At 65.3% G+C, this 57,671-nt stretch carries 51 protein-coding genes (2 of these 51 cut by a window edge); 21 read left to right on the top strand and 30 right to left on the bottom strand.

Going from position 1 to position 57,671, the window contains the following annotated elements:
• The 4 genes in view from glgB to glgX are tightly spaced (at most 41 nt apart) and all read left to right on the top strand, a layout consistent with a single transcriptional unit that may run on beyond the window.
• Positions 1–2,143, top strand: the 3' portion of a protein-coding gene (gene glgB / locus ASE70_RS02450) for a 1,4-alpha-glucan branching protein GlgB (RefSeq protein ID WP_056501081.1). The gene continues 8 nt to the left of window position 1, outside the view; 2,143 of the gene's 2,151 nt are visible here — the last part of the coding sequence; its start codon lies beyond the left edge, outside the window; the stop codon is at positions 2,141–2,143.
• 14 nt (positions 2,144–2,157) lie between these two features.
• Positions 2,158–3,417 (top strand): glucose-1-phosphate adenylyltransferase, encoded by a 1,260-nt coding sequence (gene glgC, locus ASE70_RS02445; protein WP_082450553.1) that lies wholly within the window; start codon positions 2,158–2,160, stop codon positions 3,415–3,417.
• 41 nt (positions 3,418–3,458) lie between these two features.
• The gene (gene glgA, locus ASE70_RS02440; protein WP_056501073.1) at positions 3,459–4,874 is read left to right on the top strand and encodes a glycogen synthase GlgA; all 1,416 of its coding nucleotides are present in this window, start codon (positions 3,459–3,461) and stop codon (positions 4,872–4,874) included.
• A complete protein-coding gene (gene glgX, locus ASE70_RS02435; protein WP_056501071.1) occupies positions 4,871–6,640 on the top strand; it encodes a glycogen debranching protein GlgX in 1,770 nt (589 codons plus the stop codon). The genes glgA and glgX overlap by 4 nt, the downstream gene beginning before the upstream one ends.
• Here glgX and ASE70_RS02430 read toward each other — a convergent pair.
• The 6 genes from ASE70_RS02430 to ASE70_RS02405 are packed head-to-tail and all read right to left on the bottom strand — an operon-like array spanning position 6,627 to position 17,946.
• Positions 6,627–8,132, bottom strand: a complete 1,506-nt coding sequence (locus ASE70_RS02430; RefSeq protein ID WP_056501068.1) for an MFS transporter — start codon at positions 8,130–8,132, stop codon at positions 6,627–6,629. The two genes, glgX and ASE70_RS02430, sit on opposite strands and share 14 nt — an antisense overlap.
• A gap of 27 nt (positions 8,133–8,159) precedes the next feature.
• Entirely contained in the window at positions 8,160–10,202 is a 2,043-nt protein-coding gene (locus tag ASE70_RS02425; RefSeq protein WP_156355919.1) for a glycoside hydrolase family 97 protein, read from the bottom strand.
• Positions 10,203–10,219: 17 nt separating this feature from the next.
• Positions 10,220–11,824 (bottom strand): alpha-glucosidase family protein, encoded by a 1,605-nt coding sequence (locus tag ASE70_RS02420; protein WP_056501065.1) that lies wholly within the window; start codon positions 11,822–11,824, stop codon positions 10,220–10,222.
• Positions 11,824–13,608, bottom strand: a complete 1,785-nt coding sequence (locus ASE70_RS02415; RefSeq protein WP_056400455.1) for an alpha-amylase family glycosyl hydrolase — start codon at positions 13,606–13,608, stop codon at positions 11,824–11,826. Before ASE70_RS02415 ends, ASE70_RS02420 begins: the two co-directional genes overlap by 1 nt.
• Positions 13,605–15,119, bottom strand: coding sequence for a tryptophan halogenase family protein (locus tag ASE70_RS02410; protein ID WP_056400458.1), 1,515 nt, complete (start codon positions 15,117–15,119; stop codon positions 13,605–13,607). Before ASE70_RS02410 ends, ASE70_RS02415 begins: the two co-directional genes overlap by 4 nt.
• A 58-nt stretch (positions 15,120–15,177) precedes the next feature.
• The gene (locus tag ASE70_RS02405; protein WP_082450551.1) at positions 15,178–17,946 is read right to left on the bottom strand and encodes a TonB-dependent receptor; all 2,769 of its coding nucleotides are present in this window, start codon (positions 17,944–17,946) and stop codon (positions 15,178–15,180) included.
• Positions 17,947–18,147: 201 nt separating this feature from the next.
• Between ASE70_RS02405 and ASE70_RS02400 the strand changes: the two genes are divergently transcribed.
• Both ASE70_RS02400 and ASE70_RS02395 read left to right on the top strand, forming a co-directional pair.
• The gene (locus ASE70_RS02400) at positions 18,148–19,170 is read left to right on the top strand and encodes a LacI family DNA-binding transcriptional regulator (RefSeq protein WP_056501061.1); all 1,023 of its coding nucleotides are present in this window, start codon (positions 18,148–18,150) and stop codon (positions 19,168–19,170) included.
• A 41-nt stretch (positions 19,171–19,211) separates the two neighbouring features.
• Positions 19,212–19,583, top strand: coding sequence for a MerC domain-containing protein (locus ASE70_RS02395; RefSeq protein WP_056501057.1), 372 nt, complete (start codon positions 19,212–19,214; stop codon positions 19,581–19,583).
• Between the two features lie 5 nt (positions 19,584–19,588).
• Here ASE70_RS02395 and ASE70_RS02390 read toward each other — a convergent pair whose 3' ends face one another.
• From ASE70_RS02390 to ASE70_RS02365, 6 genes are all read right to left on the bottom strand, one after another.
• Complete coding sequence (locus ASE70_RS02390) at positions 19,589–20,479, bottom strand: SMP-30/gluconolactonase/LRE family protein (protein WP_056400831.1); 891 nt, start codon at positions 20,477–20,479, stop codon at positions 19,589–19,591.
• 1 nt (position 20,480) lies between these two features.
• Entirely contained in the window at positions 20,481–21,275 is a 795-nt protein-coding gene (locus tag ASE70_RS02385; protein WP_056400466.1) for an SDR family NAD(P)-dependent oxidoreductase, read from the bottom strand.
• Between the two features lie 22 nt (positions 21,276–21,297).
• Positions 21,298–22,437: a fumarylacetoacetate hydrolase family protein gene (locus tag ASE70_RS02380; RefSeq protein ID WP_056501054.1), complete on the bottom strand. Its 1,140-nt coding sequence runs from the start codon at positions 22,435–22,437 to the stop codon at positions 21,298–21,300.
• A gap of 10 nt (positions 22,438–22,447) precedes the next feature.
• A complete protein-coding gene (locus tag ASE70_RS02375) occupies positions 22,448–24,226 on the bottom strand; it encodes an IlvD/Edd family dehydratase (RefSeq protein ID WP_056501158.1) in 1,779 nt (592 codons plus the stop codon).
• Positions 24,227–24,294: 68 nt separating this feature from the next.
• Complete coding sequence (locus ASE70_RS02370; protein WP_056501052.1) at positions 24,295–25,704, bottom strand: sugar porter family MFS transporter; 1,410 nt, start codon at positions 25,702–25,704, stop codon at positions 24,295–24,297.
• A 125-nt stretch (positions 25,705–25,829) separates the two neighbouring features.
• Positions 25,830–26,909, bottom strand: coding sequence for a LacI family DNA-binding transcriptional regulator (locus ASE70_RS02365; RefSeq protein ID WP_056501049.1), 1,080 nt, complete (start codon positions 26,907–26,909; stop codon positions 25,830–25,832).
• A gap of 272 nt (positions 26,910–27,181) precedes the next feature.
• On the opposite strand from ASE70_RS02365, the gene ASE70_RS02360 reads away from it, so the two are divergent.
• Positions 27,182–29,476: a glycoside hydrolase family 3 N-terminal domain-containing protein gene (locus ASE70_RS02360; protein ID WP_082438996.1), complete on the top strand. Its 2,295-nt coding sequence runs from the start codon at positions 27,182–27,184 to the stop codon at positions 29,474–29,476.
• Positions 29,477–29,910: 434 nt separating this feature from the next.
• Here ASE70_RS02360 and ASE70_RS02355 read toward each other — a convergent pair whose 3' ends face one another.
• The 5 genes from ASE70_RS02355 to ASE70_RS02335 all read right to left on the bottom strand — a co-directional run bounded on the left by ASE70_RS02355 (position 29,911) and on the right by ASE70_RS02335 (position 32,980).
• Entirely contained in the window at positions 29,911–30,282 is a 372-nt protein-coding gene (locus ASE70_RS02355) for a hypothetical protein (protein ID WP_056501044.1), read from the bottom strand.
• A gap of 125 nt (positions 30,283–30,407) precedes the next feature.
• The gene (locus tag ASE70_RS02350) at positions 30,408–30,836 is read right to left on the bottom strand and encodes an ExbD/TolR family protein (RefSeq protein WP_056501041.1); all 429 of its coding nucleotides are present in this window, start codon (positions 30,834–30,836) and stop codon (positions 30,408–30,410) included.
• Between the two features lie 12 nt (positions 30,837–30,848).
• Positions 30,849–31,334, bottom strand: coding sequence for an ExbD/TolR family protein (locus tag ASE70_RS02345; RefSeq protein ID WP_056501038.1), 486 nt, complete (start codon positions 31,332–31,334; stop codon positions 30,849–30,851).
• 73 nt (positions 31,335–31,407) lie between these two features.
• Entirely contained in the window at positions 31,408–32,202 is a 795-nt protein-coding gene (locus ASE70_RS02340; RefSeq protein WP_056501034.1) for a MotA/TolQ/ExbB proton channel family protein, read from the bottom strand.
• Positions 32,203–32,287: 85 nt separating this feature from the next.
• Positions 32,288–32,980 (bottom strand): energy transducer TonB, encoded by a 693-nt coding sequence (locus ASE70_RS02335; protein ID WP_056501031.1) that lies wholly within the window; start codon positions 32,978–32,980, stop codon positions 32,288–32,290.
• Between the two features lie 222 nt (positions 32,981–33,202).
• On the opposite strand from ASE70_RS02335, the gene ASE70_RS02330 reads away from it, so the two are divergent.
• The gene (locus ASE70_RS02330; RefSeq protein WP_235519525.1) at positions 33,203–34,060 is read left to right on the top strand and encodes a hypothetical protein; all 858 of its coding nucleotides are present in this window, start codon (positions 33,203–33,205) and stop codon (positions 34,058–34,060) included.
• A 4-nt stretch (positions 34,061–34,064) separates the two neighbouring features.
• Here the strand turns inward: ASE70_RS02330 and ASE70_RS02325 are convergent, their stop codons facing one another.
• A complete protein-coding gene (locus tag ASE70_RS02325; RefSeq protein WP_056501028.1) occupies positions 34,065–34,808 on the bottom strand; it encodes an SDR family oxidoreductase in 744 nt (247 codons plus the stop codon).
• On the bottom strand, positions 34,805–35,176 hold the full coding sequence (locus tag ASE70_RS02320; RefSeq protein WP_056501025.1) for a dihydroneopterin aldolase: 372 nt from the start codon (positions 35,174–35,176) through the stop codon (positions 34,805–34,807). Before ASE70_RS02320 ends, ASE70_RS02325 begins: the two co-directional genes overlap by 4 nt.
• Positions 35,177–35,315: 139 nt before the next feature.
• On the opposite strand from ASE70_RS02320, the gene ASE70_RS02315 reads away from it, so the two are divergent.
• The 4 genes from ASE70_RS02315 to ASE70_RS02300 are packed head-to-tail and all read left to right on the top strand — an operon-like array spanning position 35,316 to position 38,201.
• A complete protein-coding gene (locus ASE70_RS02315) occupies positions 35,316–35,813 on the top strand; it encodes a GNAT family N-acetyltransferase (protein WP_056501023.1) in 498 nt (165 codons plus the stop codon).
• 41 nt (positions 35,814–35,854) lie between these two features.
• Positions 35,855–36,418 (top strand): DUF1285 domain-containing protein, encoded by a 564-nt coding sequence (locus ASE70_RS02310; RefSeq protein ID WP_056400511.1) that lies wholly within the window; start codon positions 35,855–35,857, stop codon positions 36,416–36,418.
• Complete coding sequence (locus ASE70_RS02305) at positions 36,415–37,005, top strand: CoA pyrophosphatase (protein ID WP_056400513.1); 591 nt, start codon at positions 36,415–36,417, stop codon at positions 37,003–37,005. Before ASE70_RS02310 ends, ASE70_RS02305 begins: the two co-directional genes overlap by 4 nt.
• Positions 36,996–38,201, top strand: a complete 1,206-nt coding sequence (locus ASE70_RS02300) for a CCA tRNA nucleotidyltransferase (protein WP_200925587.1) — start codon at positions 36,996–36,998, stop codon at positions 38,199–38,201. Before ASE70_RS02305 ends, ASE70_RS02300 begins: the two co-directional genes overlap by 10 nt.
• Here ASE70_RS02300 and ASE70_RS02295 read toward each other — a convergent pair.
• The 3 genes from ASE70_RS02295 to ASE70_RS02285 all read right to left on the bottom strand — a co-directional run bounded on the left by ASE70_RS02295 (position 38,171) and on the right by ASE70_RS02285 (position 42,869).
• Positions 38,171–39,904 (bottom strand): putative bifunctional diguanylate cyclase/phosphodiesterase, encoded by a 1,734-nt coding sequence (locus tag ASE70_RS02295; protein WP_082450548.1) that lies wholly within the window; start codon positions 39,902–39,904, stop codon positions 38,171–38,173. The genes ASE70_RS02300 and ASE70_RS02295 overlap by 31 nt on opposite strands.
• Before the next feature lie 76 nt (positions 39,905–39,980).
• Entirely contained in the window at positions 39,981–42,233 is a 2,253-nt protein-coding gene (parC, locus tag ASE70_RS02290) for a DNA topoisomerase IV subunit A (protein WP_056501019.1), read from the bottom strand.
• Positions 42,234–42,293: 60 nt separating this feature from the next.
• The gene (locus ASE70_RS02285; RefSeq protein ID WP_082450545.1) at positions 42,294–42,869 is read right to left on the bottom strand and encodes a TetR/AcrR family transcriptional regulator; all 576 of its coding nucleotides are present in this window, start codon (positions 42,867–42,869) and stop codon (positions 42,294–42,296) included.
• Between the two features lie 171 nt (positions 42,870–43,040).
• Here ASE70_RS02285 and ASE70_RS02280 point away from each other — a divergent pair, with 171 nt between their 5' ends.
• The 3 genes from ASE70_RS02280 (at position 43,041) to purC (ending at position 45,647) form a co-directional block, all read left to right on the top strand.
• Complete coding sequence (locus ASE70_RS02280) at positions 43,041–43,877, top strand: alpha/beta hydrolase (protein WP_056501143.1); 837 nt, start codon at positions 43,041–43,043, stop codon at positions 43,875–43,877.
• Between the two features lie 62 nt (positions 43,878–43,939).
• Entirely contained in the window at positions 43,940–44,776 is an 837-nt protein-coding gene (locus ASE70_RS02275; RefSeq protein ID WP_056501014.1) for a hypothetical protein, read from the top strand.
• Between the two features lie 91 nt (positions 44,777–44,867).
• Entirely contained in the window at positions 44,868–45,647 is a 780-nt protein-coding gene (gene purC / locus ASE70_RS02270) for a phosphoribosylaminoimidazolesuccinocarboxamide synthase (RefSeq protein ID WP_056004061.1), read from the top strand.
• 138 nt (positions 45,648–45,785) lie between these two features.
• Here the strand turns inward: purC and ASE70_RS02265 are convergent, their stop codons facing one another.
• From ASE70_RS02265 to ASE70_RS02250, 4 genes are read right to left on the bottom strand one after another with little or no spacing between them, the layout of a single operon-like run.
• Complete coding sequence (locus ASE70_RS02265; RefSeq protein ID WP_056501012.1) at positions 45,786–47,588, bottom strand: acyl-CoA dehydrogenase C-terminal domain-containing protein; 1,803 nt, start codon at positions 47,586–47,588, stop codon at positions 45,786–45,788.
• A 4-nt stretch (positions 47,589–47,592) separates the two neighbouring features.
• Positions 47,593–48,021, bottom strand: a complete 429-nt coding sequence (locus tag ASE70_RS02260; protein WP_235519524.1) for a MerR family transcriptional regulator — start codon at positions 48,019–48,021, stop codon at positions 47,593–47,595.
• 49 nt (positions 48,022–48,070) lie between these two features.
• Complete coding sequence (locus ASE70_RS02255) at positions 48,071–48,532, bottom strand: EF-hand domain-containing protein (protein ID WP_056501006.1); 462 nt, start codon at positions 48,530–48,532, stop codon at positions 48,071–48,073.
• A 40-nt stretch (positions 48,533–48,572) separates the two neighbouring features.
• A complete protein-coding gene (locus ASE70_RS02250) occupies positions 48,573–49,214 on the bottom strand; it encodes a squalene/phytoene synthase family protein (protein WP_056501003.1) in 642 nt (213 codons plus the stop codon).
• Positions 49,215–49,307: 93 nt separating this feature from the next.
• Here ASE70_RS02250 and ASE70_RS02245 point away from each other — a divergent pair, with 93 nt between their 5' ends.
• Genes ASE70_RS02245 through ASE70_RS02235 form a run of 3 tightly spaced genes read left to right on the top strand, consistent with a single transcriptional unit; the run spans position 49,308 to position 52,542 of the window.
• On the top strand, positions 49,308–51,293 hold the full coding sequence (locus ASE70_RS02245; RefSeq protein WP_056501001.1) for a pilus assembly protein: 1,986 nt from the start codon (positions 49,308–49,310) through the stop codon (positions 51,291–51,293).
• Positions 51,290–51,871: a TadE/TadG family type IV pilus assembly protein gene (locus ASE70_RS02240; protein ID WP_056500996.1), complete on the top strand. Its 582-nt coding sequence runs from the start codon at positions 51,290–51,292 to the stop codon at positions 51,869–51,871. Before ASE70_RS02245 ends, ASE70_RS02240 begins: the two co-directional genes overlap by 4 nt.
• Positions 51,865–52,542: a TadE/TadG family type IV pilus assembly protein gene (locus tag ASE70_RS02235; protein ID WP_056500993.1), complete on the top strand. Its 678-nt coding sequence runs from the start codon at positions 51,865–51,867 to the stop codon at positions 52,540–52,542. The genes ASE70_RS02240 and ASE70_RS02235 overlap by 7 nt, the downstream gene beginning before the upstream one ends.
• Positions 52,543–52,692: 150 nt before the next feature.
• Here ASE70_RS02235 and ASE70_RS02230 read toward each other — a convergent pair whose 3' ends face one another.
• From ASE70_RS02230 to ASE70_RS02220, 3 genes are all read right to left on the bottom strand, one after another.
• Positions 52,693–54,132, bottom strand: coding sequence for a pyruvate dehydrogenase complex E1 component subunit beta (locus ASE70_RS02230; RefSeq protein WP_056500991.1), 1,440 nt, complete (start codon positions 54,130–54,132; stop codon positions 52,693–52,695).
• A gap of 1 nt (position 54,133) precedes the next feature.
• The gene (gene pdhA, locus ASE70_RS02225) at positions 54,134–55,183 is read right to left on the bottom strand and encodes a pyruvate dehydrogenase (acetyl-transferring) E1 component subunit alpha (RefSeq protein ID WP_056500988.1); all 1,050 of its coding nucleotides are present in this window, start codon (positions 55,181–55,183) and stop codon (positions 54,134–54,136) included.
• 98 nt (positions 55,184–55,281) lie between these two features.
• Positions 55,282–55,638, bottom strand: a complete 357-nt coding sequence (locus ASE70_RS02220) for an FtsB family cell division protein (protein ID WP_082449919.1) — start codon at positions 55,636–55,638, stop codon at positions 55,282–55,284.
• Positions 55,639–55,700: 62 nt separating this feature from the next.
• Here ASE70_RS02220 and ASE70_RS02215 point away from each other — a divergent pair, with 62 nt between their 5' ends.
• From ASE70_RS02215 to ASE70_RS02205, 3 genes are all read left to right on the top strand, one after another.
• Positions 55,701–56,069 carry a tRNA-binding protein gene (locus ASE70_RS02215; protein WP_056500985.1) on the top strand — a complete coding sequence of 123 codons (369 nt, stop codon included), beginning with the start codon at positions 55,701–55,703 and terminating at the stop codon, positions 56,067–56,069.
• A gap of 100 nt (positions 56,070–56,169) precedes the next feature.
• Positions 56,170–56,535, top strand: coding sequence for a hypothetical protein (locus ASE70_RS02210; protein WP_056500983.1), 366 nt, complete (start codon positions 56,170–56,172; stop codon positions 56,533–56,535).
• A gap of 48 nt (positions 56,536–56,583) precedes the next feature.
• Entirely contained in the window at positions 56,584–56,922 is a 339-nt protein-coding gene (locus ASE70_RS02205; RefSeq protein ID WP_056400560.1) for a hypothetical protein, read from the top strand.
• Between the two features lie 109 nt (positions 56,923–57,031).
• Here the strand turns inward: ASE70_RS02205 and ASE70_RS02200 are convergent, their stop codons facing one another.
• Positions 57,032–57,671, bottom strand: partial view of a hypothetical protein gene (locus ASE70_RS02200; protein WP_156355917.1) — the 3' portion only. It continues 242 nt past the right edge of the window; 640 of the gene's 882 nt are visible here — the last part of the coding sequence; its start codon lies off the right edge, out of view — the gene reads right to left on this strand; the stop codon is at positions 57,032–57,034.

Here is a 57,671-nt window from a genome sequence, read left to right as displayed (position 1 = left end):
GCCGGCCGACGCCGTCGCAGCGCTGCTCGCGGGGCGTCATGCCGATCCTTTCGCGCTGCTGGGGCCGCACGCCGGGCCGGAGGGCACGTTCGTACGCGCATGGTTGCCGAATGCGCAGAAGGTGCTGGCGCACGACCTGTCGGGCAAGTTGCTCGGCGAATTGCGGCCGGTCGGCGACGGCATCGTCGAGGGGACGATCGACGGCCCGCCCCAGCCGATGCTCTATTATGCGCGCGGCGGTGCCGGTGAATGGTGGGTCAAGGACCCTTATTCGTTCGGGCCGGTGCTGGGGCCGACCGACGATTTCCTGATCGCCGAAGGTACGCACCTGCGGCTGCACGACAAGCTCGGCGCGCATCCGATCCGCCATGAAGGCGCCGACGGCATGCACTTCGCGGTCTGGGCCCCGAACGCGCAGGTCGTCAGCGTGGTCGGCGACTGGAATCATTGGGATGCCAAGCGCCATCCGATGCGGCGGCGAAGCGATGTCGGCGTCTGGGAAATCTTCCTCCCCGATGTGGGGCCGGGGCAGGCCTATAAATTCGCGATCATCGGCGCGGACGGTCAGCGGTTGCCGCACAAGGCCGATCCCTTCGCCTTTGCCAGCGAACTGCGCCCGGCGACGGCATCGCTGACGGCAGCACCGCTCGATCACGACTGGCGCGACGGCGCGCACCGTGCACATTGGGCATCGGTCGATCCGCGCCGCGTGCCGATCTCGATCTACGAAGTCCATGCCGGCAGCTGGCAGCGCGACGACGATGGCTGGTTCCTGCCATGGGATCAGCTGGCCGATCGACTGATCCCCTATGTGGTCGAGATGGGCTTTACCCATATCGAATTCCTGCCGATCAGCGAACATCCCTACGACCCGTCGTGGGGCTATCAGACGACCGGTCTCTATGCCCCGTCGGCGCGGTTCGGCGATGCAGCGGGGTTCGCGCGCTTCGTCGATGGCGCACACAAGGCCGGTATCGGCGTGCTGCTCGACTGGGTACCGGCGCATTTCCCGACCGATGCGCATGGATTGGCGCGGTTCGACGGTACCGCGCTGTACGAGCATGACGATCCTCGGCTGGGATTTCATCCCGACTGGAACACGGCCATCTATAATTTCGGTCGCCGCGAAGTCTCGCAATTCCTGGTGAACAATGCGCTGTTCTGGGCCGAGCGCTATCATGTCGACGGGCTGCGCGTGGATGCGGTCGCGTCGATGCTGTACCGCGACTATTCGCGGAAAGACGGCGAATGGATCCCCAACGACGCCGGCGGCCGCGAGAATTGGGAGGCGGTCGAGTTTCTGCGCGCCACCAACCGTGCGGTCTATCGCGACCATCCCGGCTTCTTCACCGTTGCCGAGGAATCGACGTCATGGCCCGGCGTGTCGAAGCCGGCGCATGAAGGCGGTCTGGGCTTCGGGTTCAAATGGAATATGGGCTTCATGCACGATACGCTCGCCTATATGGCGCGCGAGCCGGTGCATCGTTCGCACCACCATAATGAGATCACCTTCGGGCTGACCTACGCGTTCAGCGAGAATTTCGTTCTGCCGCTCAGCCATGACGAAGTGGTCCATGGCAAGGGATCGCTGCTGACCAAGATGGCGGGCGACGACTGGCAGAAATTTGCCAATCTGCGCGCCTATTATGCGCTGATGTGGGGATATCCCGGCAAGAAGCTGCTCTTCATGGGGCAGGAATTCGCGCAGCGCCGCGAATGGTCCGAGGAACGCGCGCTCGATTGGGAATTGATGGACGCGCCCGCCCATCGTGGCGTGGCATCGCTGATCCGCGACCTGAACCGGCTGTATCGCGAAACGCCGGCCCTGCACGCCCGCGATTGCGAAGGCGACGGGTTCGCCTGGGCAGTGGTCGACGATGCCGCCAATTCGGTATTCGCCTGGGAGCGGCGGGCACCGGCCGAAGCGACGGTACTGGTCGTCAGCAACCTCACCCCGATCCCGCGCGAAGGCTATCGCGTGCCGGTGTCGCAGGGCGGGCGCTGGCGGGAGATGCTGAACAGCGACGCCGCTGAATATGGCGGCGGCGGCATGGGCAATATGGGCGTTGTCGAAGCGGCGGACGGGACGGTGACACTGACCCTGCCCCCGCTGGCGACACTTTGGTTCGAAAACGAAAAATAATCTGGGAGAGGTACATGGAACGTCGGGGACAACCATTGGCGCGCGACGCGATGGCCTATGTTCTGGCGGGCGGACGCGGCAGCCGGTTGTTCGAGATGACCGACACCCGCGCCAAGCCCGCCGTCTATTTCGGCGGGAAAAGCCGGATCATCGATTTTGCGCTGTCGAACGCGATCAATTCGGGCATTCGCCGCATCGGCGTGGCGACGCAGTACAAGGCGCACAGCCTGATCCGGCATTTGCAGCGCGGCTGGAACTTCCTGCGGCCCGAACGCAACGAAAGCTTCGACATCCTGCCGGCCAGCCAGCGGATCAGCGAGTTTCAATGGTATGAGGGCACCGCCGATGCGGTGTTCCAGAATATCGACATCATCCAGAGCTATAATCCGGAGTATATGGTCATCCTTGCGGGTGATCATATCTACAAGATGGATTATGAACTCATGCTGCAACAGCATGTCGACACCGGTGCCGACGTGACGGTGGCGTGTATGGAAGTGCCGCGGATGGAGGCAGTCGGCTTCGGCGTGATGCATGTCGATGCGCAGGACCGGATCATCGATTTCGTCGAAAAGCCCAAGGACCCGCCGGCGATCCCCGGACAGCCCGACCTCGCGCTCGCCAGCCTCGGCATCTATGTCTTCCGCACCGCCTTGCTGTTCGAGGAATTGCGGCGCGACGCCGATGCCGAGGATTCGAGCCGGGATTTCGGCAAGGACCTGATCCCGTGGTTGGTCAAGCACGGCCATGCGCAGGCGCATCGTTTCTCCGCATCGTGCGTGCGCAGTCCCGAAGAACCGCGCGCCTATTGGCGCGACGTGGGTACCGTCGACGCCTACTGGGAGGCGAATATCGACCTGACCGACGTCGTACCCGAACTCGACCTGTACGATCGCAGCTGGCCGCTATGGACCTATTCGGAAATCACCCCGCCGGCGAAATTCGTCCATGATGTCGATGGCCGGCGCGGTTGCGCCGTGTCGAGCCTGGTATCGGGCGACTGCATCGTGTCGGGGTCAAGCATCCATCGCAGCCTGCTCAGCACCGGCGTACGCGCGCACAGTTTCAGCAACATCGATGAATCGGTGATCCTTCCGATGACACGGATCGGGCGCGGGGCACGATTGACGCGGTGCGTGGTCGATGCCGGCGTGACGATCCCCGACGGGCTGGTGATCGGTGAGGACCCGGTGATCGACGGGCACCGCTTCCGCCGGACGGAACGGGGAATTTGCCTGATTACCCAGCCGATGATCGACCGACTGGAGGCGTGATGACCCGTTCGACGACTTCGCGCATCCCGGGCAGTTCGTAGGTGCGCGTCCTATCGGTCGCTTCGGAAGCGTATCCGCTGGTCAAGACCGGCGGCCTCGCCGACGTCGTCGGTGCCCTGCCGGCCGCGCTTGCGCCGCATGGGGTCGAGACGACGACGTTGCTGCCCGGCTATCCATCGGTGCTGAAGTATCTGGGCAGGACGAAGCCGGTCCATCGCTGGGACGATCTGCTCGGTCCGCCGGCACGGTTGCTGGACGGGAAGATCGACGGCCATCCGCTGCTGGTCCTCGACGCACCGGAGTTGTTCGCCCGCGACGGTGGCCCCTATGCCGATACGACGGGCCGCGATTGGAGCGACAATTGGCGGCGTTTCGCGGCGCTCGGCCGGGCAGCGGCGGATATCGCGCCGCGGTTCGACCTGTTGCACGCGCATGACTGGCAGGGGGCGATGGCGCCGGCTTACCTGCGCTATGACGGTGCGACCGTGCCCAGCGTGCTGACGATCCACAATATCGCCTTTCAGGGTCGCTACGACGCCGCCGTGTTCGCCGGGCTGGCCCTGCCCGACGCCGCCTTCGCACTCGACGGCATCGAATATTATGGCGGCGTCGGCCTGCTCAAGGCCGGACTGGCGTCGGCCGATGCGATCACCACCGTGTCGCCGAGCTATGCCGAGGAAATCCGGCGCAGCGAATTCGGCATGGGTCTCGAAGGATTGATCGAGGCGCGCCGCGACCGGGTGAGCGGCATCGTCAACGGGATCGACCCGGCGGTGTGGTCGCCCGAGCACGACACCGCCCTCCCCGCGCGCTATTCCGCGCGCAACCTGTCGCGCCGCCGAACGAACAAGCGCGCGGTCGAGGTGGCGTTCGACCTCGATCGCGGCGAAGGTCCGATCTTCATCGTCGTCAGCCGGCTGACCTGGCAAAAGGGGATGGACGTGCTCGCCGACAGCCTCGACGCGCTGGTCGCGATGGGCGGCCGTCTGGCCTTGCTCGGATCGGGCGATGCGGCACTGGAAGGCGCGTTCATGGCGGCACGCAACCGGCACGCCGGACGTGTCGGTGTGCGGATCGGCTATGACGAAGCGCTCTCACATCTGTTGCAGGGGGGCGGCGATGCGATCCTGATCCCGTCGCGCTTCGAACCATGCGGGCTGACCCAATTATATGGGCTGGCCTATGGCTGCGTGCCGGTGGTGGCGCGGACCGGCGGATTGGCCGATACGGTCATCGACGCGAACGAAGCGGCGGTGGCCGCCGGCGTTGCGACCGGGGTCCAGTTCGCGGCGGTGACGCCGGACGGGCTGCTCCATGCGCTGCGCCGGACGATGGCGCTGTATGCCCGTGGCGATCTGTGGACGGCGATGCAGAAGCAGGGGATGCGCGCCGACTTTTCCTGGAAGCGCAGCGGTGCCCGCTATGCCGAACTCTATCACGGACTGACGACCCGGTGATCGCCGGTGCCAGTGCCATCGACGGCGGAACCCGCTTTGCCGTCCGCGCGCGGGATGCCGCGGCGGTGTGGCTATGCCTGTTCGACGGCGACGTAGAACGCCGGGTGGCGATGACGCGCGACGGCGACTGGTTCGTCGTCGATGTCGCGAGTGTCGGTCCGGGGCAGCATTATGGCTATCGCGCCGATGGCGACTGGGCACCCGGGGCGGGGCGCTGGTTCGATCCGGCCAAGTTGTTGGTCGACCCCTATGCCGTCGAACTGGACCGGCGGTTCGTTCATGATCCGGCCCTGTCGCGGTTCGGGGCGGATACGGCGTCGATCGTGCCGCGCGCGATCGTCCCGGCACCGTTCGAACCGGTCCGGTCGGATCCACCGCGCATCGATCCGGCGCGGCCGATCTACGAACTGAACGTGCGTGGCTTCACCATGCTGCACCCCGACGTGCCGGACACACAGCGCGGGACGATCGCAGCATTGGCGCATCCGTCGGTCATCGCCCATCTGCGCAAGATCGGCGTCGGCGCGGTCGAACTGATGCCGATCGTGGCGTGGATCGACGAACGGCATCTGCCGCCACTGAGGCTTAGCAATGCGTGGGGGTACAACCCGGTCGCGTTCATGGCGGTCGACCCTGGCCCCGCCCCCGGCGGCATCGCCGAACTGCGCGACACGATCGCGGCGCTGCATGCGGCCGATATCGGCGTGATCCTCGACATGGTGTTCAACCATAGCGGCGAGAGCGACGTGCACGGGCCGATCCTGTCGCTGCGCGGGCTCGACGATCGCAGTTATGCCCATGCACCGGACGGGCGCCTGATCAACGATACCGGCACCGGCAATACGCTGGACGCCGGGGACGCAGGGGTTCGCGATCTGATCCTCGCGTCGCTGCGGCATTTCGCGGCGTTGGGCGTCGACGGATTCCGCTTCGACCTCGCCCCGGTCATCGCGCGGTCGCCGGGGTTCGACCGCGACGCCCCGATCTTCGCCGCCATTGCCGCCGACCCGCTGCTCGCCGACCGGGTGATGATCGCCGAGCCATGGGATATCGGTCCGGGCGGGTATCAGCTCGGGCAGTTTCCACCCGACTGGATCGAATGGAACGACCGCTATCGTGACGATGTCCGCCGGTTCTGGCGCGACGACGGCAGCGTCGGCACCTTGGCGACGCGGTTGATGGGGTCGGCCGATATTTTCGGATCGCCCACCCGCAGCGTCAACTTCCTTGCCGCGCATGACGGTTTCACCCTTGCCGACCTGGTATCGCATGTGGATCGCCACAATCATGCGAATGGCGAGAATAATCGCGACGGGCATGGCGACAATCTATCTTGGAATCACGGGGTCGAAGGGCCGTCCGACGATGCGAGCGTGATCGCCGCCCGTACCGCCGATCTGCGCGCGTTGCTGGCAACCCTGTTCGCGACGCGCGGCCATATCCAGTTGACCGCAGGCGACGAATTCGGCCGCAGCCAGCGGGGCAACAACAACGCCTATGCGCAGGACAATGCGATTACCTGGGTCGATTGGGCGGCGCGCGACGTGGCGCTGGAGGATCATGTTGCGGCACTGGCGCGCTGGCGGCGGTCACGACCGGCGGTGTTCGACCGGCACGTGCCCGATCAGGCGACATGGCTGACCCTCGACGGGCAGCCGATGACCCCGGCAAACTGGGAAGCACCCGACTGCCCCGGATTCGAACTTCAGCTGCCCGGCGCGTCGATCCGGGTCGACCGCGCCGGACGATCCGTCACCCTGCGATAGGGTCGCGCACCCGAAGCATCGCCACCGCCGCCAACGCCATTACCGTCGCCGCGACCAGCATGGTGTAGGCCGGATTGGTCGGGAACCACGTCTTGATGACCCCGCCCATCACGGTCGCGACGATCAACTGCGGCAGGACGATGAAGAAATTAAAGATGCCCATATATACCCCCAGCTTGCGCTGCGGCAGGGCGTTGGCGAGCAGCACATAGGGCATGGTCAGGACCGAGGCCCATGCGATGCCGATCCCGATCATCGGCAGGATCATGCCCGTCCGGTCATGCGTCAGGAAGATGCCGATATAAGCCACCGAACCGATGGCGAGGCAGAGCAGATGCGTCCGCGCCGCGCCGATCCGGCGTGCCAGCACCGGCAAGGCGAACGCCGCCACCGCCGCGACGCCCGAATAGATCGCAAAGAGGACGCCGACCCAGCTGCCCGCCTGATTATACCCGTCCGAGGTCGGGTCGATCGTACCCCATACCTGCTGCGCGATCACCGGGGTCGTATAGACCCACATGATGATGAGCGCGCCCCAGGTAAAGAACTGGACCAGCGCCAGCCGCCGCATCGTGTCGGGCATGGTCGCCAGATCGCCGATGATGTGGCTCAACACATTGTCGCCACGCCCGGCGCGGACCAACGCGCCGGATATCAGCTGCGCTACGCCATACAGCGCGACGCCGGCGGCGACGAAATAGGCTTCGCGACCGCTTGCCAACGCGCCGCTACGTTCGGCCCATGCGATCAGCAGCGCGACGACGATGCCGCCGACGATCCACGACGGTCCGCGCTGGGGGATGACGGGCGGGGTATGGTCGACGGGTTCCTGCGCTTCTTCCCCGAACGCCGCCAGTTCCGCCGGGCTGTATTCGCGAACGGTCAGGACGGTCCACAGCACCGCGATCAGCAGCATCACGCCACCGAAATAGAAGCCATAGCGGACGGCATCGGGCACTTCGCCCGCCGGGGCGGTGTTGCTGACGCCGAAGACGTTTTCAAAGACATAGGGCGCGATGCTGGCGACGACCGCGCCGGCACCGATGAACCATGTCTGGAATGCATAGCCCGCCGGGCGCTGGCGAGGGGACAGCATGTCCCCGACGAACGCACGGAACGGCTCCATCGACACGTTCAGCGACGCGTCGAGGATCCACAGCGTCATCGCCGCCGCAAGAATGCTCGGCGCGTTCGGCATGAAGAACAGCGCACAGGTACACAGGATCGCACCGATCAGGAAATAGGGTCGCCTGCGCCCCAGTCGTCCCCACGTCCGGTCGGAATAATGGCCGATCAACGGCTGGACCAGCAGCCCGGTCAGCGGGGCCGCGATCCACATCAGGCCCAACTGGTCGATGGGGGTACCGAGCGACTGGAAAATGCGACTGGCATTCGCGTTTTGCAGCGCGAAGCCGATCTGGATGCCGAAGAAACCGAACGAGATGTTCCAGAGCTGGGCGAAGCCGAGCGTCGGACGGTTGGTAGTCGTCATAAATCCTCCCCGTTCCGGGGAGGAACTTTACTTGCGCTTCGCTGCCACGAACCGGATCGCTTCGCCACCGCCGGGTGCCAGCGCGATCGTCATCGTATCGCCCTTCTTCACCGGCCGTTGTTCGATGATGATCGAATGGCGGGCGTCGGTCCGGTAATCGGCGCCCGGTCCGTCGCGATAGATTTCCGCCGTATAGGTCTTGCCCGCATCGAGGAAATCGAGCGTCACCGTCGAGTTGCGTGCTTCCTCGTCGCCGATTGCGCCCAGATACCAGTCGTTGCTACCCGCCGCCTTGCGTACGATCGTCGCATAATCGCCGACCTCGCCGTTCAGCACGCGGGTGTCGGACCAGTCGGTCGGCACGTCGCGGATGAACTTGAAGGCGGCGGGATAACGCGCATAATTTTCAGGCGTATCGGCCGCCATGACGACCGGTGAATACAACACGACATATAATGCCAGTTGCTTGGCGATGGTCGATTTGATCGCACTGCCATTGCTGCCGGTCAGGCTCAACACGCCCGGCGTGAAGTCCATCGGGCCGCCCAGAAATTGGGTGAAGACCATGTTGGCTTCATGCTCGGGCGGGTTCTTGCCGCCTTCCCACGCGTTATACTCCATACCGCGTCCACCTTCGCGGCTCAGCCAGTTGGGATAGGTGCGCCGCAAGCCGGTGTCCTTGACCGGTTCATGGCTGTCGATCGATACCTTGTAGCGGGCGGCAGCGTTCAGGACGCGCTGGTGATGATTCACCATCCATTGGCCTTCATGCCATTCGCGGTTCTTCGATCCATCGGCATCGACGCGCTCGATCTGGCCGGCATCGGTGACATAGCCGGTCTTGACCACGCGTTCGCCGTGGTCGGCCGCCCATTTGAACGCAGTGTCGAGTTGCGCGTCGTAATGGCTGACCGAACCGCCAGTCTCATGATGGCCGATCAGGCGTACACCTTTCGATTTCGCATAGGCGGCCAGCGCCGCCGCGTCGAAGTCCTCCGTCGGGCCACTGAAGTTCATGTCGTTGCCATTGCCGAGCCAGTCGCCGTCCCAGCCGACATTCCATCCCTCGACCAGCAATCCCTGAATGCCGTTGGCAGCAGCGAAGTCGATGTAGCGCCGGACATTCGCGGTGGTGGCGCCGTGCTTGGGCCCCCGCGCCCAGGTCCAGTCGCCCTTGATCATGTTCCACCACACGCCGACGAACTTGCCCGGCTGAATCCAGCCCGACGTGTCGCCCAGCTCGTTGGGTTCGTTGAGGTTCAGTCCGATCCGGCTGGCCGCGTACAGCCCGGCGGCATCGTCGGCGATGGCAATCGTCCGCCACGGTGTCGAAAACCCGGCAGCGCGTGTCACCTTGGGACCGTTCGACCCCGGCGTCAGCACCGCGCGAAACGTCGTTCCCTCGGCCCGGGCGAGGTTCATCGCCGAATAATCGGTCAGCGCCGCTTCGTGGATCGCGACGTGACGCCCGCTGGCAAGCTTCACTGTCATCACCGTCTGGGCGGTGCCGACCGCGTCGAGCGGGGTCTTGTTGTAAAGATACTCCTCACGATTCCATTCGAACGCCGGCTTCCACCATGCGGTGCCGGGTTCGGCAAAGGCGAACTGGGTCAGTTCGTCGGCGATGTTGACCGTCGTCAGGTTCACTTGTTTCGGCAGGGTATAGCGAAAGCCGACGCCATCATCGAACAGGCGGAAGGTGACCGCCATCTCGCGCTTCAGGTTCTTAGCCTCGCGGAACGTGACCGTCAGTTCGGTGTGGTTGTCGCGGATCGTCTTCCACTCGCCGAACGGCTGCGTCCAGGTCGAGTCCGAGCGGTCGCGCTTCGTCCCCGCCAGCGTCAGCCCGCGCTCGATCTTCGGCGCGTCGGTGAACAGGAAGCCGAGCTTGCTGTCGTTCAGCACCGCCTTGCCGTCCTTCGCGACCGAATAGCTGGGGCGACCTTCGTTATCGAGACTGATGGCGATCGTCAGCTTGCCGTCGGGCGACGCAGCACGCGCGACGACCTCGGCAAAGGCAGGCGAGGCCATGGCGGTCATGCCGCCCAGCGCCAGTGCCAGTTTCATCATCCTCAACACGATATTCCTCATGCTTCGTCGCGAATAGCAACGCGCGCCGCGAACGGACCGAACCGGTCGCCGTCGACGTCGCCGATGGTTTCGATGACGCGCCAGTCAGCGCTCGCTGCGAACGTCGCTTCGTCGTTCGACAGATTGAAGACACACAAAAGCCGCTGCCCCTCAAGTTCACGCTCGAAGGCGAGGATCGCATCCGACGCCTCGACGATGGTCATGCTGCCCGACCGCAGCGCCGGATGCGCGTTGCGCAGGCGCAGCACGTGGCGGGTGAAGTTCAGCAACGAGCGGGCATCGCCCTCCTGCCGGTCGACCGCCAGCGGCCGGTGCGCCTCGCCGGCCGGCAGCCACGGCTTGCCCGCGCCGAAACCGAGATTGTCGGCATCGGTAGCCCATGGCATCGGGGTCCGCGCCCCGTCGCGCGACAGGGTCAGCGGCCAGTTGGCGATCGCTTCGGGGTCCTGCAGATCCTCGAACGCGATCTCGACCTGCGGCAGGCCCAGTTCCTCGCCATTGTACAGGAAGATATTGCCGCGCAGGCAGGCGAGCAGCAGCATCTTGATCCGGCCGAACGCATCGGCGTCCGCCCCTGCGGGCAACCAGCGGGAGACGGCACGCGGCGCGTCATGGTTCTCGAATGCCCAGCTCGGCCATGGCGAGCCGTCGTCCCATGGCTCGATCGCGTCGCGCAGGATGCGTGGCGACAGTTCGGGGGCATAGAGAAAGTCGAAGCCATAGGCCGTGTTGAGCCGCGTATCCCCTGCGCAGAACAGCTTCATTTCGCGCGTCGCGTCGTCGCCGCCGATCTCCGCTACCGTGAAGCGGTCGCCGTCATAGCTGTCGAGCAGCGCGCGCACCCGTTCGAGGAAGGCCGGAATGTCCGGATGCCCCTGATTATACAGCTTGCGCTGAAAATCGAACGGGCGGGTCCGGGTCTTGCCGTTGCTCGGCATCGGCGGATTGTCGCGCAGTTCGGGGTCGTGCATCGCGAAGTTGATCGCGTCCAACCGGAAGCCGTCGACGCCGCGGTCGAGCCAGAAGCGCGCGGTGTCGAGCAGCGCCTCCTGCAATTCCGCATTGTGGCCATGGAGTTGCGGCTGTTCCTTCAGGAAGTTATGCAGATAATATTGGCCGCGCCGCGCATCCCATGTCCATGCCGGGCCGCCAAACACCGATTGCCAGTTGCTGGGCGGCGAACCGTCGGGCTTGGCATCGGCCCAGACATACCAGTCGGCCTTGGGGTTCGTACGGCTCGACCGGCTCTCGACGAACCACGGATGTTCGTCGCTGGTATGTGACCAGACTTGGTCGATGATGATCTTCAGCCCGAGCGCATGGGCGCGCGCGATCAGCGCGTCGAAATCGGCGAGCGTGCCGAAGATCGGATCGACATTGCAATAATTCGCAACGTCATAGCCGAAATCCTTCATCGGCGAGGTGAAGAAGGGCGACAGCCACATCGCTTCGACGCCCAGCGACGCGACATGATCGAGGTGCGCGGTAATTCCCGGCAAATCACCGATACCGTCGCCATTGCTGTCCGCGAAACTGCGCGGATAGATCTGGTAGATGGTCGCGCCGTGCCACCAGCGACGGGCGTTCGCAGTCTCGGTCATTATCGGGTCTCCGCGGCGCATACCGCATAGCCAAGGGCGGGAAGGTCGACACGGATCGCACCGGGTGCGGTCACGCTGCCGCAGCGACCGGCCAGCGCACGGAAGCGGGTCGAGGCGGTTTCGACCTGCACGTTGCGGGTGATCGGCGCGGTCGAGGTGTTGAACAGCAGCAGGACTTCGGCGTTGTTGGCCGGATCGAAGCGCGAGATAGCAAGCAGGCCAGGCGTTTCCTCACGGGCGCGCAGTACCTGCCGTCCGCGGGTCAGCGCCGGGGTGGTCGTGCGCAGCTTCGCGAGGTTGGCGATCTGCCGATACAGCGGGTGGGTCGGGGTGAAGTTCGCGGTCGCGGTAGTGGCGGTCGTGCCGAGCAACCTGTTGTCGTTGTACGACGCGACTTGCGATGCGAACATATCCTCGCGTGCGTCCTGATCGTTGCCGTCGCCGGCAAACCCCTGTTCGTCGCCCGAATAGATGGTCGGCACGCCGCGCAGGGTCAGCAGCATCGCGTTCGACAGCATCACGCGCGACAGGATTTCGGCATCGCTCGCTTGCGGCCGCGCCTGCCGGACATAGAAAGCGAAGCGGCCGTTATCGTGATTGCCGGTGAAGGTCGGCAATTGCCGCGCCATGGCCTCACCACCCGCATATAGCACGTCACCGTCGAACACGGTTTCGAAGGCGTCGGTACCCTTCTTGCCGGCGACGGTCTGCAACACCGCTTCGCGGAACGAGAAGTCGAGGACCGCCGGAAACTTGCCGGTCTTCGTCCACGCCGCCAGCCCGCCGGCGTCTAGCGACGACATCGCGACCTCCCCGAAGATATGGAAGTTCGGGATACCCTTTGCCCGGGCACGGTCGAGCATCGCCGGCACGAACGCCGCCCAGAATTCGGGGTTCACGTGCCGCGCCGTATCGATGCGATATCCGTCGATGCCGAACCGGTCGATCCACCCGCCAAAGATGTCGATCATGCCGGCGACGACGCGCGGGTTTTCGGTCATCAGGTCGTCCAGCCCGACGAAATCGCCCATCTGCGAGCTTTCGTTGGTGAAGGTCGTGTTGCCGCGATTATGGTAATAGATCGGATCGTTGAGCCATGCCGGCACTTTCACTGCCTTTTCGGGTGCGGGCACATAGGGTGTGTAGGCAAAGGACGGATCGGTCAGCTTCGCGAAATTCTCTGGCGTCTGCACGGCGTCGCCGGCGAACCCCTTGTTCTTGCCCTTTGCCGCATAGGGATAGTCGGCGCGGCTGCGATAGACGCACGCGCTCTTGTCGGCACATTCGCGATACTGGATCACGTCGGCGGTGTGGTTGGCGATGATGTCCATATAGACCTTCATCCCGCGGGCATGCGCTGCGTCGACCAGCGCCTTGAAATCGGCGTTGGTGCCGAGATGCGGGTCGACCTGGGTGAAGTCGGTGATCCAATAGCCGTGATAACCCGCCGATTCCTGACCCGGCCCGCCCTGTACCGGCTTGTTTTTGAAGATCGGCCCGACCCAGATCGCGGTCGCGCCGAGCGACTGGATGTAGGGCAGCCGCGCGGTCAGCCCCTTCAGGTCGCCGCCATGGTAGAAGCCCTTGGCGGTCGGATCATAGCCATGGACCATCCGGTCGCCGGTCAGGCCGCCGCGATCATTGGCGCGGTCGCCATTTTCGAACCGGTCGGGCAGCACGAAATAGATTACCTCGTCCTCGGGCGCACGGGCGCGGAAATCCTGCGCGGCGGCAGGCAGCGCGCTGGCACCCAGCGTCAGGGCGAGGAGCAGGGATCGGATCACGCGGCAACCTTTGCATCGGGCGCCGGGCAGTGGGCGCGCAGGAACTGGTCATGGGTCGGCATCCGCGCGACCGTGGCGGCGACATGTTTCGAACTCATGTCGAGAAACTGGCTCCGGCGTTCGGCGGGCAACGCATCGGCGAGCGGATGATAGCCGCCGGCCCGCACCCCCTGCCCGACCAATAGTTGCACCCATGCGACTTCGGCGAACAATTCGTGTTCGTCGCGAACGATCCGGCCGGATTCACGGAACAGCGCGATGCGTTCCGCCAGACTATCGGGCAGCGGCGTCGCACGGCGTTCCTGCCAAAAGGGTTCGTCACGACCGTTCAGCGCATAATGCGCGATCAGGAAGTCGCGAACGCCGAGCCATTCGCGTTCCGACTGGCGGTTGAACGCGGCGATATCGGCGGGACGCGGCCGGGAGGCGGGCCAGAGCGACAACAGCCGCGCAATGCCCGACTGGACCAGATGGATCGACGTCGATTCGAGCGGCTCCAGAAACCCCGCCGCCAGTCCCAGCGCGACGCAATTGCCGATCCACGGCGCATGGCGACGCCCGGTGGTGAAGCGCAGCGGCCTGGGATCGGCCAGCGCCGCTCCGTCGAGGTTGCCGAGCAACGTCGCCGCTGCTTCGTCGTCGGACAGATGCGCGCTCGAATAGACCAGCCCGTTCCCGGTCCGCGCCTGTAACGGGATGCGCCACTGCCATCCCGCCGACCGGGCAGTGGCGCGGGTATAGGGCGTAACCGGCTGTGTCGCGGCGCAGGGGACCGCCAGTGCCCGGTCGCACGGCAGCAGCGCCGACCAGTCGTCCCAACGATCGCCGGCCAGCCGCCCGATGAGCAGCGCGGCAAACCCCGAACAATCGACGAAGAAGTCGGCCGCGATGGTCCGTCCGTCGTCCAGCGTGACGGTGTCGATCCCGACGTCGTTCAGACCGACCGCAACGACCCGCCCCTCGGCCCGTTCGACCCCGCCCGCCTCGGCGCGTTCGCGCAGATACGCGGCGTAGCGCGCCGCATCGAAGTGATAGGCCCACGCGATGCCCGATGGTGCCTGCGGATTGCCCGGATCGCGATCGAACCGGTTCGCCGACGCCGCGGCCGCACACGCGCTGTGCGACCATAGCGATTCCGGCGCATCGCCGCCGCCCGCCGCCAGCCAATACTGGTGGAACGGCACCAGCCCCAGCGACCGGCCGATCGTGCCGAACGCGTGGAGGTAGCGACTGTCCGCGCCATTCCAGCCGGCGAACTCGATACCGAGTTTGAAACTGCCCCCGGTGCGCGCGACGAAGTCGTCCTCGTCGATCCCCAAATGCTGATTGAACAGGCGAAGCTGCGGGATCGTCGCCTCGCCCACCCCGACCGTCCCGATCGCATCGGATTCGATCAGCGTCACCCGCGTATCCGCCGGCAGGAAGCGCGCGAGCGCCGCCGCCGTCATCCATCCCGCCGAACCGCCACCGACGATCGCCACGCTGCGGACGGGTACCTGATCGATCGCCATCAACGCCTCCCGTCACGTCACCCCCGCCCGTCCGGTTGCGGACGGGCGGCATGTAACATCAGAACCGGAACGATGCCCCGGCAAGGAAGCGCCGGCCATAGCTCTGATAATCGATCACCGCGAGATCGTACGACGGATCGACGGTCGCGAAGCGTTCGTCGGTCAGATTCTGGCCCTGCACGAACAGCGACAGCCCTTCGAGCGTCGTTCCCTTCGGGAATTCATACCCGACCTGCGCATCGATGATCGTCTCGTCCAAGGCACGGCGACGCTGGCGATTGCCGCCGAAGCCCGACAGTTCGCCGACGAAGGTCGAGCGGTACCGTGCCGACCCCCGCGCGCTGAACCCCCATTTTTCGAAATAGGCGGTGCCGTTGACCACCCATTTCGAATAGCCGGGAATATTTTCCGGCGGCGAGTTGGGATCGGGTTTGATCTGGGTCTTGGTCCACGAACCGCCCCCCGTCACGCCGAACCCGTCGAGGAACGATACGAACGTGCTGAGCGGCAGCGTGGCGGCCAGTTCGACGCCGTAGATGTTGCCGCCCTCACCGTTGATCGGCCGATCGACGCGACCGAGGGTCGGAGTGCCTGCGGGCGTGCCGGTCGGCGTCGGGAACGCGAAATAGTCGAACGGCAGCGTCTGGTTGTACACGTACGACTTCAGGTCCTTGTAGAAGCCCTGTGCCGCGATGTAGCCCGCACGCCCGAAATATTTCTCCAGCGTCAGATCGAACGAGTTCGACCGGATCGGCCGCAGCGACGGATTGCCGCCGCCGCCGGTGATCAGCCCTTCCTGCGGATTGTAGCCGAAGCCCAAGGCGACGCGCATGTCGTCGAGCCGCGGCCGCTGTACCTGCCGAGCGGCACCCGCACGGATCACCCAGTCGCCCGGCATCCGCAGCGACAGGTTCAGGCTGGGCATCAGGTCCCAGTAATCCGCACCGCGCGTCGTCGGCGACAGCACCTGATTGGCGGCGATCAGCCCCGACGACTTCTGCTCGGTCGCCACGGCCTGCACCCCGACGTTGCCGGTCAGGACCGATCCGCCGATTTCCTGATCGATGTCCGCCTGGACGTACATCGTCATCAGGTCTTCTTCGATACGAAACGCCTTTGCCGGCACGTCCGGGCTGGTGTTGGCGTTCAGCTGATAGACGCCGCCTGCCAACAGGTCGCGTGGATCGTAGCTCAACATCGGTCCGAGACCCAGATAGCTGAGGCTGGTCGGTTCCTGAATATACTGGTCGGGAATACGCAGCGAGCGCAGGCCGCCGCTCAACGCCAACAGGCTTTCGCGCGGATCGAGCGACTTGTCGCGATCGGTATAGTTCAGCCCGGCCTTCACCGCACCGAAGAAGCCGTCTAGCTCCTTCTCGACCTCGAACCGGTATTGCGCGATCCGGTCCTGCACCTTGCGGTCGTTGAAATAGCCGGCCTGCAGGTTCGTATTGCCCCACCCCAGCGGATCGGTCAGCAGAATCAGGTTCGGATCGGAATAGTTCAGCGTCGGGCTGAACCGCGTGCCGGTCTTGCCGCTGGTAAAGCCGATCGTGTCCTTTGCGCCGACATTCTGGCCATAGCCGGTGCCGGCATAGCTTTCGAGGATGATCTCCTCACGATCGGTGCGCGAATAGCTGGCATCAAGCGTAGCGTTCCAGCCATCGTCGCCGCGCCATGCCATGTTGTAACCGAACGCGTACAGCTTCGCCTTGCGCTCGAACGCGTCGTTGCGAACGACGCCCTCGACATTGCCGAACGTGCCGGCGGTGACGAAGCCGTCGCTATTGGCGGTCGTGCCGGTCAGCTTGACGCCCTGCGGCTGGGTCGGATCGTTGAAGGATTGCCCATATCCGAGCGGCAGTTCGATACCGCGCTTCAACTGATCGTCGTTGAAGTCCGAATAGAAGCCGTCGACGGTAACGGTCAGATTGTCGACCGGCTTGTATTGCAGCGTGCCCGACAGCCCGAGCCGCTTCAGACGCGTCGACGTGACATAGGATTTCGACCCACCGATGACGCCCTGCCCGTTGAAACCGGCATAGCCCCAGGCGTTGAATTCCTGAATCTGGTACGGTTCGTCGAGATAGTTGGCCGACAGGGCGATGCCGATCGTGTCGTCGGCGAACTGGTCGACATAGGTGCCGCTGACCCGATAGCCCTTGTCGCGCGACCCGGCGTTCAGCTTGCCGAGGTCGGCATAGGTGCCGCGTGCCCCGATCGAGATCGCCTGACGACCATATTCGAGCGGACGGACGGTGCGCAGGTCGACGGTACCCGACAGGCCCTGTCCGACAAGGTTCGCCTGACCGGTCTTGTAGACCAGGACCTGGCTCATGATTTCGGCGGGATACTGGTCGTACTCGACGGCGCGATTGTCGCCGGTCGACGTCTGTTCGCGACCGTTAAGCAACGTCGTCGAGAAATCGGGTGCGAAGCCGCGGATCGAGATCGAGTTCGAACGACCCGACACGCGCTGCGACGTCAGACCCGGCAGGCGGGCGATCGATTCGGCGATCGATGCGTCGGGCAGCTTGCCGATATCCTCGGCGCTGATCGATTCGACGACCTGATCGCGGTTCTTCTTTTCCGCGACGGCATTTTCGAGGCTGGCGCGGAAACCGGTGACGACGATATCCTCGTCCGCGGTCGCCGCGGGCTCGGTCGGATCGGTGCCGTCGGTTTGAACCGCGGTCGGCTCCGCTGCGGTCGTCGCCTGTGCGAACGCGCTGCCGGTTCCGGCCAGTACGCCTGCCGCGATCAATGCCGTGATACTCGCGCCGCGCGCCAGCCGGGCGCACGTCAGCGCCTGCGATGAATACCGCATATCCCAATCCTCCCCAACGTTATTCGATTCCCCGGTTCTTTCGCCCGGTTCGTCCATACCCTTCTATTGAAACCTTCGGAGACGCTTGAGAAGCGGACAGCATACGTATTCAGTCGACGCTTGCCGGTGGCGGGTCGTCCCCGCTACACCGGTACTTCCTCTCGATCGATCGGGCCGACCACCGGCCGCAAAGGACCAGTCATGGCGGCGGGCGACAAGCCGACCTCGTTCGATATCGCGGCGCTGGCCGGCGTATCGCAGCCGACCGTCAGCCGTGCCTTGCGCGGCGACCGGACGGTCAGCGCCGCGACGCGGCTGCGGATCGAGGCGATCGCCGCGCAACTGAACTACAAGGTCGACAAGAACGCGTCGGCGCTGCGGCGCGGCAGTACGTCGACGCTCGCGCTGCTGTTCTTCGAAGACCCCGCGCCCGACGGATCGCGGATCAACCCGTTCTTCCTGTCGATGCTGGGGTCGATCCTGCACACCTGCGGCGCGCGCGGCTATGACCTGCTCACCTCGTTCCAGCATTTGTCGGCCGACTGGCACGTCGATTACGAGGACAGCCGCAAGGCGGACGGGCTGATCCTGCTCGGCTATGGCGATTTCGACGATTATTCGCGACGGCTCGACCAGTTGGTGGCGCAGGGGACGCATTTCGTGCGCTGGGGATCGGCCGATCCGGCGCATCCCGGCACCGTCATCGGCTGCGACAATTTCGCGGGCGGGCATGATGCGGGCCGCCATCTGATCGAGCGCGGACGGCGGCGGATCGCGTTCCTCGGCGATGCGTCGAGCCGGTATCCCGAATCGCGTGACCGTTTTCGCGGCCTTGCCGCAACGTTGCAGGACGCCGGACTGCCCATCGATCCGGGGTTGCAAGTCGACGCCTTGTCGAGCGAAGCGTCTGGCTATGACGCTGCCAGCCGGCTGATCGGGCGGGGCATAGCGTTCGACGCGATCTTTGCCGCGTCGGACATGATCGCGCTGGGCGCGGTCCGCGCGCTGGCGGAATCGGGGCGGAGCGTTCCGGACGATGTCGCCCTGGTCGGCTTCGACGATATCCCCGCTGCGTCGCTGGCCCAGCCACCGCTGACCACCATCCGGCAGGATTATGCCCGCGCCGGCGAATTACTGGTCGATATGCTCATCCGGCAGATCGACCGGCGGGCGACGGCACCCACCCTGTTGCCGCCCGAGTTGGTCGTTCGAAAATCGACCTGAGCCCCTTGCGGTTCATGATATGAAGTAACATTTACGTCGGCATGCAACGTTCGACCTTTCTCGACAGCGCCGCGATCGGTGCGTCTCTGCTCTGCCTGATCCATTGCATCGGCCTGCCCATCCTGTTCGCGCTGTTGCCCGCGCTGGCGACGATCGGCCTGCCGTCGTCGGAATGGCTGCATCTGGCGCTGCTGCTGACCGCGATTCCGATCAGCGGACTCGCACTGGTCGGCGGATGGCGGGCACATGGCGCGGTGGTCCCGCTCCTACTGGGCGGGGTGGGACTTGCCGGGCTTGCCGCCGGATTGGCGTTCGGCAGCATGCCCGGTGCGGAAACCGGGCTGACCGTCGCCGGCAGCCTCGCGCTCGCCATGGCGCATATCGGCAACTGGCGACGGCTGCGCACCGCCTGACCGGATCAGATACCGACCGTAATCTCCGGCCCGGCGACGCCCGGCACATCGACCTCGAAGCGGAACAGATTGCCCGCCAGCGGCTGCGCCGCCGCCTGATCGGCATCATGATGTTTGTTGGCCGTCGTGGCGAAGACCGTCTTGCGATCGGGTCCCCCGAACGCGACCTTCGTGACCGCGTCGACCGGCAGCCGGATCGTTTCCAGCAACTCGCCTTTGGGCGAATACCGGCGGATACCCCAGCCGCCGTACAGGCTGATCCACACGCAACCCTCGGCATCGACCGCCGGCCCGTCGGGATGCCCTTCGGCATTCGGGATCGTCACGAACAGTCGCCGGTCGGTCAGCGATCCGTCTGCGGCGACGGTACAGGCATAGACATGCCCGCCCAGCGTATCGACGTGATACAGCGTCCTGCCATCGGGGCTGACCGCCGGTCCGTTGGTGATCGCGACCTGCGGGCTGGACGCGATGGCGGTCCCGTCGGCGGCAAGGCGGTAGATCGCACCGGTCGCGGCGCGCTCGCCATCGTCCATCGTCCCGAACCACAGTTGACCGTTCGGCGCGACCGTCGCGTCGTTCAGCCGGTTGCCCGGCAGATTGGGTTCCGGATCGACCAGCAGCGCGAATGCGCCGGTCGTCGGATCGAAGCGGTGCAATCCGCTTTGCAGCCCGGCGATGAACTTGCCATCGGCGGAGGGCAGCACGAAACCGCACTGGCCCGGTGCCGCCCAGCTACGCCGCTCGCCGCTGGCCGGATCATAGCGGTGGATGCGCGGCGTCTTGATACAGACGAACCACAGCGCATGGTCGCGGTCGACCCAGTTCGGCCCTTCCAGCAACGGGGCCGACAGATCCCATACGCTGACCGGTTCGGATTTCTGTACCTTCGTCATCTTACCGCCACCCTGCATCCACGAAGAAGCTGTGCCCGGTTACCAGCCGTGCATCGTCGGAGGCAAGGAACAGGATCATCGCCGCGATATCGCCCGCGACCAGCCGCCCGTTCAGGCACTGCGCCTTCACGATCTCGGCCTCGCCCTCGGGGGTGTACCATTTCAGCTGGCGCGGGGTGCGGACATTGCCCGGAATGACGCAGACCGAACGAATGCCATCGCCGCCCAGTTCGCGCGCGAAGCTGCGGGTCAGCCCCTCGATCGCGGCCTTGGCAGTCTGGTAGAGCGTCAGTTCCTCCAGCGCGAGATGCCAGCTGATCGACCCCATGTTGACGATCACGCCCTTGCCCCTGGCCTTCATGCCCGGGATCACCGCCTGTGCGGCGAAGAACAGGTGGCGCAGGTTCACGCCCATCCGGTTGTCCCAATAGGCTTCGTCGACCTGCTCGATCGTGTGGCGATCGTCGCTGGCAGCGTTGTTCACCAGCACGTCGAATTCGCCGCCCTCGGCAATCGCATCGGCGATCGCCGTTTTGAGCGCGGCGAGATCGGTCAGGTCGACCCGCTTGAACTTCGGAGTCGGGCCGACGCCCGCCAGTTCCTCGATCAGCTTCAGCGAATCGCCTTCGGCAATGTCGAAGAAGGTGACATGCGCGCCCTGCCGCACGAACCCTTCGACCACGCCCGCACCGATCCCCGACCCGCCGCCGGTGATAAGCACGCGCTTGTTGCCAAGCGAGGGAAACGAGGCGCGGGCTTCGGGCGCGATCGGGTAAGCGAAATCGTCAGGCGACATGGGAGTTTCCAGCAAAGAGGTATCAGGCGGCGATCAGGCCGCGGCGCGCAAGGTTGCGCATCAGGTCGCGGATGCCGAACGCCCATGGGTCGGCGGCCTTGGAGGTGGTGACGGTGTTCGCCAGTTCGCCCAGCGACGGCGTCGAGATGCGCACGACGTCGCCCGGCTTGTGGGTGAAGCCGCGGCCCGGTTCGTCACGATCCTGCACCGGCGCGAACAACGTGCCGAGGTACAGGACGAAACCGTCGGGATATTGATGTTCGGACAAGGCCTGTCGCACCAGATCCTCGGGGTCGCGGCTGATCTCGCGCATCGTGCTGGTGCCGGTCAGGACATAGCCTTCGGGACCGTCGATGCGCAGGTCGACCACCGCGTCGCGCACCGTGTCCATCGTGAAGTCACCGTCGAACAGACGGATGAACGGCCCGATCCCAGTCGAGGCGTTATTGTCCTTCGCCTTGCCGAGCAGCAGCGCCGAGCGCCCTTCGAAATCACGCAGGTTGACGTCGTTGCCGAGCGTCGCGCCGACGATCGTGCCATCACTGGTGGCGACGACGACGATTTCCGGCTCGGGGTTGTTCCACGACGAATCCGAACGGATGCCGACATCCCCGCCCCAGCCGATCGTCGACAGCACAGGAGCCTTGGTGAACACCTCGGCATCGGGACCGATCGCGACCTCGAGATATTGCGACCACATGCCAGCGTCGATCAGCGCGGCCTTCAGTTCGGCGGCTTCGGAAGAACCCGGCTTCACCGAACGAATGCCGCCGCCGATACGCGTTTCCAGATCGCCGCGAATGCCCTGCGCCGCATCGGCGTCGCCGCGCGCGCGTTCCTCGATCACCCGTTCGAGCGCCGAGACGGCAAAGGTCACGCCCGCCGCCTTCACGCATTGCAGGTCGATCGGCGACAGGATCGGCGGATGCTCGCCCGCCGGATCGGCCAGCGCCGCCGTGTCGCACACCACCGGACCGTCCAGCGACGCGATATCGCTGCGTTCCAACAGGTCGGCGACCGTCGCGGCATGGGCCGACACGTCGATGACCTTACCGCCCTTCACGACGACCGGCGTCGGGCCATCGGCCAGCTCCATCCGCCCGACCAGCAGCGCCCGATCATGATCCACCGGCAGCATCCGCGCGGCATGTTCGTTCTTCATGTCCGTTTCCTCAGTGATTGTGGCGCGGCGTCGTTTCCGACGTCCGGCGATATTTCAAGGCAAGGTCGAGCACGCCGCCGTCACCAAGCTGGCCGACCTTCTCGCGGTAGATTTCTTCCCATGGCGTCTGGCTGGCCGGAACCGGGGGGATGCCCTCGCCCTTGCGCCGCGCGATCTCTTCGTCGGCCACCAGCATGTTACAACGACCATGGTTCAGGTCGATGCGGATGGTATCGCCGGTACGCAGCCACGCAAGGCCGCCGCCGACCGCGCTTTCGGGTGAGGCGTTCAAGATCGACGGGCTGTCCGACGTCCCCGATTGCCGCCCGTCGCCGATGGTCGGCAGGCTCTGGATACCGCGTTGCAGGAGTGCGGCGGGCGGTTGCATGTTGGTAACCTCGGCCGACCCCGGCCAGCCGATCACGCCCGCGCCGCGGATGACGAGGATGCAGTGCTCGTCGATATCGAGCACGGGATCGTCGATGCGGTGGTGGTAATCGTCCGACCCGTCGAACACGATCGCCCGCCCCTCGAAACAGCCTTCGTTGCCCGGTTGCGACAGATAGCGCGCGCGAAAATCGGGGCTGATGACGCTGGTCTTCATGATCGCCACGTCGAACAGATTGCCCGACAGCACGAGGAAGCCGGCCTGCTCCTTCAGCGGCTGATCATAGGGTCGGATCACCTCGCGATCGGTGGCGAAGCGGTTCGCGACATTCTCGCCCAGCGTCCTGCCGGTAACCGTCGCGACATCGCCGTCGACCTTGCCGACCGCGATCAGTTCGGACAGCACCGCCGGCACGCCCCCTGCGCGGTGGAAGCGTTCGCCGAGGAAGCGTCCGGCCGGCTGCACATCGACCAGCAGCGGCAGGTCATAGCCATAGTCCATCCAGTCGGACGGCTTCAGCTCGATATCGGCATGGCGCGCCATCGCATGCAAATGCGGGTGCGCGTTCGACGATCCGCCGATCGCGGTGATGAGCGCGATCGCGTTCAGGAACGACTGGCGCGTCAGAATTTTGGAGGGGCGCAGGTCGTCATAGGCCATCTCGACGATACGGCGGCCGGTTTCATAGGCGATCTGCCCGCGTTCTCGATACGGTGCCGGGATCGCCGCACAGCCGGGCAGCGACATGCCCAGCCCTTCGGCAATGGCGTTCATCGTCGATGCGGTGCCCATGGTGTTGCAATGGCCCGCCGACGGTGCCGACGCGGTGGCGGCCTCCAGAAACTCTTCCTCGGTGATCTCACCCGCCGCCAGCTTGCGGCGCGACCGCCAGATGACGGTCCCCGACCCGACCAGATCGCCGTCGTGCCACCCGTCGAGCATCGGCCCGCCCGACAGCACGATCGCCGGAATATCGACCGTGGACGCCGCCATGATTGCCGAAGGCGTGGTCTTGTCGCACCCGGTGGTGAGCACCACCGCGTCGATCGGATAACCGTTCAGCACCTCGACCAGCCCGAGATAGGCGAGGTTGCGGTCGATCGCCGCGGTCGGGCGGCGGCAATTCTCGAAAATCGGATGCGTCGGAAATTCCATCGGAATGCCGCCGGCCGCCTCGATCCCCGCCTTCACCCGCTTGACGGTTTCGAGGTGAATGCGGTTGCACGGCGTTAGGTCCGACCCCGACTGGGCGATGCCGATGATCGGCCGGCCGCCGGTCAATTCCTTCGGCGTGATGCCATAGTTCATGAACCGCTCGAGATAGAGCGCGGCCATGTCGAGCCGGCCGGGTGCGGCGAACCATTCGCGCGATCGGAACGGACGGACGGGAGTGCGGGTCATCGGTTCTTCCTGATGCCCCTTCTGCACGAATACGGAAGGGGCGAGTTACGGTCGGGAAAAGGCCGGGCTCAGCCCCGCATTTCTTCCAGTTCCTTGCCGTTCGTTTCCTGGATGAAGCGCAGGACGAGGAAGAAACTGATCGCGGCGAAGGTAGCGTAGAAGCCGTAGGTGATGGTGAGGCCCAGCCCGGCCGCCATCACCGGGAAGGTCCAGGTGATGACGAAGTTCGCGAACCACTGCGCGAACCCGCATACCGCCAGCGCCGACCCACGGATCTGGTTCGGGAACATCTCACCCAGCATGACCCACATGATCGGGCCCCAGCTGACGTTGAAGAAGACGACGTACAGATTGGCGGCGATCAGCGCGGTGGTTCCGAGGCCTGCCGACAATTGCAGCTTGCCCGCCGCGTCCAGCGTACCATTGTGGAAGCAGTAGACGAGCGCGAACAGCGTGACCGCCATGCCCGCCGATCCGATCAGCAGCAGCGGCTTGCGGCCGATCTTGTCGACCAGCCCGACGGTGACGAAACATGCCGCGATCGAGACGAGACCCGACACGATGTTGATCTGCAGCGACTGATCCTCGGTAAAGCCCGCAAGCTGCCACAGCGTCGCGCCGTAATAGAAGATCACGTTGATGCCGACGAGCTGCTGGAACACCGCCAGCAACAGTCCGGCCCACACGATCGGACGGATGCCGCCGCGTGCCGGGTCCTTGATATCGGACAGGCGCGGACGATGGTCCTTGTCGAAACTCGCGGCGATTTCACCCAGCTTGTGCTGCGCGGCGGCCGGACCGAACAGGCGGGTCAACACGATGCGCGCTTCGTCCAACCGGCCCTTCTGCACCAGAAAGCGCGGGCTTTCGGGGATGAAGGTCAGTGCGACGAGGAACACGGCGGCAGGAATAGCCTGCATCCAGTACATCCAGCGCCATGCCTCGTATCCGCCCCACCACATGGCGGTCGACGAACCGGCGGCACCGGCCAGATAATAGTTCACGACGAACGCGGCGGTCAGGCCGGTGATGATCATGATCTGCTGGATGGTGGTCATCCGCCCGCGGATATTGGCGGGTGCGACTTCGGAGATATAGGCCGGGGACAGCACCGATGCCGCACCCACCGCCATGCCGCCCATGAAACGGGCGACGATGAAGATGATCTGGAGATGGCTGAAACCCTGGATGATCGCGCCGACCAGGAACAGGATCGCGGCCAGCATCATCACCTTGCGCCGGCCCATGGTGTCGGCCAGCTTGCCGGCAAGGAACGCACCGACGAAACAACCGACCAGCAACGATCCGACGGTCAGGCCAAGACCGTTTTCGGTCAAGTTGAACGCAGTCTTCAACCCCTCCTGCGTGCCGTTCACCGCACCGCTGTCATATCCGAACAACAGCCCCCCGATCGTCGCCACTGCAACGATCGCGATGACGAGCGCGATGTTCACGCGCTCCCCCGTCGCCTCTACCATCCCCATCCACTCCATTTTTTCGCCGCCGTTCGAAACGGCGTGTTAGCGGTAACGGTGGCGAATAATTAAGACAAATGCAAGCGTCCGCGACAAAGGCCCCGTGCCTTTTACGCCAGCGGAAGCAGCTACATCGTTCCCGGACGCCCGGCCACTGACGGCACCGGCCCCGACGACTCGCGTACGATCAATTCATGGTCGAGCACGCGGTCCTCACCAACAACGGCGGCCTGTCCCATGCGACGATCGCGCAGTTGCCCCAACAGCATCTCGACCGCCGCCTCCGCCATCGCCGCGATCGGCTGGCGAATCGTCGTTATTTCGGGCCATGTCGTCGTCGCCAGCGACGTATCGTCGAACCCGACAATGCTCAGATCGTCGGGAACATGCAGCCCGCGCCGATGGGCGACGCTGATCGCTGCCGCGGCCATGTCGTCGTTACAGGCAAAGATGGCGGTCGGCCGGTCGGTGCGATCGATCAGCCGCTCACCGGCGTCGATCCCCGACCGGAAGGTGAAATACCCCTGCTCGACCGGCATGTCGGCCAGATCGAGTCCCGCCGACTCGATCGCGGCGGCGAATCCCCGCCACCGCTCGGCGCTCGATCCGTTGTTGGGATCGCCGCGCACGAAACCGATGCGGCGATGACCGAGGTCGATCAGATGCTGAGTCATCGCCTGTGCCGCCGCACAGTCGTCGATCCGCACCGACGACCGCCCCGATTGCGCCACGCCGACGGCGACCGCGACCGACGGCGTACCCGCCGCATCGAGTTCGTCGCGCACCGGCACCGAATCCGACAAGGGCGGCGGCAGGATGACCCCCTGCACCGCCGTCGACGCGAAGCGCCGCGCGCCCTCGGCCTGTGCTTCGGCGCTGTCGCCGTCACAGGGTTCGAGGACCAGGTGACAGCCGACCTTGCGCGCGCCCTCCAGCGCCCCGATCAGAAAATTGGACAGATAGGCGAGCGACGGGTTGGCATAGAGCAATCCGATCTGCGCTGCCTCGCCCGCGGCGAGACTACGCGCGGCGCTGTTCGGCCAGTAGTTCAACTGCTCGATCGCAGCCAACACCGTTTCGCGCGTCGACGGACGAACATTCACGCCGCCATTCACCACGCGTGAAACCGTCATCGCCGATACGCCCGCCGACCGCGCGACATCCTGCACGGTCACGCTGCCACCGCTACGACGACTTGGCTTTTCCATGGGTAAAAACGGCTCCCTTGGTGCAAAGCTTATGGTGCCGAACGAACGAATGCAATTGGGACGATCGGTTGACGAATTTCTCAACGCAAGATAGCTGATAGCGCTACCAAATAGCGGCGGCGGTTTTACCGGATGCCGAATGCCCTGGGAGAGAGATTGTGACCCTTCGCGCCAAGCCCGTACGCCTTGCGCTTGCCTGTCTGCTGGCGACCGCCGCGACCGGTACCCTCGTCGCGCAGACCCGCCCCAACCGTCCTCCATCGGCCGAGCGGATGCTGTACAAGGATGCGTCGCAACCGGTCGCTGCCCGCGCCGAGGACCTGCTGCGCCGCATGACGCTGGAGGAAAAGGTCGCCCAGATGATCGGCGTTTGGGAAAAAAAGGGTGATATCCAGGACGCGAAGGGCAATTTCTCGGCGGCCAAGGCATCGCGTGTTTTTCCCAACGGCCTCGGCCAGATTACCCGCCCCTCCGACAAGCGCGGCGTGACCGCCAGCAACAATGCGGCCGGCGTCGCCGCCGACGCGGTCAACCGCACCGCACAGGAGACCGCCGACTATATCAACGCCGCGCAACGCTGGGCGGTCGAGAACACCCGGCTCGGCATCCCGATGATCATGCATGAGGAAGCATTGCACGGCTATGTCGCGCGCGGGGCGACCAGCTTTCCACAGTCGATCGCGCTGGCATCGTCGTGGGACCCGGCGCTGGTCGAGCGCGTGTTCGGCGTCGCCGCCCGCGAAATGCGTGCCCGCGGTGCTAACCTCGCGCTTGCGCCCGTCGTCGACGTCGCCCGCGACCCGCGTTGGGGCCGGATCGAGGAAACCTATGGCGAGGACCCGGTTCTGGTCGGCGAAATGGGCCTTGCCGCGATCCGCGGGTTTCAGGGCACGACCCTGCCGCTCGCGCCGACGAAGGTCATGGTCACGTTGAAGCACATGACCGGCCATGGTCAGCCAGAAAACGGGACCAATGTCGGCCCCGCCAACATCTCCGAACGGACGCTGCGCGAGAATTTTTTCCCGCCGTTCGAACGTGCGGTCAAGGAGCTGCCGGTGCAGGCGGTGATGGCGTCGTATAACGAGATCGACGGCATCCCCAGCCACGCCAACAAATGGCTGCTGGACGACGTGCTGCGCCGCGAATGGGGGTATAAGGGGTCGGTGGTCAGCGATTATTTCGCGATCAAGGAGCTGAATACCCGCCACCATCTTTACGGCAGCGACATGGCCGCCGCCGGTCGCCGCGCACTGGATGCGGGCGTCGACATGGAGTTGCCCGATGCCGAGGGCTGGTCGACGCTCGCGCAGATGGTCAAGTCGGGGCAGGTCCCACAGGAACAGGTCGACAATGCCGTTCGCCGCATCCTGACCATGAAGTTCCAGATGGGCCTGTTCGAAAACCCCTATGCCGATGCCCGCACCGCCGAGGCCAAGACCGCGACGCCCGACGCGATCGCGCTGGCCCGAGAAGCCGCCGTCCGATCGATGGTCCTGCTGAAGAACCGGAACAACCTGCTGCCGCTCGACCCGGCCAAGGTCGGCAGGATGCTGGTCGTCGGCACCCATGCCCGCGACACCCCGATCGGCGGCTATTCGGACGTGCCGAAACACGTCGTCAGCGTGCTGGAGGGCATGCAGCAAGCCGCACAGGGCCGCTTCTCGGTCGATTACGCCGAGGGCGTTCGTCTGACCCGCAGCCGTCAATGGGCTGCCGACAAGGTCGACCTCGTCCCGGCGGCCGAGAATGCCCCCCTGATCGAGGAAGCGGTGCGCAAGGCGGCGCAAGCCGACACCATCCTGCTGGTACTGGGCCAGAACGAACAATTGAGTCGTGAGGCATGGGCCGACGCGCATCTCGGCGACCGGCAGAATCTAGACCTGATCGGCGAACAGAACGAACTGGCCCGCCGTCTGTTCGCGACCGGCAAGCCGGTGGTGGTCGTGCTGCTGAACGGCGGCCCGCTCGCCGCGACCTATCTGGAGGCGAATGCCCCCGCGATCGTCGAGGGCTGGTATCTGGGTCAGGAAACCGGCAACGCCGTCGCCGATGTCGTGCTCGGTCGCGCCAATCCGGGCGGCAAGCTGCCGGTGTCGGTCCCGCGCAGCGAAGGGCAGTTGCCGATCTTCTACAACCACAAGCCGACCGCGCGGCGCGGGTATCTGTTCGACACCACCGCCCCGCTCTACCCGTTCGGCTATGGCCTGTCCTATACCAGCTTCGACGTCGGTGCGCCGCGCCTCGCCAAGGCGACGATCGGCCGCGACGACACGGTACGCGTGTCGGTCGACGTCGCCAACACCGGCCGCCGCGCCGGGGACGAGGTCGTCCAGCTCTACGTCCGCGACGACGAAGCGACCGTTACCCGCCCGGTGCTCGAACTGAAGCACTTTCAGCGCGTGACGTTGCAGCCGGGCGAAAAGCGGACGGTGACGTTCGATCTGAAGCCGTCGGACTTCGCCTTCTGGAATGTCGCGATGCACCGCGTCGTCGAGCCGGGCACGTTCACCATCAGCGCCGGCAACAGCTCGACGGCACTGAAGACGACGACCCTTACGGTTCGCTGAGCACCGCCTGCGCCGTTGCCTGCGTTATCCCGGGAATTTTTCGGGTGACGCGAGTAACGGTGACGTGGTGACCCGATAATGTGTGCAGTACCGCAGCGTAGACGCCGCTCAGGTCGAGGCTTGCATGCCGAAACCCTCTAACTCCGAGCGAAATTCGATCGAAATATCTTTCGCCACGCTTGAGCGCCGGTTGTGAATGGCTCGGGAACACAACCTTGAGAGCCGTTTGGAACCGCTCTGGTCACCCCTCGAAGGCTTCGCGTCAGCCCTATGCTCAAGCTGTGCTCGCTGCGCTACCGCGTGAGCGCTACAGGCTTTGGGTAGAATAAGAAAACGCCGTCGGCGTCAGCCGGCGGCGCTTTTTGTTCAGCATAGCCCGTCGACGCAAACTACGTCGACCAAGCGTCATACGCCCTAGAAAGTAGCCTTACGGGTCACCGGGCGGTGAGTTGCTGCGTACCGGAACGGTCGAGCATTCGAAGTCCGCGGCGGGCTACGTCATGCGCGCGCGCCACCTGATCCGACTGCATCAGCAAGGACGCGTCCTCGCCGGCCAGCACGCGAGCATATAACGCGCGGGCTGCGTCAGGACGATCCGTCATGGCGTACACCGCCGCCAAGTTCAGCAAAACCTGAGGTTCACGGCTGCCGGCGCGGGTGTCGCGTTCGAGGGCGCGTTCGGCCTGTGGTAGTTTGCCGGCCTCTATTGCCGCGTGCGCGTATTGCGCATCCTGGGCGTTCGCGCTGGCGGCGAAACCCATAGCCGCCAGCGCCGGGGCAAGCAGTACGAGCGTTCCGATTCGCATGACATCATCTCCTGTTTGTTACATCGTGATGACATCAATGTTTCACTTTTACGACGGCTCCGCAAGCCGGGCACGAAAAAAGGGGCGGCCGAAGCCGCCCCTTTGCGAGACAGTGGCGCGCGCGATCAGAAGTCGGCGCGGTACTGTTCGTTACCGACGAAGCCTAGCTTCGTCACGTTCGCCCGCTTGATGATCGCGAGCACCCCGTCGACCACTTCGTACCGCGCCGTCGCGTCCGGCTGGAAATGGAGTTCGGGCTGCGGGGTCATCGCCACCGTCTGATCGAGAAACTGCGTCAGCGTGACTTCATCGACCGGCGTGCCGTTCCAGAAGGTCTGGCCCTGCGCATTGATCGCGATCTTGTTCTTGACCGGGTCGATATTCTGCTGCGGCCGATTGTCCGGCTGCGGCAGATCGACCTTCACCGCGTGGCTCTGGATCGGGATGGTGATGATGAACATGATCAGGAGCACGAGCAGCACGTCGATCAACGGCGTGGTGTTCATGTCCATCATGGGTTCGTCGTCTGAGCGACCGCCACTGCTCATTGCCATGTCAGGCTACTCCTATTGACGCGCACGCGGCGTGGTATTGGGGTCCGGCTCCGAAATGAACCCGACCTTGGTGAAGCCCGCCGACTGCATCGTGTAGATCGTACCGCCGATGCAGCGATACGGGGTGTTCACGTCGCCACGGATGTGCACTTCGGGCAGTTCCAGCTTCGGATTGCCGATCCCGCCCTGACGGGCGATTTCGTCTTCCAGCTTCTTGACCGCGCGGGTGCGCAGCTCGTCGGCGTTGACCCGGGTCAGGCCCCAGTACACCGCACATTCGTTGCCGAGGCCCTGTACCGAAAGCGAAACGTTTTCGGGCTTCGTCGTCGTCGGTTCGAACACGACCTTCGGGACCTTCAAACCGCTCACCTGCTGCACCACGACCGGAACCGCGATCAGGAAGATGATCAGCAGCACGAGCATGACGTCCACGAGCGGCGTGGTATTGATGTCCGAGAGGGGGGCTTCTTCGCCGCCGCCGCCAACACTCATCGCCATGAGGCTATCCTATCCACTTTTACTCAATCGAACCGGCGGGATCGGTCACGACCCCGCCGGTGTCAGCGTCCAATCAGACGCGCGGTGCGGTCGGCACGCCACCGGCCTGGCCGGCGGTGGTGCTGCCGACTGCCGGCTTGGCGACAGGCGCCGGGCCGCGAGCGGCAATGGCCGGACGAACCGCACCGTTCGACGCGAGGAAGCCCAGCACGTCGTTCGAGAAGGACGACAGATCCTTCTGGATCGACTTGTTGCGGCTCTGCAGCCAGTTGTAGGCGAGCACGGCAGGAACCGCGACGACCAGACCGATGGCGGTCATGATGAGCGCTTCACCGACCGGACCGGCGACGTCGCCGATGGCGGCCTGACCGGCGGCACCGATCTTCACCAGCGCGCGGTAGATGCCGACGACGGTACCGAACAGACCGACGAACGGCGAGGTCGCGCCGACGGTGGCGAGGAACGGCAGGCCGCTGTTCAGCTTCGAGTTGATCGACGCTTCCGAACGGGCGAGCGAACCGTGCAGCCAGTCATGTGCCTCGACCGGATCGGTCAGCTTGCCATGCTGTTCCTGCGCGGAGAGGCCGTCGTCGACGATCTGGCGATAGGCTGAGTTCTTGTCGAGCTTCGCGGCGCCTTCACGCAGCGAATTCGACTGCCAGAACGACGCCTGAACGCGCTTCGCCTGGTTCATGATCTTCTGCTGTTCGAACAGCTTGGTGAAGAGAATGTAGAACGAACCGACCGACATGATGACGAGGATGACCAGCGTGCTGATCGCGATCGCGCCGCCCTGCTGCAGTGCTTCGTAGAAGCCGAAGTTCGGAGCCCCGGCGGGTGCGCCGGCAGCAAGAATCGGAGTGAGCATCGAATAGTTTCCTTAGAGCTGATATGTTCTTGAAGAATATGCCCCGGTATTGCCCCGCGTCGTTTTCGCCGCGAGGCACCCGGTCTTACCGATCGGCCGGCAGCTGCCAGCGAACGCGACGCGACGAACTCGAACGGATCGCATTACCCGACTGATCGAGTGCCGGCGAGTAACGGGCGCGGCGTTGCAGGGCCGAGCACGCGGCCCGATCCAGCGCGGCCGAACCGCTCGACGAGGTCACGCGGCAGTTTTCGACGCGCCCCTGGGCGTTGATGTCCCACGAGATCGCCGTGACGCCTTCGTCACCGCTGTTCAGCGCCGACGCGGGATAATCTTCCTGCGTAATCCACTGTGACGGATCGCCCTTGGCACCAGCAGCCTTGCTGATGACCGGTGCCGGCGGTGCAGGCGGCGCGGCAGGAACCGGCGGCGCAGGCGGGCCGGCAGTCGGAATCGGCGCATAGGACGGCGGCGGCGTCGTCACCGACTGCATCACGACCGGCGGCGGAGCCTGGGTCTGGACGATCGGCGGCGGCGTCACGACCGGCGGCGGCGACTGCGGCTGCGGCTGGTCAGGTGGCGGCGGGGGAGGAGGAATTTCCTCGGGCGGGGGTGGCGGTTCCTCGACGTCGAACGTCTCGGTATCCTCAGTCACCTTCTTCACATATTTATAGGCAAGACCGGAAATGAACGCATACCCGATCAGAACGTGGAGCAACCCCACGATGATCAGCGCGACGATCCGGCCATTACCTGCTTTTTGATCAGCGTAAGCCATTCAGCAACCAAACTCCTCTAGCCCGGTACATTGGGTCGGTCCGTCCGGCGAAACCGGCGCGCAACGACCGTCGTGTCCGGGGCTACGCGGCATTCCGGACGCGATTGTCTATCGCGGCCTTTTAAACGACGCAAACGCTTTGTCGGACGAAACAATCGTACAATCGCGCCATTACCGAAATAAGTCTGTAACCCAGCATTTCCGGCGATTATGACCGGCAGGATGAAGCGCATTTTCCTAGCCGCGACCGGCATGTCCCTGTTTCTGATCGGGTGTGGCCCGGTCGTCGCGCGTCAGAATGGCACGCCGGATGTTATCGTTACCGAATCATCCGGGCCATCCTACGCGCAACTGGTCAGCCTGTCGCTCGACGGTGATATCGTGCTGGATGCGACGATTCGCTCCGCCGCGCGCATCCCACCGGCCGAAGCGGCCGGACTGGCACCGGGGCATGTCCGGTTCTACGTCACCGTCGATGTCGGCGCGCTGATCCGCGCGAACGGACCGTTGCCGGCGCGCGTCGGCTATCTGGTCGACGTTCCGTTCGATCCGCGCGGCCGAGCGCCCAATCTGAAGCGCCAGCGGGTCATCGCGTTCGCCCGTGCCGTGGCGGGACGTCCCGATCAGATACAATTGCTGACGCCCGATGCGCAATTTGCGTGGAGCCCCGCACTCGACCAGCGGGTACGCGGTGTCGTTCGCGACGTGCTTGCGCCCGACGCGCCGCCGGCGGTGACCGGGGTCGGCAATGCGTTTCACGTTCCCGGAACGTTGCCCGGCGAGGGCGAAACGCAGATCTTCCTGAAGACCGGCGATGGCAATCCGGTATCGCTGCTGGTCCTGCGCCGGCCGGGCGAGGCGAAGCGATGGGCATTGTCGCTGGGCGATATCATCGACGAGGCGGGCGGCGCGCCGCAGCGCGACACGCTGGCATGGTACCGGCTGGCATGTGGATTGCCGGACGCCCTGCCCGAGGGAAGCCTGCAGGCACAGGAAGACGACAATGCGACGATCGCCCGCGAGGATTATGCGTTCGTGCGCGAGCAGTTAGGCCCCTGCAACGACGGTCGCCGCGGCTGAGCGATCAGCGACCGAGGTGGATGAAGTCGCGTTCGAACCGAACCAGCCCCGCCCCGCCGTCGACGAACAGCACCTGACCGGTCGATGCGGTAGCGCCGGCCAGGAAGATCACGGCATCGGCGACCTGATCGGCGGTCGGCAGGCGTTCGAGCGGCATCATCGCCGCCAGTCGCTGCAACTGGTCGGGATCGTAATCGTCGGTCGCGATGGTCAGCCCCGGCGCGACGCCATTGACGCGGACCGACGGTGCCAACGCGAGGGAGAGGGTCCGGGTCGCCTCGGCAAGTGCCTGTTTTGACAGGGTATAGGCAAGCTGGTCGCGATGCGGATGCGCGATCCGCTGGTCGAGAATGTTGACGACCGCCGATCCGCCCTGCCCCGCCAATGCCGTGGCGAGCGCGAACGGCGCGGCGGCGTTGACCGCGAAGTGCGCGTTCAGCGATTCGGGAGCGGGATAGCTGTCATCGTCGGCGCGGAAGCACGACGCGTTGTTGACGAGCAGATCGACCCGCCGCCCGAAGCGATCCGCAACCGCCGGAATGAGCGCGACGACCGCCGCCGGATCGGCGAGGTCGGCGGCGAAGGTGGCGTGGCGAGCATCCTCCAGACCCTCGATAATCAAGCGATCGGGTTCGCCCGCGCGACTGGCGTGGAGCGCGACGTCGTATCCCGCCCGCGCCAGTCGGACGGCGATCCGGCCACCCAGCCGGCGATAGCTGCCGGTGACCAGCGCCAGCGGGCGGGTCACCGCCGGTGCCGGACCATCGTGACGCCGATCGATTCGCCGGCCTCGGCAATGGCCAGCTTGACGATGCGGATCTTCACGCGCTGCACGCGCGGATCGGACAGGAAGAGGGTGTCGACAATATGGTCGGCCACCCCCTCGATCAGGGTGAAATGCACCCCCGGCGGCAACGCGTCGGTCGCCGCGTGCTTGAGGTCCATATAGCTTTTGGAAGCCGATAGCGGCGTGTCCGGCGTGAAGCGTTCGGGACAGTCGAGGTCGACCGTCATCGAAATCTGCAACGGTTGCGGCAGGTGCGTTTCCTCAGAGTAAATGCCGGTCAGGACATTCACTTCGACATCATGGACTTCCAACTGGAGCGAATCGCGCACTCTGCACCTGTCATCATATGGGAATATCGGCGCGATAGCAGAAGGTGCCGGCAGCGGAAGCGGGCACCGGCGAATCTTGGCCCTTGTGCCTGTCCGTCGCGGCGGTACAGGCGCGCATTCCGTTTCGATTGGACCCGTATTGCCCGACTTGCGCCCCCTTGCCGCCGTGTCCCTGACCGATGTCGAAGCGCTGCTCGACGCGGCGTTCGGGATCGATCGGCATCGGCGAACGGCGTATCAGGTGCGCGCGGGGCTGCAACCGATCGGAGCGCTCAGCTTCGCGTGGGTCGAGGACGGGCGGCTGACCGGGTGCATCCAGTGCTGGCCGGTGCAGCTCGACACCGATGACGGGCGGGCGGTGCCGATGGTGATGGTCGGCCCGGTCGCGGTCGCGCCCGACCGGCAGGGGACCGGGATCGGGCACCGGCTGATGGCCGAGGCGATCGCGGCGGCGGGCGGCGATGCGCCGCTGATGCTGATCGGCGACCCCGAATATTATGGCCGGTTCGGCTTTGGTGCGCAGCGGACCGGCGGGTGGCGGATGCCGGGTCCATACGAGCAGCGGCGGTTGCTGGCGCGTGGAACCGTGCCCGACCATGGCGGCATGGTGGGTCCGCGGATCGTAATGGCGGCGTGAACCCCTTGTGGTGGGCGCGCGGTCCAAGCTAACGGACGCCCATGCCGATGCAGCCCCCCGCCGACTTCGCCTCGCTCTCCCTCGCCGAGGTCGCACGCCTTGCCGCCGAAGCGAAATTGCCGCCGGTCGATCGCTGGAACCCGACCCATTGCGGCGACAGCGAGATGCGGATCGCCGCCGATGGGACCTGGTATCATCAGGGGAGCGCTATCACGCGGGCCGAGATGGTACGGCTGTTCTCGACGATCCTGCGGCGGGAAGCCGATGGCGCGCATGTGCTGGTGACGCCGGTCGAAAAGCTGTCGATCGCGGTCGACGATGCGCCGTTCGTGGCGGTCGAGGCGAAGCTGTCGGGCGAAGGCGAACAGGGGCGGATCGCGTTCCGGCTGAATACCGACGAACTGGCGGTGGCCGATGCCGAGCATCCGATCCGGATCGAAGGGGACGCAGATGCGCCGCGCCCGTATCTGCGCGTGCGCGGCGGCATGGATGCGCTGATCGCGCGTCCGGTCTTCTATGAACTGGTGGAGATGCTGGCGACGGGGCCGGACGGCCGGCGCGGGCTGTGGAGCGAGGGCGCGTTCTTTCCGTTCGAGCCGGCATGACGCTGGCCGACCGGCTGCGCGCGCGGCTGGCGGACCCGGTCGAGGACTTGCTGACCGGCGATCTGAACGGCGCGGCACCGATGCCGGAGGGCGGCTGGCGGGCGGCGGCGGTGCTGATCGCGGTGACCGAGCGGGCGGAGCCGGGCGTGCTGCTGACGCAGCGGACCGGCGACCTGCGCACCCATGCGGGGCAGGTGGCGTTTCCGGGCGGCAGCATCGATCGGGCCGATGGTGGGCCGGTCGCGGCGGCGCTACGCGAAGCTGCGGAGGAGATCGCCTTGCCACCGCAGGCCGCGACCGTGGTGGCGACGCTCGACCGCTATCACACGGTGACCGGGTTCGAGGTCGTACCGGTCCTCGCCACGGTTCCGGCGGACCTGCCGCTGATGCCGGCCCCGCTGGAGGTCGATGCGATCTTCGAAGTGCCGCTGACCGTCCTGCTCGACCGGGCGAACTATCAGGTCGGCAGCCGCTGGCATGAGGGGACCGAGCGATTCTATTACGAACTGATCTTCGGCGAGCGGCGCATCTGGGGTGCGACTGCGGCGATGATCCTCAATCTGGCACGACGACTGACATGGCCCTGACCGAATCGCTTCCCCCCGCCGACTGGATGCAGCGCCCCGGGCTCGACCGGCTGGCCGACGCGCTCGACGCCGATGCCGGGGCGGCGCGCTATGTTGGGGGGGCGGTGCGCGACACGTTGCTGGGGCTGGATGTCGCCGACATCGACGTCGCGACGATCCACCCGCCGCAGGAGGTCGTGCGGCGGCTGGAGGCGGCGGGGATCAAGGCGGTGCCGACCGGCATCGCCCACGGCACGATCACCGCGGTCGCCGACGGAACGGTGGTCGAGGTAACGACGCTGCGCCGCGATGTCGCGACCGATGGCCGCCATGCCGAGGTCGCCTTCACCGACGACTGGCAGGCGGACGCGGCGCGGCGCGATTTCACGATGAACGCGCTCTATGCCGATATGCGCGGCCATCGGCTGCATGACTATTTCGATGGGATCGTCGACCTGCGTGCCGGGCGGGTGCGGTTTATCGGGGATCCGTTGCGGCGCATCGCCGAGGATCATCTGCGCATCCTGCGCTTCTTCCGCTTCCTCGCGCGGTTCGGCAATACGCCCGATGCCGAGGGGCTGAACGCCTGTATCGATCGCGCCAACGACCTGATGGCATTGTCGCGCGAGCGGATCGCCGATGAATTGCTGAAGATGCTGGTCGCGCGCGACGCGGTCGATGTGATGCGGTTGATGGTCGGGCATGGCATCTGGACGCCGGTGCTGCCGGAAATCGATGCGGCGGCGGTCGAGCGCCTTGCCGCGCTGGCCGCCGCCGAAGCCGCCGCCGGCATTGCCTCCGATCCGGTCCGCCGGCTCGCCGCGCTGCTCGACGCTCGCAATGCCGAGGGTGTCACCGCGCGGTTGAAACTGTCGAATGCCCATCGCAAGCGGATCGGCACGGCGCTGGGCCATAACGATGCGTGGCCCCCGCAGGAGACGGGATACAGGCTGGGCATCGAGGGCGCGATCGACCGGTTGCTGTTGGCCGGCGATCCGGGAGCAGCGGCGAGCCTGATCGGCTGGACCCGCCCTGCCCTGCCGCTGTCGGGCGGTGCGCTGGTCGCACGCGGCCTGGCGCGCGGACCCGATGTCGCGAAGGCGTTGCGGAGGGTCGAGGATCGCTGGATCGCGGAAGGATTTCCCGACGCCGCGCGGACCGGCGCGATCGCCGACGACGTCGTCGCTCAGGCGTTGCGCGCCACCAGCATCGCATAGGCCGCATCGGCGTCGATCGGCTTCGAATAGAAATAGCCCTGTCCGAACGCGCAGCCGAGCGCGACGAGGGTCTGTTCGAGTTCCTGCGTCTCGATCCCCTCGGCCGTGGTCCGCATGCCGAGCGCCTGGGCAAGGCTCAGGATCGCGCGCACGATCGCCACCTTGTCGCGATCGGCCAGCATGCCCGACACGAAGCTGCGGTCGATCTTGAGCTTGTCGATCGGCAGCTTCTGCAAATAGGCGAGATTCGAATAACCGGTGCCGAAATCGTCCATTGCGATCGTGGCGTGCATCTCCTTCAGCGCCAGCATCGTCCGCAACGTGCTGTCGGGATCGACGATGAACGCGCTTTCGGTCAGTTCGATGGTGAAGCGATCACCCGTCAGGTCGTGGCGCGACAGCACGTCGGCGAACATTGCGGCAATATCGTCGCGCTGAAGCTGCACCGCCGACAGGTTGACCGCCATCTTGGCACCGCAATGGCCGCCGGATTGCCGATCCCATGATGCAAGCGTCCGCGCCGCTTCGTCCATGGCCCAGCGGCCGAGCGGCACGATCAGCCCGCATTCCTCGGCGACCGGAATGAAATCGACCGGCGAGATATGCTGCCCGTCGGGCGTCTGCCACCGTGCCAGCGCCTCGAAACTGCTGATGCGGCCGTTCGACAGGTCGTAGATCGGCTGGAACGCCAGGCGGACCTGCCGTTCCTCCAGCGCGGTGCGCAACCGCGTCTCGATCGAAAACTGGCTGCGGACGATATCGAACAGATGCGGGCGATAGATTTCGGTCTGGCCGGTCCGTTTCGATCGTTTCACCGCGAATTGCGCGTGGCGGATCAGGTCCTCGGCTTCGTCCTCGGTATCCTCGCCCAGCGCGATACCGATCGAGCAGTCGACGCTGATGCTGAAATCGGACAGCTGGAACGGCTGGACCAGCGCCTGCTGCAGGCGGCCAGCGACCAGCATCGCATCGTCCGGCCCCCCGCGCAGCGTCAGCAGCACCGCGAATTCGTCGCCACCGGTCCGCGCCATCACGTCGCAGCCGCGCAATACCCCTTTCAGGCGGCGCGCGACCGAGATCAGCAGTTCGTCGCCCGACAACGACCCCATGCACGCATTGACGCGGCTGAACCGGTCGAGGTTGATCGCCAGCACCGCATAGCGTGCGCGATTGCCGTCCGCGATCCGTTCGTCGACCAGATCGCCAAAGCCCATCCGGTTGGCGAGGCCGGTCAGCGAATCGGTGTTCATCTCCCGCCGCAGGCTGGCCTCGGTGCGCTGTTCGGCGGTCTGATCGAGCAGCGTCATCAGGCAGCGGGTAGCCGCGACCCGATCGGGACGGCGCGCCAGCGTGACGTCATAATAGTGGCTGTCGACCGAATCACCGATTTGCAGCGGCACGCGACAGCGGGCTTCGGTCGAGGTCAGAAAGGTCGCGATGCGATCGCCGATTGCATCGAGCAGCGCCGCTTCCCCGCCACGCGCGAAGCCCACCGCGCGGAAGGCCAGGTTGTTCGCGGTGAACACCGGTCGCCCGTCGATCAATTCGACGATCGCCGTCGGCGCGGGGATCAGGTCCAGCGTCGCCGTGTCGGCATCGTGCGACGCTTCCGGTACCCCCAACGGTTCGGCGCCAACGGCGAGCGAATCGTCCGAAACCGGATGCGCCTTGAACGCGGAGAGGAACTGCCGACCGAAAGCCATTTGCATCGCCGTACCACGGCGATGGTTAAGAGCTTCTGAAACCCGACAATCGATTCGCGTGGACAGGTGCCGTGCGTCAGAAACGGTTGTCGCGGGGGAAGCCGTTGGGCGGCATCCGCCCGGCGGCACCCCGCGCCGCGCGCCACGGCGTCAGATCGCCCTCGGTCCGGACCCGCCCGGTTTCCCCGCCCATCGTCCAGGTCAGTCCGTCGACGAACCGCAGGGTCCGCGCATCGGACAGGCCGCCGTCGCGGAACCGTTGCAGTTGCACCCCCTGCCCACGGGCCATTTCGGCGAGTTCGGACAGCGGAAACAGCAGCAGCTTGCGATTGTCGCCGATCGCCGCGACATAATCGTCATCCGGCCCGATCGGCCGGACGATCTTCAGCTTCGCACCGGGGCGCGGTGCCATCACCTGCTTGCCCTTGCGCGTTTCGGCGAGCACGTCGGCGATCCGCACCGCAAAGCCGCGACCATCGGTCGCCGCCAGCAACAGCCGGTCGGATGCCGCCGCGCGGAACAACCCGACGATCCGCGCATCGCCGTCGAGATCGATCATCGCCCGCACCGGTTCGCCAAAGCCGCGTCCGCCCGGTAGCTTGTCGGCACCCAGCGTGTAGAATCGCCCGCCATCGGTGGTCAGCAACAGCTTGTCGGTCGTGTGGGCGTGGAACGCGAAGGCCGGGCCGTCGCCCTCCTTGAACCGGGCGGTATCGGCGGAGGCGAGGTCGACATGCCCGCGAAGTGCCCGCACCCAGCCGCGCTGCGACAGGATAACGGTCAGCGGCTCGCGCTCGATCATCGCCTCTGCCGGAATTTCGCGTGCCGGGGCGGCTTCCTCGATCGTGGTACGGCGTTTTCCGAGTGCCGTTTCGCTGCCATAGCGGTCGCGCATCTTCGACAGGTCGCGCTTCATCCGGGTCCGTTGCCGGGCCTCACTGGACAGCAGCAGCGTCAGTTCGGCCTGCTCCTTTTCCAGCTTCGACCGCTCGCCGCGAATCTCCATTTCCTCCAGCTTGCGCAGACTGCGCAGCCGCATGTTCAGGATCGCTTCGGCCTGACGATCGGTGAGGGTGAATTCGGCGATCAGCACCGGTTTCGGTTCATCCTCGGTCCGGATGATCGCGATCACCCGGTCGAGGTTGAGATAGGCCGCCAGATAGCCGTCGAGCAGTTCGATCCGGTCGGCGATCCTGGCGAGGCGATGCTCGCTGCGCCGACGCAGGACGACGAACTGGTGATCGACCCATGCCTTCAACGCCTCGCGCAGCGACATGACGCGCGGGGTGCGATCCTTGTCGAGAACGTTGAGATTGAGGGGAACGCGCGATTCGAGGTCGGTGAGCCGGAACAGCCCATCCATCAGCACCTGCGGGTCGACGGTGCGGCTGCGCGGTTCGAGGACGATGCGGATCTCGGCGTCCGATTCGTCGCGGACATCGGTCAGGATCGGCAGCTTCTTGTCGTTGATGAGCGCGGCGATCTGTTCGATCAGCTTGCCCTTCTGCACCCCATAGGGGATTTCGGTGATGACGACCTGCCAGCCGCCGCCCTTCTCCCGTTCGATTCCATGGCGCGCGCGGACGCGAAAGCCGCCGCGACCGGTGGCATAGGCCTCGCGGATCGCGGCGGGCGGATCGGCGACGATGCCGCCCGTCGGAAAATCGGGGCCGCGTACATGGGCGAGCACGGCGGCGTCATCCGCGTCGGGCCGGTCGATCAGCACCATCGCGGCTTCGTACAGTTCGGCGGCATTGTGCGGCGGGACGCTGGTCGCCATGCCCACGGCGATGCCGCTGGCCCCGTTGGCGAGCAGGTTGGGGAACATGCCAGGGAACAGTTCGGGTTCCTGCTCCTCGCCATTATAGGTCGGGCGGAAATCGGTAGCGTCCTCGTCGAGGCCCGCCATCAGGTCGATCGCGACCTGCGTCAGCCGCGCCTCGGTATAGCGATAGGCGGCGGCGTTATCGCCGTCGATATTGCCGAAATTGCCCTGTCCGTCGACCAACGGATAGCGCAGCGCGAAGTCCTGCGCCAACCGGACCATCGCGTCATAGACCGACTGATCGCCATGCGGATGGTATTTGCCGATCACGTCGCCGACGACGCGCGCGCATTTCTTGTACCCCGATGCCGGGTCGAGCTTCAGCAGCCGCATTGCCCACAACAGCCGGCGATGCACCGGCTTCAACCCGTCGCGGACGTCGGGCAGCGACCGGGCCGTGATCGTCGACAGCGCATAGACGAGGTACCGCTCGGACAAGGCGCTGTCGAACGGTGCATCGAAGATGCCGATCGGTGTCGAAGGGTCGGTCAGTTCACTTGCCATCGCGACCGCGATAGCAGGCGAACCCCGCTCCTGCGATAGGTGAAATGGAACGAACCGGGATCAGGCCGCCTGTCGCCCGTCGGATTCGCGCCCGGCCGCCGGCTCGCCATCGGCCAGCGCCACCACATCGGCGACGATGCCCTGCCATTCGGCGTCGCCCATTTCGATCAGGCCGAACAGCCGCATCAGGAACGCGCCCTCCATCGCGAGGAACGCCAGCCGCAGCCGGCGACCCGCGTCGGTGGTGACGTCGATCAGATCGATCCGCTCGCGATACCATTTGCGCACCAGCACCATGTGCTGCGGCGAATTGAGGACCGAGACCAGCAGGCTGGGCGCGCCGCGGCGCGAACGGTCGCTATAGTCGGCGGCATAATCGATATGGGCCCGGACCGGGCAGTTGTCGTCGACGCTACCCAGTTCGGCGATGCGGTCGGCATATTCGTCCTGCCACCGCTCGAACATCGCGGCGATCAGCGATTCCTTGCTGCGAAAGCTGTATTGCACGCCGCCATTGGTGATGCCCATATGTTCGGCGACGGCGGCGATGGTCAGGCCGACCGGACCCTTTTCCAGCGTCACCGATTCGGCGGCATCCAACAGCTTGTCACGCTCAATCGTACGAGTTCGTCCCACAATAACGCCCCTTTGCGGCCGAGATATCGCCGGCCATTCCCGTCCCCGCTTCCCTGTAGCGCAAAAATATCCGCACGCGCGACTTTATTATACGATTTATCCATATTGGGTACGGTTGCGACTTTTGATCGGACTGCAGCAATGGTGGAATGCGTCACATCTTTCATCCCGATGACTTGGCCGGACCTGACCGGGCGACCGCGCCCCGATCCGGACCGGACGTTCCGCTATGGAACGGACCGGTTGCAGGTGGTCGATCTGTGGCTGCCCGCAGGCGATCCGCCCTCGCGCTGGCCGACGGTGCTGATGGTGCATGGGGGATGCTGGCAGAGTTCGGTCGCCGACCGGCGGCTGATGGACTGGGTCGCCGCCGATCTGCGTGCCGACGGGATCGCGGTATGGAATATCGACTATCGCGGCGTCGACCGTGACGGCGGCGGCTATCCGGGGACGTTTCTCGACGCAGCGGCGGCGGCCGACCTGTTGCGCGACCATGCCGGGGCATATGCGCTCGACCTGTCGCGGATCGTCGCGGTCGGGCATTCGGCGGGCGGGCATCTGGCGCTGTGGCTCGCCGCGCGCCATCGCCTGAGCCAGCATAGTCCGCTGGCGACCGGCGATCCGCTGCCGATCGCGCAGGTCGTCTGTCTGGGCGGCCTGCCCGATCTCGCCGCGGTCGAGGCCAGCCCCGATAATGGCTGCGGGACCGAGGTCATCGCGCAGCTGGTCGGGGGCGACCGGGCCGATCGCTTCGCCGACACCTCGGTCGTCGAGCTGCTGCCGGTCGGGGTGCCGATCGAGCTGATCGACGGCGCGAAGGACGCGATCGTCCCCGCCGCGATGGCACCGGCCTTTGCCGCGGCCGCCCGCGCCGCCGGCGACCGGGTGGTGACGCGGCGGATCGCGGATACCGGCCATGTCGAACTGATCGCACCCGAAACGCCGGCATGGGCCGCCGCCAAAGCTGCTATCCGGCGCGCCTTACCGATCGCCGGGCCTGTCGCATAGAGCCGGATTGCACCTGCCTTATTCTTGCCTTATTGTGGCCGCAAATAAGGCAGGAGTTGTCGATGTCCCGTCCGCGTTCGACCTTCATCATCATGGCCGCCGTTTCCGCTGCGCTCGCCGGTTGCGGCCGGCCCGATACCGCCGCCGAGACGGGATCGACCGATCAGGATGTTCCGCCCGGCGTCGAGGTGACGGCCGCGCCGGGTGTCGCCTTCCGGTACGACTATGCGTTTCGCCTGCCGGCGCAGCGGATCGCGGCAGCCCAGGAACGCCATACCGACGCGTGCGAGCGGCTGGGTCCGGACCGCTGCCGGATCACGGGGATGCGCTATCTCCGCTCGCCGAAGAACGACGTTACCGCCGATCTGCAGTTCAGCATCGTCCCCGCCCTCGCGCGCGGCTTCGGCCGCGATGCGATAGCCGTGGTCGAGCGCAGCGAAGGCGGCGTGCAAAGCGTCAATGTCAGCGGCGAGGATGTCGGCGCGACCATCGACGCCGCCAGAACCGCGCGCAACGCCGCCATTGTCGAACGCGCCACCGTCGAGAAGCGGATCGCCGACGGCAACCGTTCGACCGCGGCGGAACTGGAGCGACAGCGTGCCGATCTGGGGCGAACGATCCGGGACGTCGATGCACAAACCGCCGGGCAACGCGCGCTCCTGAATGCAACGGCGGTCGCGTTCCATTACGAATCAGGCAAGGCCGCGCCGGGCTTCGAAACCCAGTCGCCGCTGGCACAGGCCGGCGAACTGCTCGGCTGGTCGGCGGGCGTAACGTTCAGCACGCTGCTGAACCTGCTTGGGCTGCTGCTGCCACCGATGCTGCTCGCTGCGATTGTGGCCGGGCTGTTCGTTGCCGGGCGGCGGTTCGTGCGGCGGCGGTTCGCGCCCGCGGCGTGATTGCGCGGCCGGCCCCCTTGGGCTATGCGGCGGCTTTCTACACCGGCCACGGGCATTCCCCGGACCGGCCCGTTTCGTCGAAGGGAATCGCATGGCTCGCCGCCGCCAGATCTACGAAGGCAAGGCAAAGATCCTGTACGAGGGTCCGGAGCCGGGTACGCTGATCCAGTATTTCAAGGACGACGCCACCGCCTTCAACGCCCAGAAAAAGGGTACGATCAACGGCAAGGGCGTGCTGAACAACCGGATTTCCGAGCATGTCTTCACGCTGCTCGGCAATATCGGGGTGCCGACCCACTTCATCCGCCGGCTGAACATGCGCGAGCAGTTGATCCGCCAGGTCGAGATCGTGCCGATCGAGGTCGTGGTGCGCAACGTCGCGGCGGGTTCGCTGTCGAAGCGGCTGGGCATCGAGGAAGGCCAGCAGCTGCCGCGCACGATCGTCGAATATTATTACAAGGACGATGCGCTGGGTGATCCGATGGTATCGGACGAACACATCCTGTGCTTCGGCTGGGCGGCGCAGGACGAACTGCACGAGATGGCCGACATGGCGATCCGCGTGAACGATTTCCTGTCCGGGCTGTTCGCGGGGATCAACATCCGGCTGGTCGACTTCAAGCTTGAATTCGGTCGCATCTGGGACAATGATTTCAGCCGGATCATCCTGGCCGACGAAATCAGCCCCGATGGCTGCCGCCTGTGGGACATGACCACCAACGAGAAGCTCGACAAGGATCGCTTCCGTCGCGATCTCGGCGGCGAAGTCGAAGCCTATCAGGAAGTCGCCCGCCGGCTGGGCCTGATGCCCGAAGGCGCGGATTCGGCGGTCCTCGACCTCGAGACGCATCGCAAGAAGCGCGAGAAGTAAAGCTCCACCCGACAAGGACGTCATCCTGGCGAAAGCCGGGATCCATGGATGCGCGACGCCAGCGGCGGCAAGTGCCATCGGCGACACCCCGTCCATGGATCCCGGCTTTCGCCAGGATGACGGTTCTGACTGGTGCCCCTACCCCCGCGCGAACAGTGCCGGGTCGAGCGCCATCACCGCATCGGACCCGCCCTCGACCTTGCGCCGCAGGGCGCCGGTGTCGGGAATGATCCGCTCGGCATAGAAGCGCGCGGTTACCCGTTTGCCCTCGGTGAACGTCGCATCGCCCTCGCCCGATGCCGCCAGTGCCTCGGACGCGGTCAGCATCCGCAGCCACATGAGGCCGGTCGCGACGATCCCCATGATGTGCATGTACGAATGCGCACCCGCGCCGACATGGTTCGGGTTCTGCATGCCGTTGGCGATGAACCACATCGTCGCGGCCTGCAGGTCCTTCAGTCCGCGCTCCAGCCGCTCGGCGAAATCGCGCGTCGCGTCGGCACCCTTGGCGGTCGCGATTTCTTCGGCCACGATGCGGAAGAAATGCTGGATCGCACGCCCGCCATTCTGTGCCAGTTTGCGTCCGACCAGATCCATCGCCTGCACGCCGTTGGTGCCTTCATAGATCATCGCGATCCGGGCATCGCGGACATATTGCTCCATGCCCCATTCGGCGATGTAGCCATGGCCGCCATAAACCTGCTGCGCGTTGGTCGCGATGTCATAGCCCTTGTCGGTGCCATAGCCCTTGATGACCGGGGTCAGCAGCGACACGAGATCATCGGCCAGCTCGCGGGTTGCCGCGTCCTCGCTCATATACGCCAGATCGACCTGCAACGCCCCCCACAGGCACAGCGCCCGCAACCCTTCGGTCAGCGCCTTGCCCTCCATCAGCATCCGGCGGACGTCGGGATGGACGAACAGCGTATCGGCCTTTTCGTCCGGTTGCGCCGGGCCGGTCAGCGCCCGCCCCTGCCGCCGGTCGCCGGCATAGATCACCGCATTCTGATACGCGGTCTCGGCCACGCCCAGCCCCTGCAACCCGACGCCGAGCCGCGCGGCGTTCATCATGATGAACATGGCGGCCAGCCCCTTCATCTCGTCGCCGACCAGCCAACCCGTCGCGCCGTCATAGTTCATGACGCAGGTCGAATTGGCGTGGATGCCCATCTTGTGCTCGATCGATCCGCACGTCACCGGATTGCGCGCGCCGAGCGACCCGTCGTCGTTCACGAGGAACTTCGGCACGACGAACAGCGAAATCCCCTTCGAGCTTTCCGGCGCACCCGGCGTCTTGGCAAGGACGAGGTGGATGATGTTGTCGGTCAGGTCATGCTCGCCCGACGAGATGAAGATCTTGGTGCCGGTGATCGCCCACGACCCGTCGCCGTTCGGCACCGCGCGCGTCTTGATGAGGCCCAGATCGGTGCCGCATTGCGGCTCGGTCAGGTTCATGGTGCCGCCCCATTCGCCCGACACCATCTTGGGCACATACATCGCCTGCTGTTCGGGGCTGCCCTTGACCAGCAAAGCGGCGATCGCGCCGTGCGTCAGCCCGGGATACATGGCGAAGGCCATGTTGGCGGAGATCAGATATTCCTCGAACGCGGTCGCGACGACATGCGGCATCGCCTGCCCACCGAATTGTTCGGGCGCGGACAGCGTGCCCCAGCCCGATTCGACGAACTGACGATACGCCTGTTTGAACCCGTCGGGCGTCGTCACGCTGCCATCGGTATGGCGGGTGCAGCCCTGCTGATCGCCCGATGCGTTCAAGGGAAACAGCACTTCGGCAACGAAGCGACCGCCCTCTTCCAGCACCGCCTCGACCGTGTCGGGCGTGGCATTGGCGAAACCGGGCAGCGCGGCATGGTCGCCGATCTTGAGAACATGGTCGAGGATGAAGCGGGTGTCGCGGACCGGCGGGGTATAGCTGGGCATCGGGTCAATCCTTCTCCGGGGAGGCACCCTCTGACGGGGCGGTCTGGTACGGCAGCGTTTCGATGGTCGTCACGAAGTCGCTGAGTTCGGCGATCGCGGCATCGATGTCGCGCCGCTGGTTTTCGAGGAGCGCGATCCGGTCGCGGCATTTCTGGACGGTGACCTGCCGTTGTACGACGCGGCCGTCGCCGATATCGTACAGGTCGATCATCTCGCGAATATCGGCAAGGCTGAACCCGACCCGCTTGCCGCGCAGGATCCACGCCAGCCGTGCCCGGTCGCGCTGCGAATAGATGCGGGCAAGGCCGCGCCGTTCGGGCGCGATCAGCCCCTCATCCTCGTAGAAGCGGAGCGCGCGCGCGGTCACGCCGAATTCGTTGCACAGGTCGGTGATCGAAAAGCGATCGGCTTGCCCGGGCGACTCAGGCGGCATGGAGACTGCGAGTTGCATAGCCAATGATTAGTTTACGTTGACGTGAACGTCAACCTTCGTCGCCAGTCGCTGGCACCGGCGGACAGTTGACCCGCTTCGCCGGCTTGCGCTTGACCGCAGTCGTCGCGAATTCGGCGGCGTCGAGCGCGCCGTCGCGGCCCTTGTCCGCTGCCGCGAACTTCGTACTGGTCTTGATCGCCCATTCGTCGAAGGTCAGCCGCCCGTCGCCATTGGTGTCGAGCTTCGCATAGGCCTTGCGCCGCGATGCCAGATATTCGTCGCGGGTAATGCGGCTGTCGCGGTCCTTGTCATATCGGTCGAACCGCTTCTGTTCGCGGGTGCGCGGCGATGCGGCGGGCGGTTCGGGAATTTCGGCGTCCGCCGTTTGCGCCGTCGCCGGGGGAGCCGGCGGCGGCGGCAGTTTCTCGGTCGCCGCGACCCCGCGGAACAGGAACAGGCCCGCCGCGACCAGCGCCAAGGCCGACCCTACCCCCGCCAGGAACCGCCACATCGCTCACCCCCCGATTGCCGGTGCCTGTATCGGTCAGCCGCTATCGCCCGGCAAGTCCGAACCACGCCAGTCGCGCCGCCCGTTTCGGCCCGCCCGGTGCCACGCGTGCCAGATCGAGCCGCGCCGACAGCGCCAGCAGGCCGAGCGGCCGGGCGACCCGGCGCAGCGGCGTCGCCAGCGCCTCGCCGGCCAGCGTACCGGCGGTTTGGGCGGTCGCGGCATCGTCGACATGGTGCAACAGGTCGGCCAGCGCCCACCCCTGCCCCAGCATCGTCGCCCGGTCGACATCGCCGCCGAGGATCGCGGCCGCCAGCGCGAACAGCCGCCCGCCCCGTTCCGCCCCGAACCGGCGCAGCGTCTCGCGGTCGAGCGTGTCCTCCTCGATCAACACCTCCCAGCCTTCCACCACCTTCACCAGCGCCGCGCCGGTGACACCATGTGGCAGCACGGTTTCGGCGAGCGCGGTCAGGACCGGCATGGCGGGCGGCGGCGCATGGTCCAGCTTGGCAAGCTGTTCGCGCCACCACGCAAGCCGGATCTGGCCGATCGCGGGTTGGGTCGTGGTCCGGACGACATCGGCCAGCGCGGCGTCGAGCGCCAGCAGCGCCGACAATGCCGCGCGGCGGTCGGCGGGGGCATAGGTCAGCGCAAGGCTGCGTTCGGGATCTGGATCGATGGGCATCGATCCCGTCAGCGCGGGTCTTTACGCTCCGTCAACCCCGATCTGGCAAACAAACCATTGATTGCGCGACTTTGGCGCTGGAATGGACGGGCAATGATCGGACGCGGACGAGATCGGAGACGATCGGGCGGTTTTCTCTCGCGGCTGGCGCACGATCGCGGCGGCAATACGCTGGCGATGATGGCGGTCGCGATGATCCCGCTCCTCGGCATGGCGGGATCGGCGATCGACACCGCGCGGGTCTATTACGTCAAGGTTCGCCTGCAACAGGCGTGCGATGCCGGCGCGCTGGCGGGCCGGAAGTTCATGAACGGCAACGATTTCAACGACGCGGCCGTATCGCAGGCGCGCGCCTTCTTCGCGAATAATTTCCAGACGGGATCGATGGGGTCGAACGCCCCCGTCTTCACGCCGGTCAAGACCGACGCGGGACAGGTCGCCGCGACGGCATCGGTCACCGTACCGATGACGGTGATGCAGTTGGCCGGCTTCGAACCGGTCACGGTCTCGGTCGCCTGCGAAGCCAAGCTCGAAATTCCCAATCTCGATATCATGTTCGTTCTCGATACCACCGGATCGATGAGCGACATCAACCCCGGCGACAGCGCCGATCGGATCACCGGCCTGCGTCAGGCGGTGATGAATTTCTACGACACGCTCGACCGCGCCAAGAAGCCCGGAACACTGATCCGCTATGGCGCGGTTCCCTATTCGGCCAACGTCAATGTCGGCATGTTGCTGCGCCCCGAATGGATGGTCGACAAGGCCGATTACCAATCGCGCCGCTATCTGGGCCCCGAGACGACCAAGGGTCCGGATACGGTGGACAACGCCGATTGGGTAACGACTGCCGGATCATGGCAGAAAAAGAGCGGTTCGACCGTAACGAGCAAAAGCTTCGGCAGGCCGGAGGATTGTAGCGCGCCGGCAAACGCCGTGAACACATCGCAAACCGATACGACGTGGAAAGACGCTGGAAAGGGGGACGGCAGCCAGACGATTACCTATACCCGGACCCGGACCGGCAGCGCCTATTCGACGAAAATCGTCAATGCGCGGTGTGAAATCACCGAAACGTCGTACCGCAATTATGTCGAAACACGGACCGACACCCGCGTTCCAAACAAGAATAAAGGCAAGCCCGTTGCCGGTACCCCGACGACTACTCATTGGTGGTCGTATGAGCCGGTCAACGTACCCGTTTCGGGATTGAAGGGCACGGGGGCCCGCGTCAGTGGCGGATCGATTTCCATGAACATCGCCGCACAGGGCAAGTCGCGAACGATCACCTGGAATCAGCAGAATGGATGCATCGAGGAGCGCAAGACCGTCCGGCAGTCGACCTACGATACCATTCCATCCGACGCGTACGACCTGAACATCGACATGGTCCCCGACCCTTCCAACGACGACACCCGTTGGAAACCATGGCTGCCGGCCGCGGTGTTCGCTCGGGAAAGCTTCACCAAATGGTCCCTCCCCCCAGTGCGCTCGAACCTCGACTTCACGAACCTTAAGGACGTGAATAGCGGCCAGAACGCTCCTTGCCCTTCGCCGGCAAAGCTGTTGCAGGCATTCACGCGCGCCGACCTGCAAAGCTACGTCAATAGCCTGATCGTCGGGGGCAAGACCCACCATGATATCGGCTTTCTGTGGGGCCTGCGCCTGATGTCGCGCGACGGCATCTTCGGGGACGTCGTCAACACCGGATTGAACGGCGCGAAGAATGCGCAGCACCTGATCTTCATGACCGACGGCGAAACCGATACCGATAACACGGTGTACGAGGCCTATGGCCTGTCGGGGCTGGATCGTCGTCGCACGACCGGCTTCACGTCCAACGACGCGCAGAATAACGAACAGGACACCATCGTCGCCAATCGCCTGCTGGCGTTGTGCCAGGTCGCGCGGCGCAAGGACATTACCGTCTGGGTCATCGCGTTCGGCACGACGATGCCCCCGCTGCTCAGCAACTGCACGACGGAGGGGCGTTCGTTCGAGGCGAGCAACACCGCCCAGTTGAACGCCGCGTTCACCAACATCGCCGCACAGATCGCCAAGCTGCGGGTGTCGAAATGATCGTGCGGATCGCGCGCGATCGGCGCGGCGCGACCCTGATCGAATTCGCGTTGCTCGCACCCGTCCTGCTGCTGTTGCTGATGGGCCTGTTCGACCTGTGCTACCGGTCGTACGCCCAGGCAATCCTGACGGGCGCGCTACAGGCCGCCGCGCGCAAGGGCACGCTGGAGGGTAACGCGACCACGTCCGCCGCCGCGGCGATCGACGAGGCGGTTATCCAGCAGGTGCGACCGGTCGCGCCGAACCTGACCTGGATCAGCAAGCGACTGCATTATCGCAACTATGACGGCGTCGAAGCCGAACCGTTCGACGACGTCAACAGCAACAATCGCCGTGATCCCGGAGAATGCTTCACCGACACCAACGGCAATGGCCTGTGGGATTCCGATCCGGGTACCACCGGTCAGGGCGGTGCGAACGACATCACCGTCTATACCGTAGAGATCACCTATCCCCGCCTGTTTCCGCTGACCGGGCTGATGGGCTGGTCCTCCGATCAGAAAATCTCGGCGTCCAGCGCACTCAAGAACCAGCCCTATGACACGCAGAGCGCAGCCACGCCGGAGCGGATATGCTGATGATCGCGGCCCGCCGACTGCACGATCTGCACCATGCCCGGCGCGGCGTCGCCCTGCTGGAATTCGCGCTGGCATTGCCCGTCGTCCTTACCATCGGGCTGTGCGCGGTCGAATTGTGCAATTTCGGCGTCCAGCAGCTTCGGCTGAGTCAGGCGACGCAGACGCTCGCCGACAATATCTCGCGCGTCGGCGTCGACACCAACGCTGCGACGCAACAGCTGCGCGAGGCTGACGTGAACGAGGTGATCGGCGGGCTGCGCCGGCAAACCGAAGCACTGGGCGTCACCACCAACGGCCGGGTGACGATTTCCAGCCTCGAGACGAAGGACGGCGCGCAGTGGATCCACTGGCAGCGCTGCGTCGGGCTGAAACGTGGTCCGGGCTATGATTCGAGTTTCGGCCGCGAAGGCGATGGCGGAACATCGGGCAGCACGTTTCGGGGAATGGGCGACCCGGCCAAGCCGGTGCAGGCACCCGATCGCGCGGCAGTGATCTTCGTCGAGATCAATTTCGACTATCAGCCGCTGCTACCGACCTTTTTCCTCGGCAACCCGAAATTGCAGCAGACCGCCGCCTTCATCGTGCGCGACAATCGCTTGCTGGAGGAGGGCGTGCGCGATCCGGTGCCGCAGGTGAAGCAACGCATGACCTGCGACCGCTACACCGTCTGAGGGTCCATCCGAAATTCACGCGAAGGCGGATTTGAAGGCCGTCCGTTCCGGAAACCGGTAGCGTGATCGGCACGTCGCGGGTCCGGCACATTCCCGAACCGACGCGGCGACCAGTCGCCGCTGCGGAGGATACCGCAGCGGCGCCGTGGCTTACTTGTACGTGACCTTCTTCACCGCCGCGACGACCTTGTCGCTGGTGATGAGCGCCAGCTTTTCGAGATTGGCGGCATAGGGCAGCGGCACGTCTTCGTTGGTGACGCGCAGCACCGGGGCGTCGAGATCGTCGAAGCCCTGCTCCATGACCACCGCGGCGATTTCCGACGCGATCGAGCAGGTCGGCCAACCTTCCTCGACCACGACCAGCCGGTTGGTCTTCTTCAGCGACTTCAGCACCGTCTTGGTGTCGAGCGGGCGCAGCGTGCGCATGTCGATCACTTCGGCGTCGATGCCCTCGCCCGCCAGCTTCTCGGCGGCTTCGAGCGCAAGGCCGACGCCGATCGAATAGCTGACGATGGTGACGTCCTTGCCCGGCTTCATGATCCGCGCCTTGCCGATCGGCAGGACGAAATCGTCGAGCTTCGGCACGTCGAACGAGCGGCCGTACATCAGTTCGTTTTCGAGGAAGACGACCGGGTCGGTCGAGCGGATCGCCGCCTTCAACAGGCCCTTCGCATCGGCCGCATCATAGGGCGCGATCACGATCAGGCCGGGGACCGAAGCGTACCACGGGCCATAGTTCTGCGAGTGCTGGGCTCCCACGCGGCTCGCCGCACCGTTGGGACCGCGGAACACGATCGGGCACCGCATCTGGCCGCCCGACATGTAATTGGTCTTGGCCGCCGAATTGATGATGTGGTCGATCGCCTGCATGGCGAAGTTGAACGTCATGAATTCGATGACCGGACGCAGCCCGCCCATCGCCGCACCGGTACCGATGCCGGCAAAGCCGTACTCGGTGATCGGCGTGTCGATGACGCGACGATCGCCGAATTCGGCGAGCAGGCCCTGCGTGACCTTGTACGCGCCCTGATATTCGGCGACTTCCTCGCCCATCACGAACACGCGGTCGTCGGCCCGCATTTCCTCGGCCATCGCGTCGCGCAGTGCGTCGCGGACCGTGGTCTTGACCATTTCGGTCCCTTCCGGAATTTCCGGGCTGGTGTCGCCTTCCTGATCGGCGGCGTCGAACAGCTGGCGCGCGCCGGTCTCGGCATGCTGCTGCGTCGTGCCCTCGGGCGCTGGCGGTGCCTTGTCGTCGTTCTTCTCGTCGGCCTTGGGCGTGGCAGCGGCGGCTTCGCCGGCACGCGCCTCGGTCGGCTGGGCCGACTTGGCGGCGTCGACATCCTCGCCCTCGCCGGCGAGGATCGCGATGACCGCGCCGACCTTCACGTTATCGGTGCCCTCGGCGATCAGGATCTGCGCGATCGTACCTTCGTCGACCGCTTCGAATTCCATCGTCGCCTTGTCCGTCTCGATCTCGGCCATGATGTCGCCCGACTTGACCGTGTCGCCCTCCTTGACGAGCCACTTGGCCAGCGTGCCTTCTTCCATCGTGGGCGACAGCGCCGGCATCTTCAGTTCGATCGGCATCTCAGTAGGTCTCCACCAGAACGTCGGTGTACAGTTCCTTGGCGTCCGGTTCGGGCGCGCTTTCGGCGAAATCGGCAGCCGCGTTCACCACCTTGCGGATTTCAGCCTCGATCGCCTTCAGCTCGTCCTCCTGCACGCCGGCGGCGGTCAGCTCGCGCTTCAGCCCCTCGATCGGGTCCGAATTGTCGCGCATCGCCTGCACTTCGTCGCGGCTGCGATACTTGGCCGGGTCGGACATCGAATGGCCGCGATAGCGATAGGTCTTCATCTCGAGGATGATCGGCCCCTTGCCCGCACGCACCCATTCGAGCGCGGTTTCGGCGGCACCACGGCACGCCAGTACGTCCATGCCGTCGACCTGGATGCCCGGAATGCGGAAGCTTTCGCCGCGGCGATAGAGCTGGTCCTCGGCCGACGAGCGGTTGACGCTGGTGCCCATCGCATACTGGTTGTTCTCGATCACGAAGATGATCGGGAGCTTCCACAGCTCGGCCATGTTGAACGATTCGTACACCTGACCCTGATTCGACGCACCATCGCCGAAATACGTCATGCAGACGCCGCCGTCGTTGCTGTACTTGTGACCGAACGCGAGGCCCGCGCCCAGCGACACCTGCGCACCCACGATGCCGTGGCCGCCATAGAACTTGTGCTCGGTCGAGAACATGTGCATCGACCCGCCCTTGCCGCGGCTGATGCCGGCCTCGCGCCCGGTCAGTTCGGCCATGATCACCTTCGGATCGATGCCATAGGCGAGCATGTGGCCATGGTCGCGATAGCCGGTGATCACCGAGTCCTTGCCGGACTCGAGCGCCGACTGCAGCCCCACGGCGACGGCTTCCTGCCCGATATACAGGTGGCAGAAACCACCGATCAGGCCGAGGCCGTACAATTGCCCCGCTTTCTCCTCGAAACGACGGATCAGCAGCATCTCCTTGTAGAAGGAGAGCAGCTCCTCTTTCGACGCCTCGTACCGCGTTGGCTCACCCGGCCGTTCGCGATTGGGAATGACGGGTTCGCTGGTGCGGCCTGGCGCCGGTGCTTTTGCCACGGTTCGGATGCCTCGTTCCTGAAAGGATGGGAAGGAAGCGCCGCCTATGGCGCGAATTATGCCCTCGTGCAACCGAACCTGCCCGTTCCGGTCCGGATTCAGTCGTCGATGCGGATCCCGCAGCGGCTTCGCGCCGCCGCCTCGCCGGTGATCGGCACGATGAATTCGTCCGGGTGGGCGACGTTCAGCTTCCGCCGGACCAGTTCGTCGACCATGTCCGGGTCGGCATGGCGCGGATCGAGCAGCTCGACCCGGTTGCGCAGCTCGGCGCGCACCTTTTCCAGACACGCATATTGCGCCTTCCGCACCGCCAGGTTGCGCTGATACTCGCGATACGCCAGCACGCCGTTCGGCCCCAGCACCGCGTGATAGGCGAAGAATCCGATGACGAGGATGACCAGCGCCGGCCATCCGGCACGTTTCAGCATCTGACGAAGGGGCGAGGGTCGCGACATGGCGCGTATGTCGGTTATAGCCTGCGCCCACGCAAGCCACCAACCGGTGGCAAGGAGCCGATATGCACCTGCTGCACGATCCAGCGACCCTGACCGACCCGACCGACTTCGATACGTTCCTGAAGGTCGATATCCGTGTCGGCACGATCGTCGCCGCCGAATCCTATCCGCAAGCGCGCAAGCCCGCGATCAAGCTCGTCATCGATTTCGGCCCGGTGCTCGGCCGCAAGCGATCGAGCGCGCAGATCACCGAGCAGTATGACTGCGACGGACTGATCGGACGACAAGTCGCGGCAGTGGTCAATTTCCCGCCGCGTCAGATCGGCAAGTTCGTGTCCGAGGTGCTGACGCTGGGCTTTCCCGACGAAGCCGGCGCGGTCGTGCTGTTCGCGCCGGACCGGCAGGTACCGGACGGCGGGCGGCTGTTCTGATCGGCGCGCGGGCACCGGTCATGGCGGGTGCATCCGCCCAGCATTGCCGATACAGGCCATATCCGGGGGCAGCGAACGCGTCCCGTTTGAAGGAAGACGGATGAGCAACGCAACCGCCACCGCATGGGACACAAGCCGGGTCCGCCTCTGGCTGGAAAGCCGTCTGTCCGCAGCCAAGCTGGAACAGGCAGCAGCGGACCGGCGCGGCTACGAGGCGCAGGGCGAATATGACAAGGCCGCAGCGGAGGAATGGGTCAGCCGCGCGTTGCTCGCCACCGATTGCACGACCGATCAGGCCGCCTTGGCCGGCCGGGTAAAGGCGTTGCTGGCGCAGGACGAATACCGGATCACCGGCATCTACGACGACCAGCGATTCGACCGGGGCGTCCGGGCGCAACTGCGGAAAATCGCGAAAATGACCAAGGCGAACGAAGGGTTCGCGAACCTGTTACGCTATCAGGATTGAGAAGCACGTCGTCGACGACGACCGAAGATTAGGTGGATTGGCAACGACATGGCCCGCAAGAACAACCGGCACGATCCCTATCCGCAGACGGATGACGGCGACGACGCGCCGGCCCCCGCCGTCATCTGCTGGCTGTGCGGCCGGCCCACCGGCAAGACGATCGTCTGGCATCATCCCGTCCCCAAAAGCCGGGGCGGCCGCGACGTCGTGCCGATGCATTCGATCTGTCAGCAGACGTTGATGGCCAATTTCACCAATTCCGAACTGCAACGCGCCGGGATGGACGTCGACACGCTGCTCGCGAACCCGAATGTCCGCAAATTCGTCGACTGGGTGGCGAACAAGGACCCCGACTTCACCGCGACCATCGTGAAAAAGCAGCGCTGATCCGATATCAAAGGGCCATCGGAGGCCCGGATCACGACGCGCCGATGCCGGCTTACGCAAAAGGAGCGCCGGCTTGAACCAACGCTCCCTTTGCCAACCGACGATCGGCTCAACGCTCGGGAAGTGCGGGCGGTGAGGCGTTGACCGGGCCCAACCAGAAAACACCGTCATAGCTCGGCGTAGCTGCCTCCCCAGGCAACGGTCGCAGGGAGACGAACTGCGGAAGGTCAAGCGCGGCGTCAGCACGCAACGGATGCGCAGCGCATTCGATCGCGTCTGAACCGACCGGCTGACCCGGCACCGGCTTGTAACCGGCACGCATCTGACAATTCCAGCTTGAACCTCCCGCCGTGACCATATTGAGCGACACGACCTGCGCCGCTGGAGCAAGATGCACCGCCATCGGTCGGAAGACGATCCCCCGCCGCTCGATCGGCATCTTTTGGGCGTGAACGTTCCCCGTCAGCACTAAAACACGATCATAGCGTCCGGCGGCAACCGCGGCGCGAACATTCTCTGCCTGCGCTGCCTCGTGCGGCTCCTGACCCGGGAGGTGTGCAAACTTCGCGCGTTGGGCATCGTCTCGATCACCGTTGAACGCGACGATCGCGATCGGCATCCCGTCGCTTTCGGCCGCGTGCAAGCGGATGAGCAAGTCGCGCATCGCTTCGCTGCCCCGACCATCCGTCTCATCGACCCAGCCCTGCCTCATCAGCTCGCCGGGAAACTGCGCCGGAGGCAGACGCCAA

It is taken from the genome of Sphingomonas sp. Leaf22 (genome assembly GCF_001421715.1).
Taxonomy (GTDB): domain Bacteria; phylum Pseudomonadota; class Alphaproteobacteria; order Sphingomonadales; family Sphingomonadaceae; genus Sphingomonas.
Note: the sequence above shows the minus strand (reverse complement) of the source record. Positions and strands in the feature narration are given on the sequence as shown.

Coding starts and splice junctions, on each gene's coding strand:
- glgC (WP_082450553.1), top strand. CDS start 2,158: ATGGAACGTCGGGGACAACCATTGGCGCGCGACGCGATGGCCTATGTT.
- ASE70_RS02430 (WP_056501068.1), bottom strand. CDS start 8,132: ATGACGACTACCAACCGTCCGACGCTCGGCTTCGCCCAGCTCTGGAAC.
- ASE70_RS02425 (WP_156355919.1), bottom strand. CDS start 10,202: ATGATGAAACTGGCACTGGCGCTGGGCGGCATGACCGCCATGGCCTCG.
- ASE70_RS02420 (WP_056501065.1), bottom strand. CDS start 11,824: ATGACCGAGACTGCGAACGCCCGTCGCTGGTGGCACGGCGCGACCATC.
- ASE70_RS02410 (WP_056400458.1), bottom strand. CDS start 15,119: ATGGCGATCGATCAGGTACCCGTCCGCAGCGTGGCGATCGTCGGTGGC.
- ASE70_RS02405 (WP_082450551.1), bottom strand. CDS start 17,946: ATGCGGTATTCATCGCAGGCGCTGACGTGCGCCCGGCTGGCGCGCGGC.
- ASE70_RS02400 (WP_056501061.1), top strand. CDS start 18,148: ATGGCGGCGGGCGACAAGCCGACCTCGTTCGATATCGCGGCGCTGGCC.
- ASE70_RS02395 (WP_056501057.1), top strand. CDS start 19,212: ATGCAACGTTCGACCTTTCTCGACAGCGCCGCGATCGGTGCGTCTCTG.
- ASE70_RS02390 (WP_056400831.1), bottom strand. CDS start 20,479: ATGACGAAGGTACAGAAATCCGAACCGGTCAGCGTATGGGATCTGTCG.
- ASE70_RS02385 (WP_056400466.1), bottom strand. CDS start 21,275: ATGTCGCCTGACGATTTCGCTTACCCGATCGCGCCCGAAGCCCGCGCC.
- ASE70_RS02380 (WP_056501054.1), bottom strand. CDS start 22,437: ATGAAGAACGAACATGCCGCGCGGATGCTGCCGGTGGATCATGATCGG.
- ASE70_RS02375 (WP_056501158.1), bottom strand. CDS start 24,226: ATGACCCGCACTCCCGTCCGTCCGTTCCGATCGCGCGAATGGTTCGCC.
- ASE70_RS02370 (WP_056501052.1), bottom strand. CDS start 25,704: ATGGTAGAGGCGACGGGGGAGCGCGTGAACATCGCGCTCGTCATCGCG.
- ASE70_RS02365 (WP_056501049.1), bottom strand. CDS start 26,909: ATGGAAAAGCCAAGTCGTCGTAGCGGTGGCAGCGTGACCGTGCAGGAT.
- ASE70_RS02360 (WP_082438996.1), top strand. CDS start 27,182: ATGCTGTACAAGGATGCGTCGCAACCGGTCGCTGCCCGCGCCGAGGAC.
- ASE70_RS02355 (WP_056501044.1), bottom strand. CDS start 30,282: ATGCGAATCGGAACGCTCGTACTGCTTGCCCCGGCGCTGGCGGCTATG.
- ASE70_RS02350 (WP_056501041.1), bottom strand. CDS start 30,836: ATGGCAATGAGCAGTGGCGGTCGCTCAGACGACGAACCCATGATGGAC.
- ASE70_RS02345 (WP_056501038.1), bottom strand. CDS start 31,334: ATGGCGATGAGTGTTGGCGGCGGCGGCGAAGAAGCCCCCCTCTCGGAC.
- ASE70_RS02340 (WP_056501034.1), bottom strand. CDS start 32,202: ATGCTCACTCCGATTCTTGCTGCCGGCGCACCCGCCGGGGCTCCGAAC.
- ASE70_RS02335 (WP_056501031.1), bottom strand. CDS start 32,980: ATGGCTTACGCTGATCAAAAAGCAGGTAATGGCCGGATCGTCGCGCTG.
- ASE70_RS02330 (WP_235519525.1), top strand. CDS start 33,203: ATGAAGCGCATTTTCCTAGCCGCGACCGGCATGTCCCTGTTTCTGATC.
- ASE70_RS02310 (WP_056400511.1), top strand. CDS start 35,855: ATGCCGATGCAGCCCCCCGCCGACTTCGCCTCGCTCTCCCTCGCCGAG.
- ASE70_RS02305 (WP_056400513.1), top strand. CDS start 36,415: ATGACGCTGGCCGACCGGCTGCGCGCGCGGCTGGCGGACCCGGTCGAG.
- ASE70_RS02300 (WP_200925587.1), top strand. CDS start 36,996: ATGGCCCTGACCGAATCGCTTCCCCCCGCCGACTGGATGCAGCGCCCC.
- ASE70_RS02295 (WP_082450548.1), bottom strand. CDS start 39,904: ATGGCTTTCGGTCGGCAGTTCCTCTCCGCGTTCAAGGCGCATCCGGTT.
- parC (WP_056501019.1), bottom strand. CDS start 42,233: ATGGCAAGTGAACTGACCGACCCTTCGACACCGATCGGCATCTTCGAT.
- ASE70_RS02280 (WP_056501143.1), top strand. CDS start 43,041: ATGACTTGGCCGGACCTGACCGGGCGACCGCGCCCCGATCCGGACCGG.
- ASE70_RS02275 (WP_056501014.1), top strand. CDS start 43,940: ATGTCCCGTCCGCGTTCGACCTTCATCATCATGGCCGCCGTTTCCGCT.
- purC (WP_056004061.1), top strand. CDS start 44,868: ATGGCTCGCCGCCGCCAGATCTACGAAGGCAAGGCAAAGATCCTGTAC.
- ASE70_RS02265 (WP_056501012.1), bottom strand. CDS start 47,588: ATGCCCAGCTATACCCCGCCGGTCCGCGACACCCGCTTCATCCTCGAC.
- ASE70_RS02260 (WP_235519524.1), bottom strand. CDS start 48,021: ATGCCGCCTGAGTCGCCCGGGCAAGCCGATCGCTTTTCGATCACCGAC.
- ASE70_RS02255 (WP_056501006.1), bottom strand. CDS start 48,532: ATGTGGCGGTTCCTGGCGGGGGTAGGGTCGGCCTTGGCGCTGGTCGCG.
- ASE70_RS02250 (WP_056501003.1), bottom strand. CDS start 49,214: ATGCCCATCGATCCAGATCCCGAACGCAGCCTTGCGCTGACCTATGCC.
- ASE70_RS02245 (WP_056501001.1), top strand. CDS start 49,308: ATGATCGGACGCGGACGAGATCGGAGACGATCGGGCGGTTTTCTCTCG.
- ASE70_RS02240 (WP_056500996.1), top strand. CDS start 51,290: ATGATCGTGCGGATCGCGCGCGATCGGCGCGGCGCGACCCTGATCGAA.
- ASE70_RS02235 (WP_056500993.1), top strand. CDS start 51,865: ATGCTGATGATCGCGGCCCGCCGACTGCACGATCTGCACCATGCCCGG.
- ASE70_RS02230 (WP_056500991.1), bottom strand. CDS start 54,132: ATGCCGATCGAACTGAAGATGCCGGCGCTGTCGCCCACGATGGAAGAA.
- ASE70_RS02220 (WP_082449919.1), bottom strand. CDS start 55,638: ATGTCGCGACCCTCGCCCCTTCGTCAGATGCTGAAACGTGCCGGATGG.
- ASE70_RS02215 (WP_056500985.1), top strand. CDS start 55,701: ATGCACCTGCTGCACGATCCAGCGACCCTGACCGACCCGACCGACTTC.
- ASE70_RS02210 (WP_056500983.1), top strand. CDS start 56,170: ATGAGCAACGCAACCGCCACCGCATGGGACACAAGCCGGGTCCGCCTC.
- ASE70_RS02205 (WP_056400560.1), top strand. CDS start 56,584: ATGGCCCGCAAGAACAACCGGCACGATCCCTATCCGCAGACGGATGAC.